The organism is Sphingobium cloacae, from assembly GCF_002355855.1.
GTDB classification, from domain to species: domain Bacteria; phylum Pseudomonadota; class Alphaproteobacteria; order Sphingomonadales; family Sphingomonadaceae; genus Sphingobium; species Sphingobium cloacae.
On sequence record NZ_AP017655.1, the window covers coordinates 2317809 to 2374810 of the forward strand.

The 57002-nt window shown below is 63.4% G+C and carries 52 protein-coding genes, 1 tRNA gene and 3 pseudogenes (2 of these 56 cut by a window edge); 23 read left to right on the plus strand and 33 right to left on the minus strand.

The window, feature by feature from the left end; all coding sequences use genetic code 11:
* On the minus strand, nt 1-83 hold the beginning of the coding sequence (locus SCLO_RS11600) for a DUF1489 family protein (protein ID WP_066516894.1). It extends 316 nt beyond the left edge of the window; only the first 83 of its 399 coding nucleotides appear in the window; its start codon is at nt 81-83; its stop codon lies beyond the left edge, outside the window.
* A 22-nt stretch (nt 84-105) separates the two neighbouring features.
* A complete protein-coding gene (mgtE, locus tag SCLO_RS11605) occupies nt 106-1545 on the minus strand; it encodes a magnesium transporter (protein ID WP_066516898.1) in 1440 nt (479 codons plus the stop codon).
* Between the two features lie 170 nt (nt 1546-1715).
* Here mgtE and SCLO_RS11610 point away from each other — a divergent pair, with 170 nt between their 5' ends.
* The gene (locus SCLO_RS11610) at nt 1716-2168 is read left to right on the plus strand and encodes a peptidylprolyl isomerase (RefSeq protein WP_066516900.1); all 453 of its coding nucleotides are present in this window, start codon (nt 1716-1718) and stop codon (nt 2166-2168) included.
* On the opposite strand, the gene SCLO_RS11615 is transcribed toward SCLO_RS11610, so the two are convergent.
* The 3 genes from SCLO_RS11615 to SCLO_RS24205 all read right to left on the minus strand — a co-directional run bounded on the left by SCLO_RS11615 (nt 2155) and on the right by SCLO_RS24205 (nt 3806).
* On the minus strand, nt 2155-2835 hold the full coding sequence (locus tag SCLO_RS11615) for a hypothetical protein (protein WP_066516902.1): 681 nt from the start codon (nt 2833-2835) through the stop codon (nt 2155-2157). The genes SCLO_RS11610 and SCLO_RS11615 overlap by 14 nt on opposite strands.
* A gap of 28 nt (nt 2836-2863) precedes the next feature.
* Nucleotides 2864-3487 carry a hypothetical protein gene (locus SCLO_RS11620; protein WP_066516906.1) on the minus strand — a complete coding sequence of 208 codons (624 nt, stop codon included), beginning with the start codon at nt 3485-3487 and terminating at the stop codon, nt 2864-2866.
* 184 nt (nt 3488-3671) lie between these two features.
* Nucleotides 3672-3806, minus strand: a complete 135-nt coding sequence (locus SCLO_RS24205; RefSeq protein ID WP_255210234.1) for a hypothetical protein — start codon at nt 3804-3806, stop codon at nt 3672-3674.
* Here SCLO_RS24205 and SCLO_RS11625 point away from each other — a divergent pair.
* Nucleotides 3805-4359, plus strand: a complete 555-nt coding sequence (locus SCLO_RS11625; RefSeq protein ID WP_066516926.1) for an outer membrane protein — start codon at nt 3805-3807, stop codon at nt 4357-4359. The genes SCLO_RS24205 and SCLO_RS11625 overlap by 2 nt on opposite strands.
* 146 nt (nt 4360-4505) lie before the next feature.
* Here the strand turns inward: SCLO_RS11625 and ppc are convergent.
* Nucleotides 4506-7195: pseudogene (gene ppc, locus SCLO_RS11630) on the minus strand (phosphoenolpyruvate carboxylase).
* Between the two features lie 97 nt (nt 7196-7292).
* On the opposite strand from ppc, the gene SCLO_RS11635 reads away from it, so the two are divergent.
* The 3 genes from SCLO_RS11635 (at nt 7293) to nhaA (ending at nt 10565) form a co-directional block, all read left to right on the plus strand.
* On the plus strand, nt 7293-8747 hold the full coding sequence (locus SCLO_RS11635; RefSeq protein WP_066516907.1) for an ATP-binding protein: 1455 nt from the start codon (nt 7293-7295) through the stop codon (nt 8745-8747).
* On the plus strand, nt 8744-9211 hold the full coding sequence (locus SCLO_RS11640; protein WP_066516908.1) for a low molecular weight protein-tyrosine-phosphatase: 468 nt from the start codon (nt 8744-8746) through the stop codon (nt 9209-9211). The genes SCLO_RS11635 and SCLO_RS11640 overlap by 4 nt, the downstream gene beginning before the upstream one ends.
* A gap of 175 nt (nt 9212-9386) precedes the next feature.
* On the plus strand, nt 9387-10565 hold the full coding sequence (gene nhaA / locus SCLO_RS11645) for a Na+/H+ antiporter NhaA (RefSeq protein ID WP_066516909.1): 1179 nt from the start codon (nt 9387-9389) through the stop codon (nt 10563-10565).
* A 124-nt stretch (nt 10566-10689) separates the two neighbouring features.
* Here the strand turns inward: nhaA and SCLO_RS11650 are convergent, their stop codons facing one another.
* The gene (locus SCLO_RS11650) at nt 10690-12123 is read right to left on the minus strand and encodes a hypothetical protein (RefSeq protein ID WP_066516910.1); all 1434 of its coding nucleotides are present in this window, start codon (nt 12121-12123) and stop codon (nt 10690-10692) included.
* 126 nt (nt 12124-12249) lie between these two features.
* Between SCLO_RS11650 and SCLO_RS11655 the strand changes: the two genes are divergently transcribed.
* Together SCLO_RS11655 and SCLO_RS22915 are read left to right on the plus strand one after the other, a co-directional pair.
* Nucleotides 12250-13800: a hypothetical protein gene (locus tag SCLO_RS11655; protein WP_066516912.1), complete on the plus strand. Its 1551-nt coding sequence runs from the start codon at nt 12250-12252 to the stop codon at nt 13798-13800.
* Between the two features lie 92 nt (nt 13801-13892).
* Complete coding sequence (locus SCLO_RS22915; RefSeq protein WP_123905485.1) at nt 13893-14294, plus strand: hypothetical protein; 402 nt, start codon at nt 13893-13895, stop codon at nt 14292-14294.
* Nucleotides 14295-14328: 34 nt separating this feature from the next.
* Here the strand turns inward: SCLO_RS22915 and SCLO_RS11660 are convergent, their stop codons facing one another.
* Nucleotides 14329-15300, minus strand: a complete 972-nt coding sequence (locus SCLO_RS11660; RefSeq protein WP_066516913.1) for a hypothetical protein — start codon at nt 15298-15300, stop codon at nt 14329-14331.
* Nucleotides 15301-15603: 303 nt separating this feature from the next.
* Between SCLO_RS11660 and SCLO_RS11665 the strand changes: the two genes are divergently transcribed.
* The 3 genes and pseudogenes from SCLO_RS11665 (at nt 15604) to SCLO_RS11675 (ending at nt 17958) form a co-directional block, all read left to right on the plus strand.
* The gene (locus SCLO_RS11665) at nt 15604-16815 is read left to right on the plus strand and encodes a hypothetical protein (RefSeq protein ID WP_066516914.1); all 1212 of its coding nucleotides are present in this window, start codon (nt 15604-15606) and stop codon (nt 16813-16815) included.
* A gap of 128 nt (nt 16816-16943) precedes the next feature.
* Nucleotides 16944-17306: pseudogene (locus SCLO_RS11670) on the plus strand (ATP-binding protein); the annotation flags it as partial.
* A gap of 262 nt (nt 17307-17568) precedes the next feature.
* Nucleotides 17569-17958, plus strand: a complete 390-nt coding sequence (locus tag SCLO_RS11675) for a hypothetical protein (protein ID WP_179948859.1) — start codon at nt 17569-17571, stop codon at nt 17956-17958.
* Nucleotides 17959-18017: 59 nt separating this feature from the next.
* Here the strand turns inward: SCLO_RS11675 and SCLO_RS11680 are convergent, their stop codons facing one another.
* The 3 genes from SCLO_RS11680 to SCLO_RS22920 all read right to left on the minus strand — a co-directional run bounded on the left by SCLO_RS11680 (nt 18018) and on the right by SCLO_RS22920 (nt 19395).
* Nucleotides 18018-18284: a hypothetical protein gene (locus SCLO_RS11680; protein WP_231923219.1), complete on the minus strand. Its 267-nt coding sequence runs from the start codon at nt 18282-18284 to the stop codon at nt 18018-18020.
* 61 nt (nt 18285-18345) lie between these two features.
* Complete coding sequence (locus tag SCLO_RS11685; protein WP_066522453.1) at nt 18346-18573, minus strand: hypothetical protein; 228 nt, start codon at nt 18571-18573, stop codon at nt 18346-18348.
* Between the two features lie 192 nt (nt 18574-18765).
* Nucleotides 18766-19395, minus strand: coding sequence for a hypothetical protein (locus SCLO_RS22920; RefSeq protein ID WP_123905486.1), 630 nt, complete (start codon nt 19393-19395; stop codon nt 18766-18768).
* Between the two features lie 305 nt (nt 19396-19700).
* Between SCLO_RS22920 and SCLO_RS11695 the strand changes: the two are divergent.
* The 3 genes and pseudogenes from SCLO_RS11695 (at nt 19701) to bamE (ending at nt 21532) form a co-directional block, all read left to right on the plus strand.
* Nucleotides 19701-20446: pseudogene (locus SCLO_RS11695) on the plus strand (IS5 family transposase).
* A gap of 199 nt (nt 20447-20645) precedes the next feature.
* On the plus strand, nt 20646-21197 hold the full coding sequence (locus SCLO_RS22925) for a hypothetical protein (RefSeq protein ID WP_123905487.1): 552 nt from the start codon (nt 20646-20648) through the stop codon (nt 21195-21197).
* Nucleotides 21198-21253: 56 nt separating this feature from the next.
* Nucleotides 21254-21532 (plus strand): outer membrane protein assembly factor BamE domain-containing protein, encoded by a 279-nt coding sequence (bamE, locus tag SCLO_RS11700; RefSeq protein ID WP_066520316.1) that lies wholly within the window; start codon nt 21254-21256, stop codon nt 21530-21532.
* Nucleotides 21533-21594: 62 nt separating this feature from the next.
* On the opposite strand, the gene SCLO_RS11705 is transcribed toward bamE, so the two are convergent.
* From SCLO_RS11705 to mnmA, 18 genes are all read right to left on the minus strand, one after another.
* Nucleotides 21595-23415, minus strand: coding sequence for a hypothetical protein (locus SCLO_RS11705; protein ID WP_066520319.1), 1821 nt, complete (start codon nt 23413-23415; stop codon nt 21595-21597).
* On the minus strand, nt 23415-25928 hold the full coding sequence (locus SCLO_RS11710) for an ATP-binding protein (protein WP_066520321.1): 2514 nt from the start codon (nt 25926-25928) through the stop codon (nt 23415-23417). Before SCLO_RS11710 ends, SCLO_RS11705 begins: the two co-directional genes overlap by 1 nt.
* Nucleotides 25929-25935: 7 nt before the next feature.
* The gene (locus SCLO_RS22930; RefSeq protein ID WP_123905489.1) at nt 25936-27144 is read right to left on the minus strand and encodes a TRM11 family methyltransferase; all 1209 of its coding nucleotides are present in this window, start codon (nt 27142-27144) and stop codon (nt 25936-25938) included.
* Nucleotides 27145-27609: 465 nt separating this feature from the next.
* Nucleotides 27610-27685, minus strand: a tRNA-Phe gene (locus SCLO_RS11720).
* 51 nt (nt 27686-27736) lie between these two features.
* Nucleotides 27737-27931: a DNA gyrase inhibitor YacG gene (locus tag SCLO_RS11725; RefSeq protein WP_066520329.1), complete on the minus strand. Its 195-nt coding sequence runs from the start codon at nt 27929-27931 to the stop codon at nt 27737-27739.
* The gene (locus SCLO_RS11730) at nt 27921-28910 is read right to left on the minus strand and encodes a ribonuclease (protein WP_066520331.1); all 990 of its coding nucleotides are present in this window, start codon (nt 28908-28910) and stop codon (nt 27921-27923) included. Before SCLO_RS11730 ends, SCLO_RS11725 begins: the two co-directional genes overlap by 11 nt.
* A gap of 8 nt (nt 28911-28918) precedes the next feature.
* The gene (locus SCLO_RS11735) at nt 28919-29491 is read right to left on the minus strand and encodes a Maf family protein (protein WP_066520333.1); all 573 of its coding nucleotides are present in this window, start codon (nt 29489-29491) and stop codon (nt 28919-28921) included.
* Nucleotides 29492-29497: 6 nt separating this feature from the next.
* Entirely contained in the window at nt 29498-29716 is a 219-nt protein-coding gene (infA, locus tag SCLO_RS11740; RefSeq protein ID WP_003049127.1) for a translation initiation factor IF-1, read from the minus strand.
* 58 nt (nt 29717-29774) lie between these two features.
* Entirely contained in the window at nt 29775-31070 is a 1296-nt protein-coding gene (locus SCLO_RS11745) for an adenosylmethionine--8-amino-7-oxononanoate transaminase (protein ID WP_066520336.1), read from the minus strand.
* 90 nt (nt 31071-31160) lie between these two features.
* Nucleotides 31161-33194: a M13 family metallopeptidase gene (locus tag SCLO_RS11750; RefSeq protein WP_066520337.1), complete on the minus strand. Its 2034-nt coding sequence runs from the start codon at nt 33192-33194 to the stop codon at nt 31161-31163.
* Nucleotides 33195-33315: 121 nt separating this feature from the next.
* Nucleotides 33316-33936, minus strand: coding sequence for a dethiobiotin synthase (gene bioD, locus SCLO_RS11755; protein WP_066520338.1), 621 nt, complete (start codon nt 33934-33936; stop codon nt 33316-33318).
* On the minus strand, nt 33933-35057 hold the full coding sequence (locus tag SCLO_RS11760) for an 8-amino-7-oxononanoate synthase (protein WP_066520339.1): 1125 nt from the start codon (nt 35055-35057) through the stop codon (nt 33933-33935). The genes bioD and SCLO_RS11760 overlap by 4 nt, the downstream gene beginning before the upstream one ends.
* A 106-nt stretch (nt 35058-35163) precedes the next feature.
* Nucleotides 35164-37287, minus strand: a complete 2124-nt coding sequence (locus SCLO_RS11765; protein WP_066520341.1) for a sodium-translocating pyrophosphatase — start codon at nt 37285-37287, stop codon at nt 35164-35166.
* 414 nt (nt 37288-37701) lie between these two features.
* Complete coding sequence (gene thiL / locus SCLO_RS11770; RefSeq protein ID WP_066520343.1) at nt 37702-38616, minus strand: thiamine-phosphate kinase; 915 nt, start codon at nt 38614-38616, stop codon at nt 37702-37704.
* Between the two features lie 111 nt (nt 38617-38727).
* Nucleotides 38728-39174: a transcription antitermination factor NusB gene (nusB, locus tag SCLO_RS11775; RefSeq protein ID WP_066520345.1), complete on the minus strand. Its 447-nt coding sequence runs from the start codon at nt 39172-39174 to the stop codon at nt 38728-38730.
* Between the two features lie 137 nt (nt 39175-39311).
* The gene (gene hisD, locus SCLO_RS11780) at nt 39312-40601 is read right to left on the minus strand and encodes a histidinol dehydrogenase (RefSeq protein ID WP_066520349.1); all 1290 of its coding nucleotides are present in this window, start codon (nt 40599-40601) and stop codon (nt 39312-39314) included.
* The gene (gene hisG, locus SCLO_RS11785; protein WP_066520351.1) at nt 40591-41253 is read right to left on the minus strand and encodes an ATP phosphoribosyltransferase; all 663 of its coding nucleotides are present in this window, start codon (nt 41251-41253) and stop codon (nt 40591-40593) included. Before hisG ends, hisD begins: the two co-directional genes overlap by 11 nt.
* 41 nt (nt 41254-41294) lie before the next feature.
* On the minus strand, nt 41295-42401 hold the full coding sequence (gene mnmA, locus SCLO_RS11790; protein ID WP_066520361.1) for a tRNA 2-thiouridine(34) synthase MnmA: 1107 nt from the start codon (nt 42399-42401) through the stop codon (nt 41295-41297).
* 126 nt (nt 42402-42527) lie between these two features.
* Here mnmA and SCLO_RS11795 point away from each other — a divergent pair, with 126 nt between their 5' ends.
* From SCLO_RS11795 to SCLO_RS11805, 3 genes are all read left to right on the plus strand, one after another.
* A complete protein-coding gene (locus SCLO_RS11795) occupies nt 42528-42869 on the plus strand; it encodes a hypothetical protein (protein WP_066520365.1) in 342 nt (113 codons plus the stop codon).
* Between the two features lie 61 nt (nt 42870-42930).
* Nucleotides 42931-43230 (plus strand): CtrA inhibitor SciP, encoded by a 300-nt coding sequence (sciP, locus tag SCLO_RS11800; RefSeq protein ID WP_066520367.1) that lies wholly within the window; start codon nt 42931-42933, stop codon nt 43228-43230.
* Between the two features lie 189 nt (nt 43231-43419).
* Nucleotides 43420-43674, plus strand: coding sequence for a GlsB/YeaQ/YmgE family stress response membrane protein (locus tag SCLO_RS11805; RefSeq protein WP_066520370.1), 255 nt, complete (start codon nt 43420-43422; stop codon nt 43672-43674).
* 66 nt (nt 43675-43740) lie between these two features.
* Here SCLO_RS11805 and SCLO_RS11810 read toward each other — a convergent pair whose 3' ends face one another.
* Entirely contained in the window at nt 43741-43989 is a 249-nt protein-coding gene (locus SCLO_RS11810) for a GlsB/YeaQ/YmgE family stress response membrane protein (RefSeq protein WP_066520396.1), read from the minus strand.
* Between the two features lie 203 nt (nt 43990-44192).
* Here SCLO_RS11810 and SCLO_RS11815 point away from each other — a divergent pair, with 203 nt between their 5' ends.
* From SCLO_RS11815 to ribD, 6 genes are all read left to right on the plus strand, one after another.
* On the plus strand, nt 44193-45365 hold the full coding sequence (locus SCLO_RS11815; protein WP_066520374.1) for an efflux RND transporter periplasmic adaptor subunit: 1173 nt from the start codon (nt 44193-44195) through the stop codon (nt 45363-45365).
* Nucleotides 45366-45430: 65 nt separating this feature from the next.
* Entirely contained in the window at nt 45431-48595 is a 3165-nt protein-coding gene (locus SCLO_RS11820; protein ID WP_066520378.1) for an efflux RND transporter permease subunit, read from the plus strand.
* 76 nt (nt 48596-48671) lie between these two features.
* On the plus strand, nt 48672-49937 hold the full coding sequence (locus SCLO_RS11825) for a DUF445 domain-containing protein (protein ID WP_066520380.1): 1266 nt from the start codon (nt 48672-48674) through the stop codon (nt 49935-49937).
* Nucleotides 49938-50067: 130 nt separating this feature from the next.
* The gene (locus tag SCLO_RS11830) at nt 50068-50835 is read left to right on the plus strand and encodes an energy transducer TonB (protein WP_231923220.1); all 768 of its coding nucleotides are present in this window, start codon (nt 50068-50070) and stop codon (nt 50833-50835) included.
* Nucleotides 50836-50997: 162 nt separating this feature from the next.
* The gene (locus tag SCLO_RS11835) at nt 50998-51453 is read left to right on the plus strand and encodes a hypothetical protein (protein ID WP_066520387.1); all 456 of its coding nucleotides are present in this window, start codon (nt 50998-51000) and stop codon (nt 51451-51453) included.
* A gap of 38 nt (nt 51454-51491) precedes the next feature.
* Nucleotides 51492-52445 (plus strand): bifunctional diaminohydroxyphosphoribosylaminopyrimidine deaminase/5-amino-6-(5-phosphoribosylamino)uracil reductase RibD, encoded by a 954-nt coding sequence (gene ribD, locus SCLO_RS11840; protein WP_066520405.1) that lies wholly within the window; start codon nt 51492-51494, stop codon nt 52443-52445.
* A gap of 192 nt (nt 52446-52637) precedes the next feature.
* Here ribD and SCLO_RS11845 read toward each other — a convergent pair whose 3' ends face one another.
* From SCLO_RS11845 to SCLO_RS11855, 3 genes are read right to left on the minus strand one after another with little or no spacing between them, the layout of a single operon-like run.
* Entirely contained in the window at nt 52638-53375 is a 738-nt protein-coding gene (locus SCLO_RS11845) for a sigma-70 family RNA polymerase sigma factor (RefSeq protein ID WP_066520389.1), read from the minus strand.
* 13 nt (nt 53376-53388) lie between these two features.
* A complete protein-coding gene (gene flhA, locus SCLO_RS11850; RefSeq protein ID WP_066520391.1) occupies nt 53389-55509 on the minus strand; it encodes a flagellar biosynthesis protein FlhA in 2121 nt (706 codons plus the stop codon).
* 9 nt (nt 55510-55518) lie between these two features.
* Nucleotides 55519-56337 carry a lysozyme family protein gene (locus SCLO_RS11855; protein ID WP_066520393.1) on the minus strand — a complete coding sequence of 273 codons (819 nt, stop codon included), beginning with the start codon at nt 56335-56337 and terminating at the stop codon, nt 55519-55521.
* A gap of 377 nt (nt 56338-56714) precedes the next feature.
* On the opposite strand from SCLO_RS11855, the gene SCLO_RS11860 reads away from it, so the two are divergent.
* A protein-coding gene (locus tag SCLO_RS11860) for an IS1182 family transposase (protein ID WP_096362099.1) crosses the window boundary here: on the plus strand, nt 56715-57002 show its beginning. Its footprint extends 1059 nt past the window's final position; only the first 288 of its 1347 coding nucleotides appear in the window; the start codon lies at nt 56715-56717; its stop codon lies beyond the right edge, outside the window.

The window sequence follows — 57002 nt, forward strand, 5'->3', positions numbered from 1 at the left end:
TCGTCCGCATGGCTTTCCAGCCAGGCGCGCAGCGTGGCGGGGCTTTCCGCGCCGAAGGCGATCTTGGTGAGGTGGAGGGGCATGGCGCCAAGATGGGCGGAAAACTCAGCCCGTCAATCCCGCCGCCGTCGCCAGGCCGAGGAAAGCGAAGAAGCCCATCGAATCCGTAATCATGGTGACGAATATGGAGGAAGCCACCGCCGGGTCGAGGTTCATCCGGTCGAAGGCCAGCGGCACGGCCGCGCCGGCAAGGCCCGCCGTCAGGATATTGGTCATCATCGCCGCCGCGATCACGCCGCCGAGCTGGACGTTGTGGAACACCAGCGCCACGCCGATGCCCAGCACCAGCGCCACCGTCGCGCCGTTGAGCAGCGCCACGCGGATCTCGCGCAGGATGGTCCGGCGCGTGTTGGTTCCCGTGATCTGGTTGGTGGCGAGCGCGCGGACGGTGACCGCCATGGTCTGGCTGCCCGCATTGCCGCCCACGCCCGCGACGATCGGCATCAGCGTGGCGAGCGCCACCATCCTTTCGATCGTGCCTTCGAAGAAGCCGATGATGGAGGAGGCGACCAGCGCGGTCAGCAAATTGGTGAGCAGCCAGCGCACGCGGGCGCGATAACTGTCCATCACCGGTTCGTTGATGTCGCCTTCGCCGCCCGCGCCCGACAGGCGCAGGATGTCCTCGCCCGCTTCCTCGGAGATGATGTGGACCACATCGTCGACCGTGATCATGCCGACCAGGCGCCCGCTGGAATCGACCACGGCGGCGGAGATCAGCGCATATTTCTGGAAGCGCAGCGCGACCTCTTCCTGATCCATGTCGACCGGGATCAGCGTCTGTTCCCGCTTCATGAGGTCGGACATGGCGACGCCGCGCGGACAGGTGAGAATCCAGGAAAGCTGGCAGGTGCCGATGGGCCTGTGCTGCTCATCCACCACGAAGATTTCCCAGAAATCCGTGGTGAGGTCGCGATTGTCGCGCAGATAGTCGATCACCTGCCCGACCGTCATATGTTCGGGCACCGCGATCAGGTCGCGCTGCATCAGGCGGCCGGCGGACTCCTCCGGATAGGCCAGCGCGCTTTCGATGGCGGCGCGATCCTCGGGGTCGAGCGCGTCGAGGACCGCCTGCTGGTCCGCATCGTCCATATCCTCGATGATGGCGACAGCATCGTCGGTATCGAGTTCGGAGGCGAATTCCGCGACCTGTTCGGGCGCGAGCGAATCGAGCAGGTCGTCACGCACATAGTCGTTGAGTTCGGAGAGAACCTCCGCGCCCACCAGATCGCCGAGCGCGGCGGCGACCGGGCCGCGCCGCTCGGACGGGGTGAGTTCCAGAAGGTCGGCGATGTCGGCGGGGTGCAGCGGCGAGACCAGTTCGCGCGCGCGCTCGCTGTCGCCTTCCTCCACCGCGTCGAGCACGGCGGACACGAAGTCGGTTTTCAGCCGGTCGTCCTCGTCATGGCGGGAATCCTCCGCCAGATCGGCTTCCTCAACAGGCTGTTCGTCCGGCCGGGGTGCGGCCTGATCGCCGTGCTCGCTCATCGCGTCCCCTACTGTCCGGTTCCTGTAACATCGGGCCGCTTTCGCCCATGCGAAATCGAATTGCAATGGGGTTCGGAAGAGGAACGGCGCGTCATATCCCTAAATGCTTTCATCCTTCCCCCGACCCTCTATATGACGGCCATCGACCCCTTCCCCATCAAGAGGACATCATGGCCGACGAAACGCTTACCCTCACCCTCGACAGCGGCGGCGACGTCGTGATCAAGCTGCGCCCCGATCTGGCCCCCGGCCATGTCGAGCGCATCACTTCGCTCGCCAAGGACGGTTTCTATGACGGCGTGGTGTTCCACCGCGTCATCCCCGGCTTCATGGCGCAGGGCGGCGATCCGACCGGCACCGGCATGGGCGGGTCGAAGCTGCCCGACATCAAGGCGGAGTTCAGCCGCGAACCGCATGTGCGCGGCGTCTGCTCCATGGCCCGCGCGACGAACCCGAACAGCGCCAACAGCCAGTTCTTCATCTGCTTCGACGACGCCACCTTCCTCGACGGGCAATATACCGTCTGGGGCGAGGTCACGTCCGGCATGGAGCATGTCGACGCCCTGCCCAAGGGCGAGCCGCCGGCCACCCCCGGCAAGATCGTGAAGGCTAGCGTGGCCTGACCATGCCGTCGGTGGGGGAGATGGCGTTCGCCGCCGCCTCCTCCGCCGGCTGTTCCGGCGGGACATAGGCCCCGATCGATTCGATGTGCCAGCGACGGTCCGACTCGGACGATCCGGGCACGTCGTTGACGCGGCGCAGCGTCACCTGCCGCAGCATATACCAGGGCTTGCCGGTCGCGGCGAGGCGGCCATAGACCTGCACCGGCACGGTCACATAGAGGGAGCCCGCCGCGCCCTCCACCTCGCCGGGCGCGCCGACATTGGCATGGATTTCGCTGAAGCCCCGGAAGCGGGCGGCGAAGAGAACGTCCTCCTCCGACCCGACGGACCCCTTTTCGTTCCAGAGGTCCTGCGCGTCGCCATAGCGTTTTTCCTCGAGCAGGCCGTAATAGCCCTGCACCACCTGCGCGGCGCCCTGCGCGCTGTCGGGATCGATGGCGTTCTCGTCGACGGGCGGTTCCGCCGTCACGGGAAGGCCGCCGGGCGTTCCGGGCGGCGGCGGGGCCAGCGGCTCCATCAGGGCCTGCGCCTCGGCCTTCAGCTCATTGCCCACCTGCGCCGCATTGGCCCCGTTCGCCAGATTGTCGATCGCGCTTTCTTCACGCCCGTCGCAGGCGGCCAGCGCCATGATAGCCAGAAGAAGAACCGTTCCCTTTTGCCATCCCATCAGCCTGCCTGTCTTCCTTTACCATCATTCAGTTCGGATTCTGCCGCCGGCCCATGCGCGGCTGACGCGGGCCGCCGTCGGGACGGGGCGGACGCGCTTCCGGGCGGGCCTGGGGGCGCGGAGACGTTACGCCATCCCGTCCGCCGCGCCAACCGCCCCATCCCCGATTGCCGTCCGGACGAGGCGGACGCGGGGGCCGGGCCGCATTGCCGTCCGGCGGCGAAGGCCGCTGCGGACGCGACCAGTTGCCGCCGCGCGGGCCATCGCGATCGCGATCCCTCCAGCGATCCCGGTCGCGTCCCTGCCAGCGATTGCCGTCCTGGTCGCGCCAGCGGTCGCGATCCCGTCCGCGCCAGCGGTCGCCGCGATGCTCGGCCCGGCGGTTTTCCCAATAGCGGCGCTGGCTCTCGTTCCAGCGATGGCGCCTGCCGCCGCGGTCGTACACATAATAGCCGCTGCCGGGATAATAATAGCCGTCGTTCCAGCCATAGCCGTAGCCCGGATAATAATTGTCATACCAGCCGCCGCCGCCATAATAGCCGCTGCCGACGCTGACGCCGCCATAATAGCCGTCGTCATAGGCGCAGCCCCCCACCGCCAGCGCGCCCGCCAGTCCGATCACCGCCAGCAAGGACCGTTTGAACAGGGCCATCGCCTTTCTCCTTCAAGATAGATTGTCCTCCCTAACGCGCGGCGGTTGAATTGGTTGTGAATGGCCGGGAGATGAAGGCGTCGTTTAGCGGAGGTTCAGACAAGCCGCCTTTCGTTCATCCCAATGACAGAAACCGTTGTATTTGTGCCGCAATTCGGCCGGATCGATGGTATTTCGCGTCGGTTCAGGAAACTTTCAGGGCGCCGGAAGGATTTTCTTTCCATGTTCCCGGCCGCTTCGAGTTCGAGCGCAGGGACATGCCGGGGGTCCACACCCCGGTCGCCATTTTCATCATCAACAACAAAAAAGGGTCACCCATGAACAAACTGCTTTTCGCGGCGGCTGCCGCTGCGTCCTTCCTTCCCGCCGCTGCCATGGCGCAGGACGATGCAGGTTCCAACCGCCGGATCGAACCCTATGTCGGCGTGATGGGCGGCGTGGACAATTATGACAGCGAAACCGGCAAGGAAGGCATTCCGCCCGTCGGCTACAAGGGCCGGATCGCCGAGGGCGTGGCGGGCGTGAACTATAATGTCGCGGGCCCGCTGGTGCTGGGCGTCGAAGGCACGGTGTCGAAGGGCATCAGCGGCGACGTGGACTGGGAATATGGCGTGGCGGGCCGCGCGGGCGTGAAGGCCGGCAAGGACAGCCTGATCTTCGGCAAGGTCGGCTATCGCTGGGTCAATTTCGACGCGCTGGGCCCCGACAGCCCCGATTTCCACGGCACCAGCTATGGCGCGGGCGTGGAACTGTCGGCGGCCGATCTCGGCAGCTCCGCCGCGAGCAGCCCGATCCGCCTGCGTTTCCAGGCCGACACGCTGGGCAATTTCCGCTCCATCCGCCCGATGGCGGGCGTGGTCGCGAAATTCTGACGGCCCGGACAGCATAGGATTGGGGCGGGCATTCCCTTGCGCCCGCCCAATCCCTTCCTCCCCGGAGGAGTCGAGGACGGATCAGCCAATGGACTGCGGGCTGGTTCGTCCTCTTCGTTTGCAGCGAGAAAAAGGCGGAGTCATATCTACCCGCTGTTCCGCAGCGCCGTGGCGATGGCGTTGATCGACAGCTCGATCCCTTCCTTGATGCGCGGATCGTCCTCGCCCGCGCGGTGGCGCTTGAGCAATTCCACCTGAAGCAGATTGAGCGGTTCGATATAGGGCAGACGCAGACGGATGGATTCGTCCAGCTTGGGGTTCTTTTCCAGCAGGCGCGACTGGCCGGTGGCGGCGAGCAGGCCGTCATGCGTCATCGCCCAGCCATCGCGGATGCGCGCGAAGATATCGGCGGCGCGGGCCTGATCCTCCACCAGCGGCAGGTAGCGCGCGGCGATGCCGAGATCGGACTTGGCCAGCACCATCTCCAGATTGTCGAGCGCGGAGGAGAGGAAGGACCAGCCCCGCGCCATGTCGGCGAGCAGCGCCTTGTCCCCGAACGCCGCGATCGCATGGCCGACACCATACCAGCCGGGCAGCATCACCCGCGCCTGCGACCAGCTGAATACCCAGGGGATCGCCCGCAGGTCCTCGATCCGGGCGCTCTTCGTGCGGCTGGCGGGACGGGAGCCGATCTTGAGGCCGGAAATTTCCTGAATGGGCGTCAACTGGCGGAAAAAGTCCCGGAACCCTTCCGTTTCGTAGACCAGGTCGCGATAGGCGGCGAAGGCCCTTTGCGACAGTTCGTCCATCGCGGCGGAAAAGCGCGCGGCGTCGCGGCGGGACAGGCCCTCCGGCTCCAGGCTGGCGAGCAGGGTGGCGCTGGTCATCGCCTCCAGATTGGCCATGGCGACATCGCGCGTGCCATATTTGGCGGCGATCACCTCGCCCTGTTCGGTGATGCGGATGCGGCCCTGCACCGTCCCCTTGGGCTGGGCCTGGATCGCCGCGAAGGACGATCCGCCGCCCGGCCCACCGCGCCGCCGCGCCCGTGGAAAAGCTGCATCGCCGCGCCTGCCTCGGCGAAGACCGGCTCCAGCGCCTTGCTCGCCTTGTAGAGGCTCCAGGTGGAGGTGATGTAGCCGCCGTCCTTGTTGCTGTCGGAATAGCCGATCATCACTTCCTGATGCCCCCGCGCCCGCACCACGCCGGAAATCTCCGGCAGGCCGAAATAGGCGGACATGATCCGGGGCGCGGCTTCGAGGTCGGCGATGGTTTCGAACAGCGGCACCGCCATGATCGCGGCCTGCGGCGGAGCGCCGTCCACGCCCGCGCGCCAGAGGCCCGCTTCCTTCAGGAGAATGTCGACTTCGAGGAGATCGGAAACGCTCTCCGCCTTGGAGATGATATAATGGGCGATGCATGGCGGGCCGTAGGCGCGGTGCGCTTCGGCCGCCGCTTCCACGATGGCGAGTTCGGACACGGTTTCCTCCGAATAGTCCGAAAAGCGCGTGCCCAGCGGCCGGTTGCTCGCCAGTTCGCGGCGGAGCAGGGCGATGCGGGCGTCTTCGTCGAGCGCGGCATAGTCCTGCTCGACCCCCGCCACCTTCAGCAGTTCGGCGACGACGCGCTGGTGCACGTCGCTATTCTGCCGCATGTCGAGCGTGGCGAGGTGGAAGCCGAACGTCTCCACCGCGCGGATCAGGCGGCCGAGCGCCCCGCCGGTCGCCAGCGCGCCGTCCCCTTCGCTCGCCAGGCCCTGCGCCACGGTGACGAGGTCGCGGCGGAAATCGGCGGGGCTGTCATAGGCTTCGCCCCGGAGCGCGGAGGGACGCGGCGGCGCCTGGCCCGCGCGCGCGCCATAAGTGGCGGCGAGACGGGCATAGATGCCGGAAATGGCGCGGCGATAAGGCTCATCCCGACGGCTGGGCGCAGTATCGCCGCTGGCTTCGGCGAGGTCCAGCACCGGCTGGGGCACATGCGCGAGTTCGGTCGAGAGCGAAAGCTCCGCGCCCAGCGCATGCAGCGCTTCGAGATAATAGCCCAGCGCCGACTGGCAGGCGCGCGACAGGGCGAAGCGCAACTGCGGCGCCTGGACAAAGGGATTGCCGTCGCGGTCGCCGCCGATCCATGAGCCCACGCGCAGGAAGCTGGGCGGGCGGGATTCCAGCACACGTTCCCACCGGGCATAAAGGGCGGGCAGCACGGGCAGGAAGATGTCGCGCAGAGTGGTGAGGACATTCTCGATCTCGTCCGCGACGAACAGCTTTTCCCGGCGCAGCGGCCGCGTCTGCCAGAGCAGCGCGATCTGGCGGAAGATCGCTTCCTCCAGATTCTCGCCATCGTCCGTTTCGGTCCGGCCCGCGTCGCGCAGGCGCATGAGGTCGGCGATGCGGTTGCGATGGTCGATCATGCTCTTGCGCCGCACCTCGGTCGGGTGGGCGGTGAGCACGGGTACGACCAGCGCCTCTTCCAGCAGCCTGAGCACGGCGTCGCGGCCGACGCCTTCCTTCTCCAGCCGGTCGAGCGCCGAGGCGACGTCCGCGCCCGGCTCCGCCGCGACGCCCTGCCGGTCTTCGGCCAGATTGGCGAGCATCGAGAAGAGCATGAAACCGCGCACGAAGCTGAGCGTGTCGTCGAGGCTCAGCGCATCGAGGCCGGTGTCGGTGACATCCGCCCCCTGGATGCCCCGCGCCCGGTCGACCGAGGCGGAACGGATATATTCGGTCTGGCGGTAGAGATGATCCCCGCCATAGGCCCGGATCACGTCGCCCAGCAGGCGGCCGAGATAGCGGATGTCGGGGTTCTGCGTGATCGCCGGAGGTGCAAGAGTCGCCATGGGTGGATGCTGCACCGCACCAAATAGCGGGTCAAGCGGAAGCTGCGGTTCGCGGCAGGGCTTGCGCGGGAGGCGCCGGCTGGGCCAAAGGACATGCGTGACCGCCAGTATCAGCATAGGAAGCGACAGCAACGGCAACCCCGTGCTGGTCGATGTGGAGGAGTTGCTCGCCACCCGCCTGCTCGTCCAGGGCAATTCGGGGTCGGGCAAGTCGCACCTCCTGCGCCGCCTGCTGGAGGAAAGCGCCGCCTTGGTGCAGCAGGTGGTGATCGATCCGGAGGGCGACTTCGTGACGCTGGCCGACGAATATGGCCATGTGGTGATCGACGCGGGCGATTATAACGAACGCGAGATCGTGAAGATGGCGGCGCGGATTCGCGAACATCGCGCCTCCGTGGTGCTGAGCCTCGAATCGCTGGAACTGGAAGCGCAGATGAAATGCGCCGCCACTTTCCTGTCGACCCTGTTCGATGCGCCGCGCGACCATTGGTATCCCGCCCTGGTGGTGGTGGACGAGGCGCAGATGTTCGCGCCGGTGGCGGCGGGCGACGTGTCGGACGAGGCGCGGCGGCTGTCGCTGGCCGCCATGACGAACCTGATGTGCCGGGGGCGCAAGCGCGGCCTGGCCGGGGTGATCGCGACGCAGCGCCTGGCGAAGCTCGCCAAGAATGTGGCGGCCGAGGCGTCGAACTTCCTGATGGGGCGCACGTTCCTCGACATCGACATGGCGCGGGCGGCCGACCTTCTGGGGATGGAACGGCGGCAGGCGGAACAGATCCGCGATCTGGAGCGCGGGCGGTTCCTGGCGCTGGGTCCGGCGATCTGCCGCCGTCCGGTCGCGGTGAAGATCGGATCGGTCAAGACCAGCACGCGGGGCGGCACGCACAAGCTGATGCCGCCACCCGTCGCGGCGACGGAGGATTTGCAGGAACTGCTGTTCGCGCAGGGGGAGGAAGAGAGCCCTCTGCCCGCGCCACCGCCCCGGCCCGAACCCGCGCCGCTTCCCGCCGAGGAAGTGATGCGCGCGCTCGCCGCCGCGCCTTCGGCCAAGCCGGTCGAGCCGGAGTTCGACATGGGCGAATCCGACGGCGTGATCGTCGAGGTGCTGGAGGAGATCGTCGCCGACCTGGGCGAAGCGCAGCCCAGCGTTGCGACGCTCTATCAGGATTTCACCGTGCGCTGCCGGATGAAGGGGCTGAAACGCGCGCCCATCGACCTGCCCGCCTTCCGCAAGCGCTTCGCCATGGCGCAGGCGGGGATGGCCGATGCTGCCGATCCGCGCTGGGACGATGCGCTGCGGGCGGCCGAGCCCCTGCCGGAGGATATGCTCGCGCCCTTCCTGCTGATCGCGCGGGCGGCGATGCACGGCCTGCCCTGCCCGGGCGATGCGGAACTGGCGCGCGCCTATGGCACCAGCTCGCCGGGGCGGGTGCGGCGGCTGATCGACTATATGGAACGGCAGGGGGTGATCGTGGCGCGGACGGATTTCGGCGGGCGGCGCTCCATCGGCGTGCCGCAACTGGGGCTTTCGACGGCGGCGGCGGAAGGATGAGCGAACCGGCCGTCCTTTTCGTGTGCCTGGGCAATATCTGCCGCTCGCCCCTGGCGGAGGCGGCGTTCCGCGAACAGGCGGAGCGGGCGCGGCTGGCGGCGATCGCGGATTCGGCGGGCACGGGCGACTGGCATGTCGGCTCTCCGCCCGATCCGCGCGCGCAGGCGGTGGCGCTGCGCCACGGGATTGACATCAGCGCTTATCGCGGGCGGCAGGTGCAGGCGGAGGATTTCCATCGCTTCGGCCATATCTTCGCGCTGGATGGCGCCAATCTGCGCGACCTGCGGCGCATCCGCCCGGCGAACGGGAGGGCCCATCTGGGACTGCTGATGGACCTCGTGCCGGGGCGCGAGGGGACCAATGTGACCGATCCCTATTTCGGCGATGCGACGGGGTTCGACGTGACGTGGAACGATGTGACGGCGGCGGCGGCCGCTCTGGTGGGGAAGCTGCTGGGGCGGTAGGCGCGGCGGCGGCCCTCGTGCCGGACCGGCGCAGGCATGGCGCGCCCATCCATCCCTTTCCCTCCGGGCGCGGGCGCGTTAGGCGTGACGCCATGCCCGGACGCCCGTTTCCCATGCCCACAGCGACCATGCCGGTTGCGCGGCCCGCCTCGGTCCCGACCTTGCAGGATCGGCGATGATCGCGCCCCGCCCTTCGGCGCTGAGGGATTTTCTGCGGAGCGAAGCCGCGGGCGGCATCCTCCTGATGGCCGCGGCGGCTTTGGCGATGATCGTCGCCAACAGCCCGCTGGCCGACGGCTATTTCCATGGCCTGCATGTGCAGGTCGGCCCGATGTCGGTGCTGCACTGGATCAATGACGGGCTGATGGCGCTTTTCTTCCTGCTCGTCGGGCTGGAGATCAAGCGGGAGTTTGTCGATGGCCATCTGGCAAGCTGGACAGACCGGGCGCTACCCGCGATCGCGGCGGCCAGCGGCATGGCCGTGCCCGCGCTGGTCTTTCTTCTGTTTGCCGGATCGACGCCGGGCCTGGCGAAGGGATGGGCGATCCCGGCCGCGACCGACATCGCCTTCGCCATCGGCGTCATGGCCCTGCTCGGCCCGCGCGTTCCGGCGTCGCTCAAGCTGTTCCTGACCACCGTCGCCATCGTCGACGACATGGGCGCCGTGGCTATCATCGCACTCGCCTATAGCGGCGGGATCAGCGGGCCGGCATTGCTGGCGGCGGGAATCGTAATGGGGATCATGGTCATCCTGAGCCGGGCGGGCGTGAAGCGGCTCTGGCCCTATCTGGCGCTGGCCTTCCTGCTATGGCTGGCGGTGCTGCTGTCGGGCGTGCATTCCACCATCGCGGGCGTGCTGGCCGCGGCCCTCATCCCCATCCGCGTCACGCCGGGCGCGCCGGATGCCCTGGATTCTCCGCTTCACCGGCTGGAGCACGGACTGCACCCCTGGGTCGCTTATGGCATCATACCCCTGTTCGGTTTCGCCAATGCGGGCGTTTCTTTCGCAGGCCTTGGCTTGGGCGACATGGTGGCGCCCCTGCCGCTCGGCATCGCGGCCGGACTGTTTCTGGGCAAGCAGGCGGGCGTCTTTTCCGCCCTCTGGCTATGCGTCCGCTCCGGTCTGGCGAGCCAGCCGGCCGGCGCGAACTGGGCGCAGATCCATGGGGTATGCGTGCTGTGCGGCATCGGCTTCACCATGAGCCTGTTCATCGGCGGACTGGCCTTTCCCGATCCCCGGCTGATGGATGAGGTGAAGATCGGCGTATTGGGCGGTTCGGCCCTCTCCGCGCTGACAGGCTATGCGCTGTTGCGCGCGACGGGCCAGCGGAGCGGAACGGGAAGGCCGATATGAGAGGTTAGTTGGAAATGGTGCCGGGGACGGAGTCGAACCGCCGACACTGCGATTTTCAGTTGATATCTATATGCCATGACATATTGAATTTCAAAGCATCTTGAAACCCTGTGCTAGCATCGTGCTAGGCCGCATAGCGCAATTCATCAGGTTCTCGTGCTGCTGTCCTGCTGCGTTGACCAGCAAGCCGGTCCAGCCAGATTTCGCACTGGTCGATATGCCTGACAGGATCAGTCAGCGGCACACGGTCGATACCACCATCAGCGTTGGGGATCAGCTCACCCCTGAACAGGATGTCGATCATTTCGGAAATGATCTTGGCATCCTGAGGGATGCGCCAGCTCTCATTGCCGAAGAAACCTTCATGGGCGCGGTGATGGGCTTCGACAAAGGCCTGCACATTATGGTGCATCAGCAGCGGAGAACTGTCCCCGTCGAGGTCCGACGTGCCGCTGCTGCCGGGGCAGATGTCCGCCATGGTCAGGGCATTGCCGAGCGGCCGAAGCGCGGCAATGCGCTCGCGGCTCAGGGACCGCGCCTTACGCGCCATTTTCGCATGACAGAAGGCGTTGACGGTCTTCGGCAGGTCCGCTGCCGGGACGGTCGAGACATTGGTGGTTCGGAACGTCCAGCCATATTCATCGAACATATGGCCGACGATCATGCCGTTCTTGGCGGCGTTGATGAACGGGCTGGCGCTGTCGAAGCTGATCTGGAAATGCTCATAGCCCCAATGCTCCCGAACACATCGCTGCACCTTGGTCAGCAGACAGCCGATTTCGAGGGTAGAGACACCCAACACATGAACCCAGTCACATTGATGAAGCAGGCCATCCCTGTGAAGATCGACAAGACGCCGGAGCAATAGGCTGAAATGGTTCTGATGCGCGCCCGCGAAGGCGATGCCCTCGAAGGGATAATGTTTGACCGCCTCGTACCAGGTCTTGCTCTCGGCCTCGTTTCGGCCCTGAAGCACATTGAGCAGCCCGGTCGCGCCATGGGTGCGTTCGGCCACGAACTGGTCATTGTTGATCCGGGTCTGGAGCAGGCAGGCGTTGAAATCGAGCGACTGGCCGTTGGCCTTGCACATGGCCTGTAGATCATGCCCCTCCCCGATCAGGCGCGCGACATGCTCTTTCATAAACCCCGCTGCAATACCCCCGGTTGGAAAGTCCAGAACCATCGACCAGTCCGCAACGCCCTCCATCCATTTCAGCATCCGGCGGGCAGTTATATCCTTCTCGAATTCGATGGTCCCGCGCGACACCTGAAAGCCGCCGCTATCACCCAAGATGATGGTTTCGGCGCGATCCCGTTGCGCGACCATGCAGGCTTTGGGCTTCATCGCTTCGGTTCGGATCACCTGACCCGCGCTGTAGAGGCCGAAGGGATAGCAGAAATAAGGATTGCCCGACCGGAGAAAGTCCAGATCATCCGGCACCAAGCTGGCAATCTGGCGCTTGAATCGCCCGTTTTTGGCGAAGTCAGCATAGGTGGCGCTGATCGCGGGAAGGTAGATAGCGCGGTTTGCGGCCGATAGTCCGGCTTTGGTCAGCATGGGGAGGGTCTCCTTGGATCACCCGCCATGCCTGCGCCATTATTGAAAAATGATGAGCGAGCAACACGCAACTCTTTGAAAAGATTTTAGCCGCTAAAGATTCCCGGACCATCATCCGAGGACATCATGCCGCTTTCCCTGACGAAGAATTCCCTCGAAGGCCAGCTTGAACAGATGCAAAGCGCCTTCGAGACGATCCGCCATAAAGCGCAAGATTATGAGCAGCATGAGAAGGGCACCATCGCCAAGCTCTATGCGACGCTCACCGATCTCTATTCCTTCGGCGAGACGATCCGGGCTGCGATGGATGAGGATGGCAATCCATTAACGCAGCAGTTTATCATCCATCGCGGCGGGAAGTGGAACAGGCCAGCGCAGGCCAATCCCTATATCGCTCTGCTCGGCCTGACGTTCAGTGGTCTGTCGGCACCGTTGAAATCGCAATATGCCCAGGTGCTGCATCATGCCCACAGGACGAATGTTCCCGTCAAGGATTTCGGGCGATGGCTGATCGCGGGCAACGGGATCAAGGGGCGGCTGGAAGAAGCCACCGAACTGACCGGCGGCACGGCGCGGCAGATCAACGCCAAGGCCAGACTATCCCGGCTGGCTCATGCGAAATCACTTCTGAGCGGTGGCCCCCGGTCCACGCCCGTGTCGTTGCCGGTGGCAACCACGCACAAGGGTTTTGCGACCGTGCTGGTGGAAATCGACGGCAACAACAATGCGTCCATCCTGCGTGTGCTGGATACGGAGGACAGCAGGATCGACCCGCTGCTCCTGAAACTGGAACCGGGCACGGCGACGGCGCTGGACATGTCGGCGCAGCGTCCCTTGGGCAGATTGCACCGGGCCATCAACCTGATCCTGAGCCTGATCGACATCAGAGGGCTGAGCGACGTTCATATCCGGATCGTCAATCGCATGGAGCGTGGGCGCTCCATTTGCTGCGTTCAGGCTGTCGCGACCACCTACAGCTATATGTGGGCAGGGTTTGTGCTGGAAGGCCATCTGCCCATGTTACCGGTCAATCATATCCTTGCGCTTGATATGAGCGGCGCGCAGGATTTCCAGAGCAGCTTTGCCCAGTTCGAGGATTGGGACATCTTGGCGGGAACAGCCGGTTATGCGCTTGTCGCGGCTAGCCCCCTGACGAAAACCATAGCCTTGTCGTCTTTGCCATCAGACAAAGGGTTTCGCGTCGGTGCACCTATTGCGATAGGGGAAGATGCGTTCACATTGGATCAGGCGCGGACGGGCGATGTCCTTGCATTCATCGACCAATGGCGGGCGGACACCAAACGGCAGAACGCGCAGCGCAAGATTCTACGGCAATCGCCCCGCCGACTGGCGATGCGTCTGAGCCATGGCGGGCTTCAGCTTGTCCGCGACGATGCGCCCAATATCATGACGGATTTCCTGTCCACCAAGCGCCGCAACGGCTTTGCGGAACCGCGTTGGCTGGCCGTGGCCGATGTCGAGCGGGTTTGCCGGACCTTTGGCACCCATGAATGCGATGCGACGGGCTGGTTCATGGACAGCGACGTGGCCGATGCCGCCTTGCAGTTCACCGCCGTTTTTATGGCTGCGGATGGGACGCAGGATGTCCTCACCCTCCTGCTTCCTACCGTCATTAGCAATGGGATGCATTATGCCCAGTGCTGCGCGGACATATAGGAAGCTAACGCGAGAGTGGGAGCGGACTGGCGCCCCGAGCAGTGCCAAGATAAAGCGGACGAACGTCAACGCAACCTAACGGGATAGTGATAATGGGCCTGTTCGATTTAAACTCCTTTCTGGCGGTTGGCGGATTTATTATTGGCGTAGTCGGATTGCTATATGCCTTTTACCAAGGATCTGAGAAGAAAAAATTGGAGGGATTTGTCAAATCTCAAAATTGGCATCTTTATTCGAAAACAAACAATGCAAATGGCCAGCTTCAATTAGCCGTCAAGCTATATCGGGAAAGGTATAAGGATAAATTAGATCCGGATGTATTAGCCAATTTAGAAAAATCAGATGCTTGGTGTCAGGATGTTTTTAAAGAAGTAATTCGGCAAATTCAGCTTTCGGAAAAAGCCTTTGATAGCACACTGATTGACCATTGGATTAGCACAGGAAAAATAAATGAGCATCACGCTAACGCTCTATTCCGAAATCTGATCCCCTAGGACAAATGATAATGGTGGAGCATCTGCCTAGCAATTATATCGCTGGCACATGACGCCGCTTTCCTTGCTTCGTTGTCCCCGTTCTGCCCAGATCGCAAAACGCCTTGGCCTCGCACAAGCTACACAGCGGTGTCTCACCGCAGATGGTTCGCGCATAGCCATTGGCCTCGTCATCGACCTGACCCATCTTCACGATGACGATGTCCAAGGCCCGCATGGAAATGCCGGTAGCCTTGGAAATCTCGGCCATGCGCCTTTGCAGGGACCAGTTGAAATGATCGTTCTGGCCCAGTTGCCGCGCCATTGCGGTCGTCATGTTGGATTCGACGGGATGCCATCTGCGCGTACCTGTCCGTTCGTTCCGCACCTCATATTCCGTCATGATGCCCATGCGCGCGACAAGCCGGTTGAGAACCTGATCGGGCTTCACCACCGCGAAGCCCAGTTCCATCATCAGATGGAAGGTCGTGACGGCACCATAGCCAAGATGGCTGGCGAGCTTCGCGTATATTTTCCGCCGCCCTTCCCATGACAGGGGATCGGCCCCAGCAAGCAACCATTCCATGAATGTGCGCTCGCGAGCAACCTTGGTCTGCGCGAGAGTGCGCGCTGCTTTCACCACTTTTTCAAGATAGTCGCGTTCCGACATGACCTCATCGAGGAAAGCCCGGAACTGCCTGCCGGTGTCCGGCTCCCAATCAGTACCCAGAAAATCCCGATAATTGCCAAGACGCGCCTGCATCTCTGCCTCGTGCTGGCGGATACGATCCACCGGGCGATGCGCGTAGAAGGGCTTGGTGCAGGTGCGGCTCCAGAACGCATCGTCGCTCATGGCTGGGTCGAACGCCAGCTTCTCCGCTGCGCCGATCTCGGCCAGAATCTTGGCGCGTCGTTGCTCCACGATTTCGGGAAAATTCTCGGCTTCCTGTCGCGAACGCGCCGCCGCCTTGTTGATCAGGGTGGACCGCAGGCCTGCCATCAGTTGAACCCAGTCTTTTCCGGCCATGCTGCACCCCTTATTGTCCGACGCGTCTGATGGCCGAACAGAGGTTGCCAATTGCCTACCGGCTGGCCGGAAAAGTTTAGCGGTTAAAGATTTCCGGCTGCAAGAATAATGACATGGCGAGACGGGAGCGCATATCGTGTGATGATGCAGCGGGACAACGCCCCGCGCTAAATATTCTGAACGGTGGGTGCATTCGCTGTTCAAGCGGCCAGCCATCGTTCCTGTTTTCCTGAAAATCTGGACCTGTCTGGCGACTGCACCCCGCCGGGCAGGTCCATTTCCATTTTCGGAGAACAGAACATAATGACGAAGAAATCCTACACGCCCCGCTGGCTCGATCTGCGCGATGAGGTCGCTAAGAGCATTGGCCTTCTCAACGCGCCCATCCCTGACCGTCAGACCATCAATGTCCTCAACAATGTCACACGCACATTGATGAACGGGCAGGCATTGCCCGATGGCCTGAAAAAGACCTTCCTCGAAAATATCAGACGCCGCACCCGGCACACAGACTTTGCGTATGATGGAGAAATCAGAATGGCCGCCAAACAAATCAGGTATGCGCGCAGGCATGGCAAGGATCAGTTGATCGCTCTACCAACCGCACAGCCTCTTTCGTCCGCATTGCGCCCTGAGGACGAAAAGGACGAATTGCTTGACGCATTGCAGCGCCATTTCGTCCTGATTGCATCCCATATTCGTCCCGATTTCGTCCAGCTTTCGTCCTTTCTGGGCTCGAAATCCGCGCAATTGCTGGAGTTCTGGTGGCGCAATGAAATCAAATCAAATGAAATAAATCATGAGAGCGCCATGATTTGTCCGCAGGACGACATGAGGCTCGCAGGCTCGCCAGATGCTCATGATATCGCCAATGACCGCCATGGGCCTGCGGCGCTGTCAGGACATGCCATGATAGCCCATGAGCCTGCGGCGGCTGGCTTCTCTCCAGCCAGGACGATCAGGGAGAATCATGAGACAGATGAGGGAATGGCGCGGGAAATGCCCGCCCCGGTCGTCGCCCTGCCTCGCAGGACGCGCCGCCCGGAAATCGCCATCAGCTATTTCCATAACGATCCGGCCAAAGCACCCAGCGCCATGTTCGAATATGGGGACCGGAAATTCAGTCTGAACTTTGCAACCGCCGATAGCGCCGAAGCGAAGCTGGCCGGGGTATCGGACGCGGAATGGATGACATGGCTCGACGCTGCTGGCGGCAGTGAACTCCGTCAGACAAGCCGGGATGGGATAAAGACCGGCAGGCTACACCAGTATAACATGTCGCCCCTGTACGGGCCTGATGACAAATATGGTTACAAGGGTCCGGTCGTGGGCAATTGCATGGTCGCGCTCATCTGGGAGGATGAGTGCCCGGTTGCGGCCATATTGGTCGATAATCAGAATATCCATACCATCAAACTTGAACGCTTCTCGCAAGGCGAAGGCAGGAAGCCGCTGTTCAAGGGGCGCACCGCGTTGCCGATGCAAAATGACGATCCGGCGGCAATGGCGGCCTGACAAACCCTGTGAAGCCCGTTGAGCGCGGCTGCGTCCTTGTTGTTACCCGTGGGCATCCGATAGCGGTCCCCCACGCTTGCAGGGCTTCGCAGGGGCGCACAGGCGCAACAGACTACAGTCTGCCGAGACTGCGAAGGGGCGCTCGCGCCCGCTACTTCAACACCGTCGATCTGGTGACACGCCTCGAAGAGGAGACCCGGATCGGCAAAGGCGGGACCCTGGCGGCGCAGCTGTCGCGGCTCGATCTGATCGTGCTCGACGAGCTTGGATATCTGCCGTTCGCACGCTCGGGAGGGCAGTTGCTGTTCCACCTCATCAGCAAGCTTTATGAGCGCACCAGCGTCATCATCACCACCAACCTTGCCTTCGGCGAGTGGCCTACCGTCTTCGGGGATCCCAAGATGACTACGGCGCTGCTCGACCGCGTCACCCACCACTGCGATATCATCGAGACGGGCAACGACAGCTGGCGCTTCAAAAACCGCAGCTGACCGCTACCTTCGGCGCCTTCAAAAATCTATCTTGCGCTGCGCGCGCCTCCGGTCGGGCTACGCCCGCCCTCCGCCGCACGCAGCGCAAGGCCATCTTCAACAAACCAACATCATATCCGAAAAAGGGGGTCCCTCTTCGACGCCGATCGGGGGTCCCTTTTGAACGCCGTTTGACAGGCATCTCAACAAGGCTGATAAGGACAAGGCGATTTTTCGGGGCCTTGGATCGGTTGACATCACCGCTGCGGCCCGTTCCGCTGTCATGGTCGGCCTACATCCCGAAGACGACGAAACGCGGGTCTTTGTCCATATCAAACATAACCTTTCGGCCAGAGGCGATAGCTTGCTGTACACACTGGAGGGCGCGACAGATAGCGAAGTGCCGGAATTGGTTTGGGGAGGCGCAACGGACCTGACCGCAGACGACCTCGCCCGCAAAGCAAACAAGGTCGGAAGACCGGACGACGCCAGCCAAGAAGCCGAGATGTTCCTAAAACGCGCGCTCGCGGGCGGCGTCGCACGAAAAATCAAAGATGTTGTACGTGATGCCGAGAAACGATCGATCAGCGATCGCACCCTCCGAAAGGCCGCGCGCAAAATGGGCATCATCAAAAAGGGGCAGACCTGGAAACTGGCCGAAACTTCCTCATAGGTTCAATTCGGCCAGTTTTTACCGGAAGGCTGGCACACGATGAGGGCGCCAGCCATTCCTCATTTTCCATCGGGCATAGAGGCTAGTGCCTTCTTTGCCTCTTCCAATGCCTTCGACCCCGGCGCCCATTGCCAAGGTTGACGGGCGACATGATCTTTGCCGAGGTTCGGGTACACCTTCACTTGTTTGGCCGCCAGGCGGAGCATCATCCGAGCCTCGCGCGGCACGATCTTCATTTCGCGGGCAAGCTGGTCGAGCGTGATCATGGCGGGCAGATCGTTAGCCGCCGGTGTGTTCGATGTTACAAGTGCGGTCATGTCGGTCATCTCCTTCGTTAGAACCGACATTTCCATTAAGACGGGTTCGGAAGCTGTGTCAGGAGAAATCCTAGGAATCCCAGTCGATTTCCATCAGCGGGATCGAGAAGGCGCTTTTCCCATCGGTGAAAAGATATTCGTCGTCGTCGCTTCCGATCTCGAACGTGTAGCGATGCCCATCGATATCAATGTGGATGATTTCGTCCGGCGTATGGATCACGGCGACCGTGGACGCGGAAAACAAGGCTTGGGCGTGGGATAGTAGATGATCATAATCGAGCGGTTTGTCGTCAGACATGACGGCCTCCTTTCGTTGACCATCACCTCATTAAGATCATGGGAACCCAAAACTCAGGAAAAATCCCAGGAAATCCGATGATTTTAGGGAATAATCTCGGCGGCGCATATCCGACGCCCGGTTAGGACAACGCGATATAAATTGAGGCTTTGTGGGAAGCGCGGACATCGTCCTCATGCGATCTCGGACGGATCATCTCCTATCGCCGGGTATCCATCGGGAATCAGACCGATCCATTTGCTTTCGCAGACGATCCCGCCAGATATTGCGCGCTTCGGACCGTGCCTCGTTCAGCCTATCGATGATCCCGGCGCGCTTACGGCCTTTGGGACGCGGCCGTCCTTTGCTTCCCTCCAATCTTCGGCGCAACATGATGATGCGGCGATGCGCGCGAGTCAGATCGGTCATATTCTGCGAGGCATAGGTGAGGCGATGAGCATGCCGGGATGCGAACCGGCCATCGGTATAATAAAGTATCTCGCACCGCTGCCCGGTGACGGGACACAGGAAATAATATCGAATGCCGCCGAAGCCGGAGGCTATCCCTTCTATGGCAATGCGTTGGGTGACGGCATCATCCGGCATATGTGCCGTTATCGCCATCATTCCCCGGGCGCTGTCGCTCAAATCGATACGTAAACGCGCCTGAGGTCGCTCATGACCGCCGGTTGACCAGCATATTGTGTCGATTACGCATTCACCGGGCCGGACAACGCCCAGCCGCCGTAAAACGCGAATGTCGAGCGCCAACACATCTTCCACATCGCCCACATGCCTTGAACGTAACGCGCCGGAACCGATCCCACCCATAATCACCTCCATCGATCAGGGTAAATTTACACCGGATTCTTCTTCATTTCAGGGTCCGCGAATCACGCTCTGTTTCTGCAGGGAATTGGCTTTTCTACGAAATTCTGCGGCTTAGAACGGGTGAGAGCAGGTTTTCATTGAATTGAAACCTTTGCTTTCTCATAGTGATCGACGGAACCGCCACGCACGGTTCTGGGGCGTAGTAACCCCTAGGTTTCGTGGACAAAGCTTGACTGGGGACTCGGTCGCTGATTCAAGGCTGGCTTTTGGAGGCAGCCTTGGGCGAGCGGATCGGCGTTACGGACGAAGAATGGGAAGTGATCGGGCCGCTGCTGCCGCCTGAGCACGGTCGTGGATGCCGCCCGGCGCAGGATAATCGCCCTTATTTCGAGGGCATGATGTGGATTGCGCGGACCGGCGCGCAATGGCGGCACCTGCCGGACGAGTATGGCAAGTGGAACAGCGTGTTCCGGCGCTATCGACGATGGGTCACGACCGGCGTGTTCGATGCCATGCTCGAGACGCTGGCCGAACTGGCGGGGCGCGACGCGGCCGCCGACATGATCGACAGCACGGTGGTCCGGGCACATCATTGTGCCGTCGGCATAAAAAGGGGACTCAGCAAACCGAGGCGCTTGGCCGATCGCGAGGCGGCTTCACGACGAAGCTCCACGCAAGGTGCGATGCCAGGGGCCTCCCCCTCGGCTTCGTGCTGACACCCGGACAGGCGCACGATGTGCAGGGCTTCGCCCCACTGTTCCGTATGATAACCGACCGGATCAAGGCCTTCCTGGCCGACCGGGGCTACGATGCCGATGCGATCCGCGAAGAGATCGAGGCGGCGGGTGTCGAGGCGGTGATCCCTGCCAAGGTCAACCGGCGCAATCCCGCCCCGCACGACCGCGCGAAATACAAATGGCGCAACCTGATCGAACGCCTGTTCAACAAACTCAAGAACTGGCGGCGCATCGCGACCCGCTACGATAAAACCAAAGAATCATACCTCGGCTTCGTAGCGCTCGTGTCAGTCAAACTCTGGATACCCTTTGTCCACGAAACCTAGCTTACCGGTGGGTGCTGCCCGACGCAGCCCGCACATCCTTGACCCTTATGGTCGGGGAGCCTGCGGCGCATGTCCAGGGTTTCCCAACCTAAAGGTCGTAGGGACCGGGTAAGCTCGGTTTACTAACTCCCCGATCACCAAGGATCAGGTGTGAAGTCGAAGCGGGGGCGTACCGCGATCGACTTTCTGGGGGAGTAATATGTTAATCCGTTTAGCTGCCGTATCTGTGATACCGCTTCTCATCATGGGATGCCAATCTCGGGCAAATAATGAGGGCGATAAAGCGCGTGTCGATGAATTAATGACCTATCCCGGCCCCTGGTCCGCTGCGGAATTCGCAAAAATAGGTCGCTGGACAGTGTGGCGCTTTAAGACGGATTTCAAAATAGACTGCGCTGCTGCGCAATCTGTCGAGGATACGGTTAAAACATGGCCGATTGCAGTTTACTACGGTCAATCGACGGGGGACCTGCGTATTAATATAGCCTTAGACGGTGATAAAAATCCTCGAGCATTTATACCGCAAGGCAAAGATATAGATAATAATGATCCAAACTTTCGAGGGTATGTAAAGCTACCGGATCAGCAATTTTTTGTGCCCATAGACAGCGTGTCGGTCTTTCAATTTGAAGGTAAAACAATTGAGGTCCGACCTGCGGGTAATTACCCACTGAGTTTTGGAAACCGTTCTATTGATCTATCCGGTATCACAAAGGTTGTTCACTCTCTTCGAGCATGCGCGGTCAGCTAGCCAATGCATACCATCTTCAAGTCCAATTCCAATCAAAAGTTTTTAAAGAGTTAACTATGAAAAACACGATCATTCCGGCCATCGCACTCGCACTCACCGGTTGCGTATCGATGGGCACCAACTACGACGTTACGGCAGTTGATCGCTTGCAGGTCGGCATGACCAAGGCTGAAGTCATTCAACTTCTCGGACACCCCAACCAGGTCATCACTACATCGGATGGCGGCCAACGCCTCGTATGGGTTTATTCAACCGGATCGATGTTCGGCGCGAATGCCCGCTCGGTTGGACTCCCCTTTGGGCCGGAAGGAAAACTGACCGATATTCCGAAATAGGCAATGACCAGCGCATCAGCATGGCTAAAAGAATTCAGGCTTGCAGCAACGTAAGCGGCGTCTCACGTCTGCCGAGCGAAATCGTGTTCCAGGGCGTCACGGGAAAGAAAACGCCCAAATGCTGCAAGGAGTGAAGCAGCACCAGGATCTCTAATGCGCCCAATCCGTCTGATCGGGTAGTGGAAGGCTCCATCAGCGTAAGTTCCATACCCCTTTAACCCGTGGGACATACCAACGCGTGGGAGTGTGGTTTTAGCGATTAGATCAGCGACTTCATCCCCGTGCTTTTTGCGAACGTCTTCAATTTCGGTAGCGACTCTGCCGTATTGCTTCGCAAGCTCTAAGCATCGTTCCTGCCATGCGCGAGTTGGAAAGCGCTTCGGTTCCTTTTTCACATCGCTAGGATTGATGTCGCAACGTCCGTTTTTATCCAATACGGCAAGGTCAAGAACATTCAAATTGGCAACCGTTCCACGCTTGAATAGGATGGCGGCAGTCAAATCACCTATATCCCCAAAGTTCGTCACCAAATGCTTTAGATGGGCTGGTTCAGCTTCTACCTCTTCTGGATTTGAGGTCAGCGGGCATATCACTGCGACCTTGAAGTTATTCTCTCGTATACGCTTTCCGCCGGGCCGCACCATGATATCGCATGGCTGAGCAACAAGCACAAACAGGCCAAGATCGTTACCCTCACCAATCTCGAAGACGTCGCCATTGCGTAACGGATCGTTATAGCCGTTTACAAGTTCGGCGCTGTCATGAAGTTCTTGCGCTCGCAATAGGTTGAGATGGGCTTGGGTTTCGGCAGTGAGATCCCGCGATATATCCGCAACAGCCTTCACACCAGTAGCCGCGTCTGCGAACTTCAGGAACTCCGCCTCGCGCAGAATTACGCGCTTTGCTTCGTCTTTATGAACGATCGCGTAAAGCCGAAGCAGCGTCTCAAGCTCAGACACCCCTTCTTTCTCGGATGAATTGACGACCATATGTTCGAACGCGAGCGGATCGATATTATCCAATCGAGTGATAGCGGCATCTAGCGCTTTTTGAAGGCCATATGCAGCCTGATGTTTCATGGTCTCGCAATAGGTATTGATCAGCGTTCGATAAACTGAACCATAAAAGCGATCACCATCTCCGAGGGACTGCTTGGCGATGGGCATGAAAAACTTTAGCGAAATCTCGTTTTCCGCCGCTAGTTGGCGCCACTTTGAAATTTCGTCTCCTGCGTTCAGTGTGCTCGAGAGCATCCCGCAAAACCAACGCGTTCCAAATCCCACCGGTTCGGATTGCGACAAACTCTTGATGATGTCAGCGCCTGTGGCAAAGCCGAGCGTATGTGGATCGGCGTTGAGTTCCTGATCAAAGAGGAACAGAGTCCGTGCGGTCTCGTTGCATTGTTCGACAATCGCATGTTGCTGTGCGTGCCATTCGATCGGTGTAAGAATCTGGAGTTCAACTTGGTTGGGGATATTTCTGCGCAATTGCCAAATATCTCGTACCCCCTCCTCTGAAGCAAATTCGCCAAGAACAGCCTTAACGGCTTCAAGACTGTTGGCATCCATGCCTTCGAGCATTGCACTCAGTTGATCAAACCGTGCTTCGTTATCATCAGCCAGAATCGCTTCAGGAAAAAAAGCTTCAAGCGGCTGCCGAGCGTCCTCGCGTTGAGTAAGCGTCTCGATAACACTTGCGGCATCGGCAACCGGCTCGATCATATCGTCGACGAACACGACCCGTTTTATGTGCAAGCGCGCAAACAAATCATCAAGTGCCGGACTTTGAGGAGCTTGTGCGAGATGAATATCCGCTTCTGCCGGGAGCGCAGCGATAGGCCCACCCATCTCCTGAGGTTCAATCGATCGCATAGCCTCGTCCATCAAACCTTCCTCGCCACCCCTGATAGATCGATCTCGAAGACGTGGCGACGTCCACTCACGTTGCGAGCATGGAGTAAATTGATCGAACTCCCCATCGAGCCAAGTATTTGTGACGAGATGAAAAGCCCTAATCCACGACCCATTGCCTTGGGCTTCAAGGTTACGAATGGTTCGAAAAGGTTGGATTCAACCGATGGATCAATGCCAGGCCCATTGTCAGAAATGCGCACAAACGGATGTTCGATTTCGATAAGAACCCCCAGACGTTCTTTATTATTGCGTGTCCGCTCCTGTTTGATCCAATATTCAGAGTTCAACAGGAGATTGTCAAAAACCTGCAACAACCGTCCTCGATTAGTTTCGACGTCAAAATCCCTAACCACATTCAGATCAAATGCAATCGAGTCTTCATGCCAGCGCTCCTCAAAGTAAGCCTTTGTATCGCCCATAAAATCGGCAATAGAAAAGAGCTCTACTCGATCTCTTTGGACGCGTAAGGTTGGCCCGAGATGCGCAATCTGCCGCCTGAGCGCGGAAGCTGTTGAAAGCACATCATTCGCCAGCCGCACAAGCTTGCCATTTTGATCACCATCCCGGCGGGCCTCGTCGATAGCTGCGCGGGCACGCTGAGTCAGGCGATCAGTCTGATTGTGGACTTCATGAGCTAAAGACTCGGCGATCAATCCGAGACCGGCAAGTTCCGAGAAATCCTGAAGTTGTGTGTTGACAATCTCAAGTCGAGGCGAGAGAGCAGCGACCACAGAAGCCAATTTCTCAGTATCCGAGGCGTATTTTTCCATTTCAGAAAATATAGATTGCGATGATCTCAGAGCTTCGTTCGCAGCTTCAAGTAACGGTGCAAGGCGACGCTCTTCCGCCGTGGACAATAATGGTTCCGCCGCGATTCTCGTGGTTAGCGCTTCAACCTTTTGCTGAACCTCCGCTGCCGCGTTATCAATAGACTTTGATCGTGCAGTATAGCTCTTGAGGGTTCGCGCTACCTGACGCGCAGATGTAATCTCGCGTTCGGCACCTTCGAACGCGTACCCTTTCGCAAGCCGTTCCTCGCGATACTTTGTATAGTTGCGTCGGATCCATTCGTAGAATTGACCGATTAACTCAGTCGAATGCACCATCAACCGCCGAAAGTTCTGCGCGTAGGCGTTACTGACAAAACCTTCGCGATCGGTCTTGTCTTTGAGATGCGCGTTTCTCGCCTCGGATATCGAGACGAAGCCAAGAACGTTGTGGGGGCGCAATCCATACCAAGAACTGGCGCTGGTCTGCTGTGCGCCAAGGCGAAGCCAGTCCTCCCCGTTGATACCGTAGGGTTTTACCGCAAATCCATCCCGAAAGACTTTGATCCCAGCGTGTCGTTTTACAACCCTTTGAATTTCGGAAGACGCGGACAAGCCGCTGAGGCGCAACGCACCCTCATCATTCCGCAGCAAAAACTCGTCAATTTCAGCGTGGAAAGGGCCGGGATCAGCGGCCATAACAGGCTCTGCATCCTTATCGTCAGACGTGCTGTTGATGTTTGCTTTTGATTGAAGGCGATCAATTGATCCTAAACTTTCCAACTCAACCGAATAATCAAACTCAACGAAATACGCCGGATCGGCGCTCATTCGCATGTTTACGGGTGGGCTGCGTCCCTTGAGATATTCGTAAAAATCCCTGCCATTCGATGGCACGACAACGTTCTCGAAAAATTCAAGCTCTTCATCACGTTGGTTCCCGCGCAGCTTTGCCAATCGCACCTTTCCGTCAAGGTGGAGTTTGCCTTCCGTAAAATCTATTGCGAACCTACCGACTGCCGCACGGCGTACACGCTCGGAAATCTGCCCAAGGTCGATGACCTTTCCATCGATCGTTAACGTGACAAGAAATGTTCGCGCTTTCTCATATGGCGAGAGAATTTGCGCAAGATCATTGGCGAGCTGCTCTACAGCCGCTCCCTTCCAAACATCTGTATTTCGCAAACCGGTTATGAGGAGGCGCGTCCCCTTCAATCTCGGCTGATCGGCCTTTCGCACGGTGACCGGCACCGCGCTTAGACTTTTATCCTCAGTGAAGGAGTCCCAACTAAACGCAACATGAAGGGTTTCACTTCCCTCCTTCCGGGTATCCATTTCAAGCCGAGCGCCAAGCTTCTGGGTGCTCAATCGGCCCAGCCCTTTGTCACCCAACGGCGTGCGTCCCTTTGCGGTCGTCACCCCTTTTGCTTTCATCTCGCGCTTACCCGACAACGAGATCACCAGCCAGCCCCGGTCGATATCTCCCCGATCCATACCGACGCCATTGTCATCGATTGAGATGAAGCCAGATGTGCCGGGGAAATCCGAATGTGCTGGAGCATCGGCCGTGTTCACAACGACATGTGCGAAATCAGCGTCAGCGTCGTATGCGTTCTTCACCAATTCAACGAGTGCGGTGACCTCGTCCGAAACGAGTTCATCACCTAATTGGCGAACAACGGCGGCGCTAATATCGAAATGGGAATCCGTTACCATTTCTTGTTCATCGCTTCCGCAATAACAAGATTTTTTCCTCGCGCATTGTCGCTGAACTCGCGTTTCGATCGGGCATGCGTTTATGGTGAATGCGACGAGTCAGCATCGTGACGGTGGAGCATTTGGCGTGTTCCATTAGTTCACTCAATACCGTATCTGTGGGCACTTGCTTGCCGGCAATGTTGCGATTGCCCACCGTCCAGATCATGTAACTGTTCTGACGCATTTGCCCAATCATAGCCTCTAAACTTGCCTGAAAGTCACGATAGAAGCGTACCAAGCGAATGTGTCCATCACTCGGGGTATCTGGTAGCGCCTCCGCGAAATTTTTAAGCGTAGTACTAGCCGCAAATAATCGTTCCTCCTCTTCGTTCGAAACGGGATCGCGTCCGCCCAGGCTACGCCTGTCAATTTCCTGCGTAGTCCGTAGCAATTCCGTATCAACCTTTGGGTCAATATCGGCCAGGTCGATCCAGTTAAGCGGTAGATAGGAATGCTGACCATATGTGACGGTCGTCTGATTGTCACCGTATGGCGGCGACGTCATCATGAGGTCGAATGGCGCTACGTCAGCCCAGCATTTCTTGCTCTCACGATTATCGACAAGGGCGATATCGGTTGATGCTCGATAGCGCGCATGGCTTACGGCGTTTGCGTCTCTGAGCTTTTTTCGAAAGAATGCAAAGCTATCCGCATTGCGCGATACCAGATCGGAAAACACATCAATCGGCGACACATTTCGTCCGTCGATTTCATGCTTGGGCCGCGCGTGCAACTTGTATGTTGATGTACGATCGTTACTCGTGAGACGTACCGTCTCAGCCAAGGTCACCCAAAGAAAGCGTCTCGCCCAGAGTTCTTCGCAAGAACGGATAGCTCGTCGCAATTTGGACAATTCAGTCAGAACTTCGAGCCTGAACCATTTGTCGCGATTCGCAAGCGTAGTTTCGATACCAAACCGTCTGTCTGCCCGGGCACGCTTAACTACGCTGGCGCCGATTGCGCCGATTGCGAACTCAACCTTTCGCGCGGTGCGAACCCGGCTAATTAGTACGGCTAGAGGATTTATATCGGCACCATAGACATTGAGCGCGTAATGCATTCCGCTCACAAGCGAAGTTCCTGAACCAACGAAAGGATCGTATAGCGACTTAATGTTTGGTTGAGCCTCGATGACTGCGGCTAGCAATCGACGCTGTACCAAGGGCACCATCATCGCAGGATACTGAAAAATGCAATGGGCACTGTCCGTGCGATCACGTGTTTTCAGCGACCAGAAGTCAGGGTCATCGCTATGCCGCGCCAACGCTCTAACCAAAACGTTATCGACGGCGGTAAGATTCGCGCACGTTTCCGTCGTTGACGACTCGGCGGTCGTTGATTTCATTCTCGCCTCAGCCCCCACGCCAACATGTCGGAGTATCCGACGATATCGCGCTGATCAGGAAGCTTTATTTCGTGAATACCCCGCCGCGCGGGCATAGCATAACAACTCCGTGCATCGGCGGCAACGCCCTGAATTATCAAATAGATGATATGCAGTAATGCATAGTGACACTCAGAAATCCGACCCAGGAAGCCGTATGCTGCCCGCGCTTCGGCTTACGTGGATTATCTGCTGCCCCATTGCTTCCCCACCAGATGCTGAGCAGGGACGTTCGCCACCTAAGTTATTGAAAAGTGGTGCCCGGGGACGGAGTCGAACCGCCGACACTGCGATTTTCAGTCGCATGCTCTACCAACTGAGCTACCCGGGCACGGGAGGCCGGTATCCTGTACCGGCCATCGGAGAGGCGTGCCTATAGGCATCAATCGGGGGTGCTGTCCACCCCATAATCGTCGGTTTTTTCCCCGCTGCCGGAAGCCGGAGCGCCGGGGACGCGATAGCCTTCGCCGAGCCATTGCAAAAGATCGCGGTCGCGGCAGCGCTCCCCGCAGAAAGGGCGGGTTTCGGGACGGGACGGCTCGCCGCAGATCGGGCAGGAAGAGGCTTTAGGCGACATGGCCCGCCCATATGGAGAGCGCGGCGTCCGCGTGCAAGGCGATCGCGCCGCCGCGCCGCTGGGCCAATTGCTCGATCCAGTGCGGCGCCTTGCGCAAGCGGTCGATGACCGCCGCCGCCGCGGTCAGCGTGACGCCACCGCCATGGCCGTGCCGCTCCGCCCGGCGCAGCAAAGCCAGCGCGGCCGTTTCCACCGGATCGGCGCGCACGATCTCCATGAGGCTCGCGCGCTCCCGCCGGCGGATGATCTGGATGAAGCCGAAGCCGTTGACGGCGGTGCGCTCGAACGGCAGCGGCAGATATTTGTCGACCTGCGCGGCGGCGATGGCGCGCTCGTCCTTGTTGTTCATGGTGGGAAGATCGATGCCGATCGACCCCGCCAGACCCATGCGGCGGATCGCCTGCGCCGCCAGCTTCGCGCCCTTGGGACCCAGCTGGGCGGGCGGCAGGCTGCCGTCCACGTCGATCAGCATCATGGCGGGCGTCGGGAAGAGGCGCAGGGCGGCCGCCTCGGTGCCGACCTCGCCCGACATCGCCTCTTCCATGAGTTCGCTCCAGCCATGCGCCTCGAGCCGGTCCTCCTCATGCGCCGGACAGGGGATGACGGGCACGCCGGTCTGGCGGATGCGCTGGAGCAGGCTCGGCCCCGGATGCGCCCTGGCGCCGGGCTGGGCGATGCGGCCCTTGGCGAGCTTGGCGCGGCCTTCCTCCGGAATGGCTTCGCGCTGGATGTCGATGAGGACGGTCGCCCCCTCCGCGATCTTGGGCGGAATGGGTTCGATCAGCACGTCCTCGCCCGATATGAGGCGGGCAATGCCGCGCTTCTTCGGGATGACGGTGCGGGTCAGGCGGCCCTGCACCACCGCCCCGGCGCGCACGGCATCGCCTTCGCGCTCGACCAGCGCCTCGACCAGACGGCCCTTTTCGACCAGCGCGGCACGGGCTTCGCCAATGCCTTCTTCATAGAGCCATTCAGCCACGGGGAACCTCAGTCGCAGGGATAAGCAGCAGCGCGCAACAGCGTCCGCGCTTCATAGAGAGGCAGGCCCATGATCGCGCTATGGCTGCCCTGGATCGCACGGATGAGGCCGGCGGCGCGGCCTTGTATCGCATAGCCGCCCGCCTTGCCCCGCCATTCGCCGCTGGCAAGATAGGCGTCGATCTCCGCCCGGTCCAATCGCTTGAAGATGACGATATTGGTGGAGAGGCGATGGCGCGCTTTGCCCTCCGCATCGATCAGCGTGATCGCGCTCAGCACGCGATGGCGGCGGCCGGAGAGCAGGGTGAGGCATTCGCGCGCCTCCGCCTCGCTCTCCGCCTTGGGGAGGATGCGGCGGCCCGCGGCCACCACCGTATCGCCGGACAGAACCAGCGCGCCGGGATGGCGGGTGGCCACCAGCGCGGCCTTCTCCGCCGCGACCCGCGCCGCATAAGGGGCGGGCAGCTCCGCCGGGCGCGCGGTTTCGTCGATGTCGGCGGGGTCCACGGCATCGGGGACGATGCCGATCTGCTCCAGCAGCGCCAGACGCCGTGGAGAAGCCGAAGCGAGAATCAGCCGCATCGGGCGTTATTTGAATCGATAGGTGATCCGACCCTTGGTCAGGTCGTAGGGGGTCAGCTCGACGAGCACTTCGTCGCCGACCAGTACGCGGATGCGGTTTTTCCGCATTTTACCAGCAGTATGGCCGAGAATTTCGTGGTCATTCTCAAGCCGGACGCGGAACATGGCGTTGGGGAGAAGCTCCACAACCTGTCCGCGCATTTCAAGCAGTTCTTCTTTGGCCATAATATCCCGATATCGAAAAAATCGCGCCGCCATAGCGCCAAAATGCGGAAAATGAAAGTCAAGTCCGCACGCCGAAGCGTTCCCCCGCTTCGGCGAGCGCCGCAAAGACGCAATCGAGCTGGTCCGCATCGAGGCAATAGGGCGGCATCAGATAGATGGTGTTGCCCAGCGGCCGCAGCAAGATGCCCCGTTCCTGGAAGAAAGCGCGCAGGCGCGGAGCGAGGTCGGAAAGATAGCCCGCATCGGGCGCGATCAGGTCGATGGCGGCCACGACGCCCAGTTGCCGGGGATGGGCGAACGCGGGATGATCCGCCAGTTTCGCGAGCCTCGCCGCCATGCCCTGCGCCAGTTTCGCGATGCGGGCCGGCACATCCTCTTCCCGCCAGATGGCGAGATTGGCGACGGCGGCGGCGCAGGCGATGGCGTTCGCGGTATAGCTGGACGAATGGTAGAAGAGGCGGGAGCGGTCCGTCGACTTGTGCGCGTCGAAGATGCGCCCCGTCGCCAGAGTCGCCGCCAGCGGGATCGTCCCGCCGGTGATGCCCTTGGCCACGGCCATGATGTCGGGCACGACGCCCGCCTGTTCGCAGGCGAAGAGCGTGCCGGTGCGGCCCCATCCGGTCATCACCTCGTCCGCGACGAACAGCACGTCATGCCGCGCGCAGACCGCCGCCATGCCGCGCAGGACGGACGCCGGGTAGATCAGCATCCCGCCCGCGCCCAATATCAGCGGCTCGACGATGAAGGCGGCTGGCTTTTCCGGCGCGGCGCAGGCGGCTTCCAGCGCGTCGAGCGTCGCCTGTTCCCGGCCCGGCGCGGGAAAGGGGATGGTGCCGACGTCGAACAGCAGCGGTTGCCACGCCTGATTATAGACCCCGCGTTCCCCCACCGACATCGCGCCGATGGTGTCGCCATGATAGCTATGTTCGAGGACAAGGATGCGGTGACGCGCCCGCGCCAGCCCGTCGAGCGCCAGATTATGCCAATAGCCGAGCGCCATCTTGAGAGCGACTTCCACCGCCGTGGAGCCGCTGTCGGAAAAGAAGACATGCGCCAGCGGATCGCGATCCGCCGACCGGGGCGCAAGGCCGATCAGCCCGCGCGCGACTTCCTCCGCCGGTTCATGGGTATAGCCCGCGAAGATCAGTTGATCGAGCCGCCCGGCCTGCTCCGCGATGGCGGCCGCTATGCGCGGATGGCAATGGCCGTGCGTCGTCACCCACCAGCTCGAAATGCCGTCGATCAGCGTGCGGCCATCGGCCAGGTGCAGCAGCGCGCCCTCCGCCCGCACGACCTGCGGGATCGGCTCGCCAAGGCCATGCTGGTGGAAGGGATGCCAGACGGGAGAAATCATGCGGGCGCTTTAGAGGCTCTTTCCCACGAAGGAAACAGCGAGGCGAACCCATGGTGAAAGAGCGCCGGAATGACCGGCGCCCTTCCTATTTTACCAGATTTTCACGCGGTCCTTGGGGGCAAGATAGATCTTGCCGCCCGGCGCGGGTTTGAACGCGTCATACCAGGCGTCGAAATTGCGCACGATGTCGGCGCGATATTGCGACGGCGCATGCGGATCGGTGACGAGCCGCTGGCGCAGGTTCGCCTCCCGGTAATTGCGCCGCCACACCTGCGCCCAGCCCAGGAAGAAACGCTGGTCGCCGGTCGTGCCGTCGATCACCGGCGCGGGCTTGCCGCCCAGCGAGGCGTGATAGGCGTCGAGCGCTACGGCCAGACCGGCCAGATCGCCGATATTCTCGCCCAGCGTGAAGGCGCCCTTCACATGCGCGCCGGGGAAGGGTTCATAGGCGTCATATTGCGCGACCAGCTTGTCGGTCAGCCCCTTGAACGCGGCGACGTCGGCGTCCGTCCACCATTGGTCGAGCTTGCCCGTCTCGTCATATTTCGCGCCCTGATCGTCGAAATGATGGCTGAGTTCATGGCCGATCACCGCGCCGATGCCGCCATAATTGACCGCCGGATCGGCATGGGGATCGAAGAAGGGCGGTTGCAGGATGGCGGCGGGGAAGACGATCTCCACCATGCCGAAATTGGCATAGGCGTTGATCTCCATCGGCGTCATGAACCATTCCTGCCGGTCGACCGGCTTGCCCAGCTTGTTCACCTCATAGTCGAAGGCGAACTGGCTGGACCGCTGCGCATTGCCGAACAGGTCGCCGCGCTCGATCGTCAGGCCCGAATAATCGCGCCATTTGTCGGGATAGCCGATCTTGGGCGTGAAGGCGGCCAGTTTCCTGTGCGCGCGGGCCTTGGCCTCCCCGCTCATCCATGCGAGGCCGTCGATCCGGCGGCCCATGGCGGCGATCACATTCCTGACGAGCTGGTCCATCGCGGCCTTGGTTTCCGGCGGGAAATATTGCGCGACATAGACCTTGCCCACTTCCTCGCCCAGCGACCCCTTGAGGAAGTCGATGCCCCGCTTCCACCGCTCTTCGCGCTGCGGCGTACCGGAGAGGGTGGTGCCATAGAAGGCGAAATCCTCGTTCGCCACGCTGTCGGGCAGATAATCGGCATAGGCGTGGAGGCTGCGCAGCAGCAGGGCGTCCTTCAGCACGCCGATGGGCGCCTTCGCGATCAGCGCGGCTTCGCCGGCGACCGCGCTGGGCTGGGCGACGATCAGCGCGGCGGGGTTCAGTTTATTGGCCGCGAAAAAGGCGGCGAAGTCGAAACCGGGCGCTGCTTTCCGAAGCTCCGCCAATGTCATCTTGTTATAGGTCTTGTCCGCGTCGCGGCTGTCGACCTGGCTCCAGTGGACCTTGGCGATTTCCGTTTCGAACGCCATCAGCGCCTCGGCGCGCGCCCTGGCATTGGCTTCCCCGGCAAGCGTCAGCATCTTTTCCAGATGGGCGACATAGGCGGCGCGGGTCGCCGCCATCTTGTCGTCGGCTTCCAGATAATAATCGCGGTCGGGCAGGCCGATGCCGTCCTGACGCAGGCTGAGGATATAGCTTTCCGGGTCCTTGTCGTCCTGCCCCACATAGATGCCGAACGGGCCGTCGATCCCTGCCCGCACGGCCCTGGCGGCCAGCGCGACATAATCGGCCTTCGTCTTCACCCTGCCGATTTCGGCCAACCACGGCTTGATGGGGGCAAAGCCCTTCGCCTCGACGGCGGCGGCGTCCATATAGCTGGCATAGGCCGCGCCGATCTTGCTCGACGGGTCTTTCTGCGCCGCCTCCAATATGCCGCGCGTGCGTTCGCGCGACAGGTCGTCCAGCGTGTTGAACGCGCCATAGTTGGACTTGTCGGCGGGGATCGGCGTGTTCTTCGCCCAGGTGCCGTTGGCATGGTCGTAGAAATCGTCGCCGGGCTTGACCGAACGGTCCATGCCCGCCGTGTCGAAGCCGTAGGTGCCGTAAACGGGCTTCCCCGCCGCCTGCGATTGCGGCGCGGGATCGGCCCACGCCATGGGAGAAGAGAGCGCCAGCGCCGACATCGCCGTACCCAGAAGAAGTTTTTTCATCGCTGTTTCCCTTGCTTGGACCGGCCGCGCTCGGGCGACCGGCATGCAAGGGACTTGAAACGGCAAGGGGCCGGCTTGTCCATGTCGTTTATCGAAAAATGGCGGCGGCCGGCGGTTTGGATCAGAGGCCGGGCAGGCTGATTCCCGCGGCGAAGGCCGCCGCGAGGCTGGCCGGATCGAGCGCCGGAAGATGCGGCAGGCGGCCCAGATTCGCGACCTTGCCCAGCGCCGGAACGATCCGCTCATTTTCCGCATGGGGATCGCCGATGAAGACGATGCCCGCGACCGGCACCCCACGCGCCCGCAGCGCCTCCAGGCTGAGCAGGCTGTGGTTGATCGTGCCGAGGCCGGTGCGGGCGCAGAGAATGACAGGCTTGCCCCAATGCGCGAACAGGTCGGCCATCAGCAGCGTCTCGCTGACGGGCACGAGCACGCCGCCCGCGCCCTCCACCACCAGCGGCCCGTCGACCGGGGGCAGCGCGAGCCGGTCCAGCTCTATCTCCACCCCGTCGATCCGCGCCGCCAGATGGGGCGATGCGGGCGTGGTCAGGCGATAGGCTTCCGGCAGGATGCGATCGGCGGGCAGGCCGGACAGGCGCGCCACCGTCTCGCTATCGCCTTCGGGATCGACGCCCGCCTGGATGGGCTTCCAGTAAGAGCCGCCGAGCGCCCCGGCCAGCGCGGCGGAGAAAACCGTCTTGCCGATGCCCGTGTCGGTGCCGGTGACGACGAACAGGCTCATGCCAGAACCCGCCGCAACGCCTCGCCCAGCGCCACGACATCGGCGCGCCCGATGTTGAGCGTCAGGGAGACGCGCAGGCGGCTGGTGCCCGGCGGCACGGTCGGCGGGCGGATGCCGCGCACGTCGAATCCGGCCTGTTGCAGTGCGCCCGCCGCCGCCATCGCCCGGCTGTCCTTGCCCAATATGACGGGGATGATCTGGCTGCGCGGCGAAGGCAGGCCGAGCGGCGCGCAGATCGCTTCGGCGGCGTCCTGCCGCAGCAGCGTGAGGCGCTGGCGATGATCGTCGGCGCTTTCGATCCGGTCCAGCGCGGCCGACACCGCGACCGCCATCAGCGGCGAGGGGGCGGTCGTGAAGATGAAGGGGCGCGCCCGGTTCACCAGATAATCCACATAGAGGCGCGGGCCGCAGATGAGCGCGCCCTCCACGCCCATCGCCTTGCCGCAGGTGTGCAGGCTGATGACGTTGTGCAGGCCGTCGAGGCCCGTGGAAAGGCCCCTGCCCGCCGGGCCGAAGACGCCCGTCGCATGGGCTTCGTCCAGCAGCAGCATGGCGTCGTGCCGCGCCGCGATCTCCGCCAGGTCGGCCAGCGGGGCCATGTCGCCGTCCATGGAATAAAGCGTCTCGACCGCGATCCACACGCGCCCCTTGCCGCCTTCGGCGCGCCAGGCCGCGATCAGGTCGGCGAAGCTCTGCGCTTCATTATGGCGGGCGAAGACGGCAGCGGCTTTCGACAGGCGGATGCCGTCATGCACGCTGGCATGGATCAGCTCGTCCGCGACGATGAGGTCGCCCCGCTGCGGCAGGGCCGACAACAAAGCCATGTTGCCGAGCAGGCCGTTGGCCATGAACAAGGCGGCTTCGGTGCGGAAAAAGGCGGCGGCCTTCGCCTCCAGCCCTTCATGTTCCGGCGCGTTGCCGCGCAGCAGGCGCGACCCGCCCGATCCCACCGGCACGCCCCGGCCGACGGCATCCGCCACCGCCTGCCCGATGATCGGGTCGGACGAAAGGCCGAGATAATCGTTGGAGGCGAAGTCGCGGCCCGAACGGGTGATCAGGCGGCGCAGGCGGCCACGGGATTCCAGCGCGGCCAGTTGCGAGCGATGGGGTTCGCTGTTCATGGCCGCAGCCTATAGGCGCGGGCCGGGGTGGGAGCAAGGAAGGGTCATGCAGAAAGGGACCACCGGGCATATGAGTCCGATGGCCCCTATCCGCCCCCTTATCGCCTCATGCGCCGTGCGCCAGCGCCGCCAGCAGCAACAGCGCGACGATGTTGGTGATCTTGATCATCGGGTTCACGGCGGGACCGGCCGTGTCCTTGTAGGGATCGCCCACCGTGTCGCCCGTCACCGCGGCCTTATGGGCTTCGCTGCCCTTGCCGCCATGATGGCCGTCCTCGATATATTTCTTGGCATTGTCCCAGGCGCCGCCGCCCGACGTCATCGAAATGGCGACGAACAGGCCGGAGACGATGACGCCCAGCAGCAACGCGCCCAGAGCCGCGAAGCCGTTGGCCGTGCCCGCCACCGCCGAGATCGCGAAATAGACGACGATCGGGGCCAGCACCGGCAGCAGGCTGGGCACGATCATCTCCTTGATCGCGGCCTTGGTGACGAGATCGACGGTGCGGGCATAGTTGGGACGCGAGGTCCCGTCCATGATGCCCTTGTCGGCCGCGAACTGGTCGCGCACATCTTTCACCACGTCGCCCGCCGCGCGGCCCACGGCGGTCATGCCCATCGCGCCGAACAGATAGGGGAGCAGCGCCCCCAGCAGCAGGCCGACGATGACATAGGGGTTGGAAAGGCTGAAATCGACCGGCTCGGTGAGGCCGAGCGCGCTGTTGTAGAATTTCAGATCCTCCGTATAGGCGCCGAACAGCACCAGCGCGGCGAGGCCCGCCGAACCGATGGCATAGCCCTTCGTCACCGCCTTGGTCGTGTTGCCCACGGCGTCGAGCGCGTCGGTCTTGACCCGGACGCTGTCGTCGAGATGCGACATTTCCGCGATCCCGCCCGCATTGTCCGTCACCGGACCATAAGCGTCGAGCGCGACCACCATCCCGGCCAGCGCCAGCATGGCCGTGGCGGCGAAGGCGATGCCGATCAGGCCCGCCAGCTGATAGGCGACGATGATGCCGACGACGATCACCAGCGTCGGCAGCGCGGTCGCTTCGAGCGAGACGGCAAGGCCCTGGATGACGTTGGTGCCGTGGCCGGTTTCCGAGGCGCGGGCGATGGACCGGACCGGACGGTAATTGGTGCCGGTATAATATTCGGTGATCCACACGATCAGGCCCGTGACGGCCAGACCCACCATCATCGACCAGAACAGCGCCATGCCGGTATAACCGCCATTGCCGTCCAGATCGGTGCCGAACGGCGTTTCGAGATCGCCCAGCGTATATTGCGTGACGAAGAAAAGCGCCGGGATCGACAGGATCGCCGTCGTCCAGAAGCCCTTGTAGAGCGCGCCCATGATCGACTGGCTGGAGCCGAGCCGCACCATATAGGTGCCGATGATGGAGGTGATGATGCACACGCCCCCGACGATCAGCGGCAGGGACATCAGCTTGTGCAGGAATATATTGTCCACGCCGCTCACCAGCAGCGCGGTCAGCACCATGGTCGCGCCCACCGTCACCACATAGGTTTCGAACAGGTCCGCCGCCATGCCCGCGCAATCACCCACATTGTCGCCGACATTGTCCGCGATCACGGCGGGGTTGCGCGGATCGTCCTCCGGGATGCCCGCCTCGACCTTGCCGACGAGGTCCGCGCCCACGTCGGCCGCCTTGGTGAAGATGCCGCCGCCCAGACGCGCGAAGATGGAGATGAGCGACGCGCCGAAGGCCAGCGCCACCAGAGAGTCGATCACCAGCCGGTCGTCGGGCGCATGGCCCGCCGGCCCCGTCAGATACCAGTAGAAGACGCTGATCGCCAGAAGGGCAAGACCCGCCACCAGCATCCCGGTGATGGCCCCCGCGCGGAAGGCGACGGTCAGGCCCTGCTGCAAGGTGCCGCGCGCCGCTTCGGCGGTGCGGACATTGGCGCGAACCGAAATGTTCATGCCGATGAAGCCCGCCGCGCCCGACAGGATCGCGCCGATGACGAAACCGATGGCCGATGTCAGCCCCAGGAAGACACCGACGAGCACCGCCACGACGACGCCGACCAGCGCGATGGTCGTATATTGACGGCCGAGATAGGCTTTCGCGCCTTCCTGGATCGCGCCCGCGATCGCCTGCATGGTGTCATTGCCGGGCGATGCGGCCAATACCTGACGACTGGTGAAAATGCCGTAGAGCACGGCCAAAAGCCCGCACCCTATGGCGATATAGACAATCTGCATGGATGTTCCTCTCCCCCATTTATAGGATTCATCGGCCGCTCCGCAGGGAAGACGGGCGGGCGAAGAACGTAGGAGCGAGCGGCCGGAAACAGACATGTCCGGCATCGGGCACCGCATCACTCAGCATCAGGGTCGCGCGCATCAGGCAGTCCAACCGGGCTGAAAACAGGATCGTGCGAAGCTACAGGGCAGAAAGGCTGCGTCAACCCGTTATGCGTTTGCAAACATTCCGGCTTGCGGCTGGTTCAGATGGGGAACGGACGGTGCGCTCCCAATATGCATCGTGCTTCAATGACAGGTGATTCCAGACGCCTCATGTCCGTTCGCCCTCAACTTACCGAAGGGTTCGGCTGAGCGAAGATGGGACGCCCGCCTTTGGCCATCTACGGTCATCGGAAGGCTTTTGCGCGACGCTCAGCCATGCTCCCAACCAAGGCTGTCGGGGAGCGGCACCACCGCCCCGTCGATCCTCAGCGTCAGACCCTCCCCCGCCGCAAAGCGTCCGACGGGAATGGCGCGGACGGGCGGCTTCATCGCGGCGGGCAAGGCGAAGAGCAGTTCATAATCGTCCCCCGCCCGCGCCGCGGCGATCTGCGTCGCGGTGCTGCCGCCCCGGACCGCTTCCAGCGCAGGGGACAGGGGGATATGGTCGACGGTCACCGCCAGCCCGCTCGCGCCCGCCATGCGCGCGGCGTCCAGCAGCAGGCCGTCCGACACATCCATCATCGCATGGACATGGGGCGCCAGCAGCGCGCCTTCGGTCAGGCGCGGGCGCGGGCGGCGATAGGCTTCCACCAGCGGCCCGGCAGCGGCGGGCGACGCGCGCGCGAGTTCCAGTCCCACGCCCGCATCCCCGACCGGGCCGGTGACATAGAGGCGGTCGCCCGCCCGCGCCCCGCTCCGCGCGGGCACGGGGCCGGTCGCCTCTCCGATGGCGGTCAGGCTGTAACTGCGCGGCGCGCGGGGCGGCATCTTCACCGTGTCGCCGCCCAGCAGCGGCATGGCATGATAGCTGAGCGCCTCGTTCAGCCCTTCGAGAAAGGCCGCGTCCCAGCTTTCGTCGCCCGACAAGGCATAGCCCAGCAGGCAACCGACGGGTTTCGCGCCCTTGGCGGCGAGGTCCGAGAGATTCACCGCCGCCAGTTTCCATCCGATGTCGGCGGGCGGATCGGCGGGCAGATAATGGACGCCCTCCACCATCATGTCGCTGGTGAGGATGAGGCGAGCGCCGCCTGTCTCCAGCAGCGCCACGTCGTCGGAAAGGCCGCGCGCGGCGGGATCGGTCGCGATGGCGCGCAACAGTGTCAGGATACGGGATTCAGCGGACATAGGCGCTACCGGGTCCCTTCGCGGCAAAATCCGTTCGCTTCGCGCGCGGCCGGGAAACGGATGGAGCGTCTCCGCCGGTCCTCGAACAGACGCAGGAAACGCAGCGCAGCGTTATTTCCGCACGTCCTTCGCCACCGCGTCCAGCAGCCCGTTGACGAAGCCCGCCTCCCGCTTGTCGTAGAAGGCGTGGGCGACATCGACATATTCGCTGATGACGGTGCCGGTCGCCACATCCTTGCGCGCCAGCAGTTCATAGACGCCCGCGCGCAGGATCTGCCGCATCGGCTTGTCGAGACGCTCCAGGCTCCAGCCCTTGCTGAGCCGCGCGGCGATCAGGCCGTCGATTTCGTCCCGACGCTTGTCGACGCCCGCGACCACATCGTCGAAGAAGGCCTCCTCCGCCTGTGCATATGTCACGTCCTCGATGGTCGCCCCCAGGCGGTGCTGGTGGAATTCATGCAGCAGCGAGGCGAGCGGCGTGCCTTCCATCTCGATCTGGTAGAGCGCCTGGACCGCGGCGAGGCGCGCGGCGGAGCGGGATCTGGAGCGTTCGTTCATCGGTCTTTCCATAGCCGTTCGGGCGAACGGCGGCTAGAGCATGATCCGGTCTGACTCAATCGGATCACAGGCTGGGAGTCCTTTGTTTTTCCGCATTTTCCGAGCCGGCCAATGAGGTCATCTGCCTTGAAAATGCTCTATTGCAATCGCAGCGCCACCGAAGCGGCATGGGCGGGCAGTCCCTCCGCCCGCGCCAGCGCCACGGCGGCGGGCCCGATGGCGTGGATCGCGCTTTGGTCGAGGCTGAGGAAGCTGGTGCGCTTCATGAAGTCGAGCACCGACAGGCCGGACGAGAAACGCGCCCGCCGCCCGGTCGGCAGCACATGGTTCGGCCCCGCGACATAATCGCCCACCGCCTCGGGCGTCATGCGGCCGAGGAAAACGGACCCGGCATGGCGCACCTGCGCGAACAGCGCTTCGGGGTCGTCGACCGCCAGTTCCAGATGCTCCGGCGCGAGGCGGTCGACCAGCGGCATCGCCTCGTCGAAATCGCGCACGAGGACGATCGCGCCATTGGCGGCCCAGCTCGTCGCCGCGACGGCGTGGGTCGAAAGCCGCGGAATCTGCCGTTCCACCGCCGCCGCCACGGCATCGGCGAAGGCTGTATCGTCGGTGAAGAGGATCGACTGGCTGGTCGGGTCATGTTCCGACTGGCTCAAAAGATCGGCAGCGATCCATTCGGGATCGTTCTTCGCGTCGGCGACGACCACGATCTCCGACGGCCCCGCCACCATGTCGATGCCGACGACGCCGTAAAGCTGCCGCTTGGCTTCGGCGACCCAGGCGTTACCGGGGCCGGTGATGACATCGACCGGCCTGATCCGATCCGTGCCATAAGCGAGCGCGGCGACAGCCTGCGCCCCGCCCACGCGCCAGATTTCCTCGATCCCCGCGATCTGCGCGGCGGCGAGGACCAGCGGGTTGATCTCCCCGTCCGGCGTCGGCGTCACCATCGCGATGCGCGACACGCCCGCGACCCTGGCGGGGATGACGTTCATCAGGAGGGAACTGGGATAGGCCGCGCGTCCGCCCGGCACATAGAGTCCCGCCGCGTCGACCGCGCTCCACCGCGCGCCGAGGCGCACGCCCGCGCTGTCCACGCCGTCGCTGTCCTGCGGCTTCTGTTTTTCATGATAGGCCGTGATCCGTGCGGCCGCGAGTTCCAGCGCGTCGCGCAAGTCGCCGGAAATACCCTCCAGCGCCGCGCGGCATTCCGCCGGCGTCACCGCCCAGCCGCTGACATTCAGGTCATGCCGGTCGAAGCGCGCCGTATAGTCGGCCAGCGCGGCGTCGCCCTCCGCCCGGACGCGCTTCAGGATCGCGGACACGTCGCGCGACACATCCTCGTCCGCCTCGCGCCGGGCATCGACCAGAGCGGTGAAGGCGGCCGGGAAGTCCGCGTCGCGGCTGTCGAGCCTAAGCGGCATCCTTGCCTCCCGCGGCCTTGCGGAAGGCTTCGACCAGCGGCGCCAGTTCCGCCGAGCGCATCTTGTAAGCCGCCCGGTTCACGATCAGCCGCGCCGACACCTGCATGATGACATTGGTTTCGACCAGGCCATTGGCTTTCAACGTCGCGCCCGACGACACGAGGTCGACGATCCGCCGCGACAGGCCGAGCGACGGGGCCAGTTCCATCGCGCCGTTCAGCTTCACGCATTCCGCCTGGATGCCGCGCGCCTCATAATATTTGCGCGTGAGATGCGGATATTTGGTGGCGACGCGCACATGGCTCATCGCCGCTTCATCCTCGTCCGCGAGGCCGGCGGGTTCCGCGACCGACAGGCGGCAATGACCCATGTCGAGGTCGACGGGCGCATAAAGCTCCGAATAATCGAACTCGTCCACCACGTCGGAACCGACGATGCCGATCTGCGCCGCGCCATGCGCGACGAAGGTCGCCACGTCGAAGGCCCGCACGCGGATGATCGACAGGCCGGGCCGGTTGGTGGCGAAGCGGAGCGCCCGGCTCTTGCCGTCGTGGAACGCCGCTTCCGGCTCGATACCGGCGCGCGCGAGCAGGGGCAGCGCCTCATCGAGGATGCGCCCCTTGGGAATGGCAAAGGTGAGAGGACGAGTCATGACCGGCGGGCCTTAGCGGCGCGGCGCATAAAGAACAATATTCATGCCGCTTCCGCCATGACCGCCTCGGTCGCCGCGATCCAGCCGCCGCCCAGCACCCGTTCCCCCGCATAGAGCACCGCCGCCTGTCCCGGCGCGACGCCATATTCCGGCGCGTCGAACAGCAGCCGGTCGCCATCGAGCCGCGCGGGCACGGGCTTCGCCATGGAACGCACCTTGGCGGTGAGCGGCCCGGCAAAATCGCCGCCCAGCCAGTTGATGTCGGAAAGCCGCGCCGCGCCGACCGCCAGCGCCGCCTTCGGGCCGACGATCACGCGGCGCCCCTCCGCGTCCAGCCGCACGACATAGAGCGGATCGGGCTGGCCGCCGATCTCCAGCCCCTTGCGCTGGCCGACCGTATAATGGATCATCCCCTTGTGCCGTCCCAGCACGCGGCCGTCGACATGCACGATGTCGCCACCTTCATCCGCATCGGGGCGCAATTTGCGCACGATCTTCGCATAGTCGCCGTCGGGGACGAAGCAGATGTCCTGACTGTCGGGCTTCAACGCCACCGAAAGGCCCAGTTCCGCCGCGATCTCCCGCACCTGGGGCTTGGGCAGGCCGCCCAGCGGAAAGCGCAGATAGTCGAGCTGCGCCTGAGTCGTGGCGAAGAGGAAATAGCTCTGGTCCCGCGCCGGATCGGCGGCGCGATGCAGTTCCGCGCCCTGCGGTCCTTCGACGCGCCGGACATAATGGCCGGTGGCGAGACAGTCCGCGCCAAGGTCGCGCGCGATCTGGAACAGGTCGGTGAACTTCACCCCCATATTGCATTTGACGCAAGGGATGGGCGTCCGCCCGGCCATATATTCGTCGGCGAAGTCGGCGATCACCGAATCCCGGAAACGGCTTTCATAATCAAAGACATAATGGGCAATGCCGATCCGGTCAGCGACGGCGCGGGCGTCACGGATGTCCTGTCCCGCGCAGCAGCTTCCGGTGCGGCCCACCGCCGCGCCATGGTCGTAGAGCTGCAACGTCACGCCGATCGTCTCCGCGCCGGTGCGCGCGGCCAGCGCGGCGACCACGCTTGAATCCACGCCGCCGGACATGGCGACGACGATTCGCCGCGCCTCGAGCGGCGGGGGCAACTGGAATTCTGGCTGCATGGCCGCGCATATAGTCGCCCTTTCCCCCCGGTTCCAGCATCATTCCCGTGAAGGCCGGAGGAAAGATGCGATGAACCGTGGCGGGGTTTACCGGGCCTTATCCTTTTCCCTCTACATCCCCTACCCATGGACTTGGGATTCATTCGAGGCGGCGGGCTCAGTCCCGCCAATGCCAGACCCGTCAGCCTGCCGCACGTGCCGGTATGGCCCCTGCTTCGCGCCACATCGGCCGCGGCGCAGGCCGCCAGCCCGACCGCGCAGGCGGTGGCGGGCCTTCTGCGGGGGCAGGAGGGACATGCGGACTGGGTTCAGGAACTGGCCGAAATCTTCGCGCCACGTTCCGGCGGCACGATCGAGGCCGTTCGCCTTGGGGGCAGCTTCAACCCACTGGTCGCAAGCCGGCTGAGGGGAGGCAAGGATGATGAAAGAGGTGTTTACCGTGGCGCTTTAGCCGATCTTCAGGGCTGACGCGCATAAGGGAAGCCACTTCCGAAATCGGCAATGCCAGTGCCGCTATTTGAGGGTAAGAATGATTGAAAACCAGAAAATCAGACCTGCACAGGTCGTCGGGCCGCTCGGAGAACCCCTGACTCTGGACAGCCTGCCCCCAGCGAACACCACGCGCTGGGTCGTGCGTCGCAAGGCCGAAGTGGTCGCCGCGGTGAATGGCGGCCTGCTGAGCGTGGACGAGGCGTGCAAGCGCTATGACCTGACGCTGGAGGAATTCGCGGGCTGGCAGCGCGCGGTCGACCGTTCGGGCATGCACGGTCTGCGCGTCACTCGCATCCAATATTATAAATCCCTCTACGAACGGCAGCAGCGTTACTGAAACGGGCGCTCCGGCAAGACGGAAAAAGGGTCGCGGGATCGCAAGTTCCGCGACCCTTTTCCATTTTCGGCCATTTCCTTCCGCGCGATCGTTTTCCTCCCGGAATTTTCCCAAGGAACGGAAAGCCGCTTTCTCCGTTGAATGCATCAGCCAACCCGCTCGGGGGCGCTGGTGCAAGGAGAGAGAAATATGGGCATTATCTTGTGGCTTATCGTCGGCGGCATCATCGGCTGGCTCGCCAGCATGGTCATGCGGACCGACGCGCAACAGGGCATCCTGCTGAACATCGTGGTCGGCATCGTCGGCGCCTTCATCGGCGGCCTCATCTTCAGCGGCGGTTCGATCAATGACGGGCTGACGGTCTACAGCTTCCTGGTGTCGCTGGTCGGCGCGATCATCCTGCTGGCGATCGTGAACCTCATCCGCCGCGGATCGATGCGATAACGTCAGCCATCCTGTTTGCATCAAAAGGGCCGCACGTCCCCGCCGGGACGGAGCGGCCCTTTTTCGTCAACGCCGCGCCGCGAAACCGCGATATACGGCCAGGATGACGATCGACCCCAATATGGCGGCGATGAAACCGGCGGACTCGTCCGGGCCGTAGAAGCCCGCGAGCCTGCCGACATAGCCCGCCAGCAGGGCGCCGCCGATGCCCAGCAGCATCGTCACGATGCAGCCCCCCGGATCGCGCCCCGGCATGATGAGCCGTGCCACCGCGCCCGCCAGCAGGCCGATGAAAATCCATCCGATCACGTCCATGATGCGCCCCTCCTCCGTTCCGCGAAGCGATTGCGCCACAACCGCGCCCTCTTGGCAAGGGGGCGGGCGACAATCATTCCGGCACCGCGGAAACGCGCCTTCCGGGCCAGGCCTGCGCCATGAGATTGGGGCTTGAGACGAGTGATATATTCATATAACACAGCGACCCGAAACAGGCATCGCGCCGGAGAGATGGAATCGGCATGAATTACGAAACTCCGCTGGCGGGCGAGGACGCCGCGCTCGTCGACGACATGTCGGCCGGGCCGGGCCGGCGCCGGTGGATGCCGATCGCGGCGGGCGCCGCCATCGCGCTCATCATCGTGGCGCTGTGGCTGTCGATGCGCGAAAAGCCCGCAGCGACCACGGACACGGCGGCGCAGGCCGTTCCGTCCGTCACGGTCATCAGCCCCGGCCAGTCGGCTGTCGAACGAACCGTCAGCGCAACCGGATCGCTGGCGGCCCGCGTCGAAATGCCGGTGGGCGTCGTGGGCGAAGGCGGCGAAGTGCGGCAGGTGCTGGTGCAGCCGGGCGACTGGGTGCGCGCCGGACAGACTCTGGCGGTGATCGAACGCTCCGTGCAGACCGAGCAGGCCCGCTCCCTCGCCGCGCAGATCGAGGTCGCCCGTGCCGACGCCAAGCTGGCGCAGGCGCAGCTCGACCGGGCCAAGGCATTGGTGGCGCGCGGCTTCATCAGTCAGGCCGACATCGACCAGCGCACCGCGACCCGCGACGCCGCGCAGGCGCGCGTGAACGTCGCCGTCGCGCAACTGGCCGAGCAGCGCGCCCGCAATGGACGGCTGGACATCCGCGCGCCCGCCGCCGGCCTTGTGCTGACGCGGGACGTGGAACCCGGGCAGATCGTCGGCTCGGGCAGCGGCGTCCTGTTCCGCATGGCCAGGGGCGGCGAGATGGAAATGCTGGCGCAGGTCGGCGAGAACGATCTGGCGATGCTGCGGCCGGGGAACAGCGCGATGGTGAAGCCGGTGGGGGGCTCCGACCAGTTCGCGGGGCGCGTCTGGCAGGTTTCGCCGGTCATCGACCCGCAGAACCGGCAGGGCATCGCGCGCATCGCCGTCCCCTATCATGCCGCGATCCGGCCGGGCGGCTTCGCCGCCGCCACGATCGTCAGCGGATCGGGCCAGTCGGCGGTCCTGCCGGAATCGGCGGTGCAAAGCGACGACAAGGGCAATTATGTCTATATCATCGGCAAGGACGACCGGGTGGCGCGGCGCGACATCACCGTCGGCCAGGTGTCCGATGCCGGCGTGTCCGTGAAGAGCGGCCTGACCGGCCAGGAACGGATCGTGGAAACGGCGGGCGCTTTCCTGACCCCCGGGCAGAAGGTGAAGCCGGAGTTCCGCAAGGCGCAGTGACAGAGCGGCGGCGGTTCACGGGACCGCCACCCGAAAGCAGGATCAGTCCGGCGAGAAAGGCCGTCATGAGTTTTCGCAACATTTCCGCCTGGGCCATCCGCAACCCGACATCGCCCCTCGTGCTGTTCGCGGCGCTGTTGCTGGCGGGCCTGGCCAGTTTCGGCCGCATGGACGTGAACCAGCAGCCCGACGTCAGCTTTCCCATGGCCAGCGTCACCGTGCTGCAACCGGGAGCCGCGCCGCCCGAACTGGAAACGCAGGTGACGCAGCGCGTGGAAGCCGCCGTCCGCGCGATCAGCGGCGTGGACGAGATCACCTCCTTCGTGTCGGAGGGCCAGTCGCTCACCAATGTGCAGTTCGAAATCGGCACGCCGGTCGACCGCGCGGTGAACGATGTGAAGAACGCCGTGGACCAGATCCGCAGCGACCTGCCGGAAGGGATATTGGAACCGCAGGTCAAGCGCGTCGACATCGATGGCGGCCCCATCGCCTATTTCGGCGCGGAGGCCACCGACATGACGCTGGAGGAACTGTCCTGGTATGTCGACAATACCGTCGCCAAACGGTTGCTGGCCGTGCCGGGCATGGCCGCGGTGGCGCGCGGGGGCGGCGTCAGCCGGGAAATCCGGGTCATACTCGATCCCGCCAAGCTGCAATCCCATGGCGTGACCGCCGCGCAGGTGAACCAGCAGTTGCAGCAGGTGAACCTGAACGCGGCCGGCGGACGCACCGAGATCGCGGGTTCGGAACAAGCCATTCGCGTGCTGGGCAATGCGAAGAACGCCCATGCGCTGGGGCAGACGCAGATTTCCATCCCCGGCGACCGCACGGTGAAGCTCGCCGACCTGGCCGAAGTGCGCGACATGTATGCCGAACAGCGCTCGCTCGCGCTGATGAACGGGCGGCAGGTGACGAGCTTCCGGTTGGAAAAGGCCAAGGGGGCGTCCGACGTCACCGTCTATGACGAGGCGATGAAGGTTCTGGACACGCTTCGGCAGGAAAATCCGAAGGTCCATTTCAAGCAGCTCTACACCAGCGTCGATTATACCAAGAGCCAGTATCATTCCGCCATGCAGGCGATGATCGAGGGCGCCGTGCTGGCGGTCGTCATCGTCTTCCTGTTCCTGCGCGACTGGCGCGCGACGATGATCTCCGCGCTGGCCATCCCCCTGTCCGCGATCCCGGCCTTCTGGTTCATGGACATGATGGGCTTCACGCTCAACATGACATCCCTGCTGGCGCTCAGCCTGGTGGCAGGCGTGCTGGTCGACGACGCCATCGTGGAGATCGAGAATATCGTGCGCCACATGCGCATGGGCAAGACGGCCTATCAGGCGTCGATCGACGCGGCGGACGAGATCGGCCTCGCCGTGCTGGCGACGACGATGGCGATCGTCGCGGTGTTCCTGCCGGTCGGCCTGATGCCGGGCCTGACGGGCCAGTTCTTCAAGCAGTTCGGCCTGACGGTCGTGGTCGCGGTGCTGCTGTCCCTTGCCGTCGCGCGCCTCATCACGCCGATGGTCGCCGCCTATTTCCTGAAGGCCCATGGCGAGGAGAAGCATGGCGAAGGCTGGCTGATGGACCGATATATGGGCGTGCTGCACTGGTCGCTGGACCAGCGGCGCGCCATCGCCCATCGCGCGAAGGGCGGCATCGCGCGCTATACCGCATGGCTGCGCGATCACCGCATCTGGACGGTCGGCCTGGGCCTGCTGGCCTTCCTGTCCACGATCGTCGCTTTCGGCACGCTTCCCATGTCGTTCCAGCCGACGATCGACACGGATTTCAGCCAGGTCCAGATCGAAACCGTGCCCGGCAGCACCTTGCAGCAGACCACCGCCATCACCCGCCGCGTGGCGGACATGCTGGCCGCCGACAAGGACGTCGTCGAAGCGGCCTTTGCCAGTATCAATCCGACCGAGGCGCAGATTTTCCTCACCTTGCGGAAGGATCGGCCGATTTCCTCGGTCGAATGGGAACGCAAGGTCGCGCCGCAATTCCAGCAGGTCGCGGACGCCCGCGTCAACTTCCAGTCGCAATCGGGCGGCGGATTCGGACGCGACATCGTCATCATGCTGGGCAGCGACGATCCGGAACTGCTGGAGCATACCGCCAACAAGCTCGTCTCCGAAATGGCGGGCGTGCGGGAAATCCGCGGCGCGCGGGTGCATGGCGACATGCAGCGGCCCGAAATCGTCATCAAGCCGCGCTTCGACCTGGCCGCCAGCATGGGCGTGACGACCGCCGCGCTCAGCAACACCATCCGCGTCGCCACCATCGGCGAGATCGACCAGAACACGGCGAAATTCTCCCTGTCCGACCGGCAGATCCCGATCCGCGTCGCCGTGCAGGAAGGCAGCCGCCGGGACATGGCGACCATCGCCAACATGCCGGTGCCGACCATCAGCGGCGGATCAGTCCCGCTGAAGGTGGTGGCCGACATAGAGTTCGGTTCCGGACCGACGGAAATCCGCCGCTACAACCAGATCCGCCGCGTCGTCGTGGGCGCGGACCTGGCGCCGGGCATCGTCACCAGCCAGGCGATGGCGAAGATCAACGCCCTCCCCACCATGAAAGCCATATTGGGCGGCAAGATCCAGGGCCTGCAAAAGATCAATGCGGGCGACAGCAAGTTCGAAGCGGAAATGCTCCAGAACTTCGTCGTGGCGGTGGTGTCGGGCGTGCTTCTGGTGCTGGCGGTGCTGGTGCTGCTCTACAAGCGGGTGATGCCGCCCTTCGTCAATCTGGGATCGCTGCTGCTCGCTCCGCTGGGCGGTGCCCTGGCCTTGCACCTGACGGGCAATCCATTGTCCATGCCGGTGTTCATCGGCCTGCTGATGCTGCTCGGCATCGTCGCCAAGAACTCCATCCTCGTCATCGACTTCGCGTTGGAGGAGATGGACAAGGGCGTGCCCAAGTTCGAGGCGATCGTCGATGCCGGGCACAAGCGCGCCCAGCCCATCGTCATGACCACCGTCGCCATGGTGGCGGGCATGATGCCGACCGCCCTGTCACTGGGCGGCGACGGTGCGTGGCGCGCGCCCATGGGCATCACGGTGATCGGCGGACTGCTGCTCTCGACGCTGCTGACGCTGGTGATCGTGCCCGCGACCTTCAGCCTGGCGCTGGGCGTGGAAGAGTGGATCGGCCCGCGGCTCAGCCGACGGCTGCTGACCTACAAGCCCGGCGACGACAAGGCGCATGCGGGCCAGACCCAGCCGGCGGAATGACGAAACGGAAAACGGGACCAGCGAACGAAAAGAAAGTCTTGCCTGAACGAAACGCTGGCGTAACCGTTGGAGAGCCATGAAGCTGCTCCGCGTGACCCGGACCCTGAGCGATATTCCTGCCCATCCGGCGCGCAACATGCGGCTGATGGCGACGGGCATGCTACTGCTGATGGCGGCGCTGTTCCTCGCCGCGCGCGCCACGGTCCATCTGCATCCCGCCATCGGCTTCGTACAGGCTTTCGCCGAAGCGGCCATGGTCGGCGGCCTGGCCGACTGGTTCGCGGTGACGGCGCTGTTCCGCCATCCGCTGGGCCTGCCGATCCCGCACACGGCGATCATCCCGCGCAACAAGGACCGGATCGGGGATACGCTGGCGCTGTTCCTGCGGGACAATTTCCTGACGCCTGCCGTGGTCGCGCGGCGGATGCGGGGGCTGGACGTCGCGGGCGCGGCGGGGCGTTTCCTGTCAAGCCCTTCCGCCGGAGACGGACGGCTGCGCGAAGGCGCGTCGCGGCTGGCGGCGGAGATATTGGAGACGCTGGATCAGGAGCGGCTGGGCGGCATGGTCAAGGGCGCGATCGGCCAGCGGCTGCGCGCGATGAACGTCGCGCCGCTGATCGGGCAGGCGCTGGAAGCGGCGATGCGCGACGGGCGGCACGCGCCGGTCATGGACGGGATCATCCGCTGGGCCGACCGGACGCTGGAGGGGAACGAACATCTGATCCGCCAGATGGTGCATGAGCGGGCGGGCAAGATCATGCGCTGGACGGGGCTGGACGAGAACCTCGCCAATGCGATCCTCAACGGCCTGCGCAAGCTGCTGGCCGAGATGGCGGACGATCCCGGCCACGGGCTGCGCCTGAAGGCGGAGGAAGGCATGGCGAAGCTGGCGGCGGACCTGCAATTCGATGGGGCGATGCAGGCGAAGGTCGCGGCGGTCCGGGACGAGATACTCGACAACCCGGCCATGCAGCGGTGGATCGACGGCATGTGGGAGCAAGCGCGGGCTGGGATGCTGCGGGCGGTGCGCGATCCGGGCAAGGCCATGGCGGGGCGGCTGGGCGAGGCGCTGAGGCAGCTGGGCGAAACGCTCCAGGCCGAAGAAGGGCTGCGGCGGCCGATCAATCGTTTCGTGCGGCGGGCGGCGGTGGGCGCGACGGCCAGCTATGGCGATTCCATCGTCAAGCTGGTGAGCGAGACGGTGCGGGGATGGGATGCGGGGACGGTGACCAGCCGTCTGGAAAATGCCGTGGGGCGCGACCTGCAATATATCCGCATCAACGGCACTTTGGTGGGCGGGCTGGTGGGGCTGGCGATCCATGCGGTGGACAGCCTGTTCTGAAAAACCATGAACGACATGGCGAAGTGAACGGGTTTTGGGACTCCGGAAATTTATGTTGCAACATATCATGAAGATATGATGTAATGTCACATGCCCCCGAAAAGGGGCATGTCAGGAAGAGGATGCGGTCATGAGTGCGATGACGGTGCGGACAGTCGGGCGAACGGCAGGCGGCGCGGGCCTGCGGGGGCTTTGGAGCAAGGTATCGGCGGGCGGCGGCGGTGCGCTGCCGGACTATCGGGGCGATGCGGGCTATCGCGGCGGACGGCGATCTCCGGCGGGTATTGGCGGGGCCATCATGGTTCATGCCGTGGTGGTGGGCGCGATCCTGTTGATGCCGAAGGAGTTGATCGAACCCTTCGTGCCGACGACGCTGATCGGGACCAACATCCCCCTCACCCCGCCGCCGCCCGAAGCGACGCCGCCGCAGAAGGAGGAGATCAAGCCGACCCGGCCCGCCATCGACCGTTCGACCGCGCCGGAGACGATCATTCCCCCGCGCGGCGCGAACGACATGGTGACGGGAACGGAGGGCCCCATGCAGGTCGACGGCGGCGCCCAGGACGGCGGGAGCGTCATTCGCCCGATCGATCCGCCGCCCCTGCCCCTGTTCGTGGATGCCGCCGTCGATCCCAGGGCCCTTGCCGCCTTCCAGCCCGATTATCCCGGCACGATGATCCGGCAAGGCCTGGAGGGATCGGTCAAGGTCAGGGTGACCATCGACGCGAAGGGCCGCGTGACCGACATCGAGCGGCTGTCCGCTTCGGATGACGCCTTCTGGCTGGCGACGCAGCGCCATGCCCTGCGCAAATGGCGGTTCGTGCCCGCGACTCGCGACGGGGTGGCCGTGCCGAGCAGCAAGGTCTTGACCGTGCATTTCCGGCTGCGCGACAATTGAGGCGGATGGGAGCGGTCCGGGGGCCTGGTTCGGCCTGAGCCTGTTCAGGAGCCCTTCGCCTTCGCTCAGGGGTCTTCGACAGGCCCAGGCCGAACGGTGGGTGAATGGAAAGGCGCATGAACGCCTTTTGCATCCGGGCCGCTCCTGTCCTATATCGGCGCGATGGCGATCTTTCCCCGTCCGGTTTCCCCCAAGAGCGCGGCCCACGACCTGTGGAGCTATTTCCGCGCGCAGCGTCCGCACAAATGGCCGCTGCTGGGCCTGTCCATCGCGATCACCTGGCTGATCGTCTGGGTGTTCGTGATCGACGCCAACACCAACACCATGCCGACGCGCAACCAGATCATCTATGTGCAGAACTGGGACGCCAGCCGGTCGGACGCCGCGATCATCCTGCAACAGAAGATCGACCTGGCGAAGAGAGAGGCCCTGCTGGAGAAGAAGCAGAAGGAAATGCAGCATGTCGCCGACATTTTCGGCATAGACTGGCGCGAGGACGAGGCGCGCAACCGCGCCCGCCGCCAGGAGGCGCTGAAGCAGATCAACGCCCAGCTCGATTCGCGCCTCGCCAAGGCGGAAAGCGCGGAAAAGCCCACGGCCGGAGCGGCCCCGCGCTGAGCGCCATGACGCCTGATCCTGCCGCCGACCGGCGCTTCATGGCGGCGGCGATCGCCCTGTCGGAACGGGGGCGCGGCCTTTCCACCCCCAATCCCAATGTCGGCTGCCTGATCGTCCGCGACGGGCGCGTCGCCGGGCGCGGCTGGACGCAGAAGGGCGGACGCCCCCATGCCGAGGCGCAGGCGCTGGAACAGGCGATGGAGCAGGCACGGGGCGCGACGGCCTATGTGACGCTGGAGCCCTGTTTCCATCTGTCGCCGCGCGGGCCGCGCTGCGCCGACCTGATCGCCCGCTCAGGGATCGCCCGCGTGGTCATCGCCTTGCGCGATCCCGATCCGCGCACGGACGGACAGGGCGCGGCATGGCTGCGCGAGCATGGCATTGCCGTCGAGATGGGCGTGATGGAGGCGCAGGCCCGCGCCGCCATGGCCGGTTTCCTGCGGCGGCAGACGCTGGGGCGGCCCGCCGTGACGCTGAAGCTGGGCCTGTCGCTGGACGGGCGGATCGCGCTGGCCGACGGGTCGAGCCGCTGGATCACCGGCCCCGACGCCCGCGCCCACGCCCATCTGGAGCGGGCGCGGCATGACGCCATTTTGGTGGGCGGCGGCACGCTGCGCGCCGACGCGCCGCGACTCGACGTGCGGCTGGCGGGACTGGAAGACCGCTCGCCGCGCCGCATCCTGCTGAGCCGGGGCGATGCGCCCGAAGGCTGGGAACGGATCGGGCGGCCGGAGGACATCGCGGCGCTGGAGCGGGTCGATCACCTGCTGGTGGAGGGCGGCGCGGGGGCGGCGGCGGCTTTCCTGCGCGCCGGGCTGGTCGACCGGCTGCTGCTCTATCGCGCGCCCATCCTGATCGGCGAGGGGATGGCGGCGCTGGGCGAAATCGGGCTTGCCGATCTGGCGGACGCGCATGGGCGATGGGTGCTGACGGACGAAAGGCGGCTGGGCGTCGACCGGCTGGAGATCTACGCGGCGGCGCGGGGGGTTTAGGGGCTGTCTGGCTTGGGTGGATTGGCGACGGTCCGCTTTCCTCATTCCGTTCCCCCTGAGCGAAGTCGAAGGGCACGGCCGACCGGAGGGAGGCCGCTTCGCTCCGCTCAGTGGAGAGCTCCGACTTCGCTCAGCCCGAACCGATGAAGGAGTGTCCGCAAAGGCCGAAACCCGCCATCCCCGAACCAGAAATCAATCCCAGTCCCGCAATTTCTCGCGCAGCTTGTCCAGCGCCGCCTTCTTGATCTGGCATACCCGGGCCGCGCCGATGTCCAGCACCTGCCCGATCTCCTCCAGATTCAGCTCCTCGACGAAGTAAAGCTGCAACACCAGCGCCTCGCGCTGCGGCAGCGCGCCGATATGGTCCGCCAGCGCCGCTTTCAGCGACTCCCGCTCCATCACGTCGTCGGCCCGATCTTCCACGTCGGCGAACCACATGGACTGGTCGGAATAAACCTCGTCCATGCTCATATGCTGCACCATCTCCGCCCCGTCGGCGATCTGGCGATAGGTGGCGGCGTCCAGCCCCATTTCCTCCGCCATCTCCGCCTCGCCCGGAGTCCGGCCCAGACGCTGCTCCAGCTTGCGGCGCACGCCGGCCAGTTCCTTCCGCCGCGCCATGGCGGAGCGGCAGAGCGTGGCCTGCCGCCGCAGATGGTCGATCATCGCGCCGCGCACGCGCATCTGCGCATAGGACGCGAAACCCAGCCCCCGGTCCTCGAAGCCATTGGCCGCCTCGACCAGCGCCACCATCCCAATCTGAAGCAGGTCCTCGATCTCGATGGCGCTCGATACGCGGCCATGGACATGCCAGGCGATCTTGCGGACCAGCGGCATATATTGCCGCGCCAGTCGTTCGGGCGAATGCGCGCTCCCCCGCCGCCCATAAGTGAGGGCGTCCGATCCGGCGGTGACCTTGTTCATATACATGGATCAAGCCTCCTTACGCGACCCGCTCGCGGGCGGGCGCGGGATCATGGCGCGGGATGGGCCGCTGCTCGCCGCCGACCACGGCCGCGACTTCGACTCCCTTGCCGTCCGGGATTTCCAGGAAGGACAGCACCGGCGTTTCCGGCAGATGCGGCTTGAACAGCCGCGCCAGCGCCCGGCGCGCCACGGGCGACGTCACGATGGCGAAATTCCGCGCCTGCCCCAGCAGGGGCCGCGCCGCCTGCACCACCGCCTCGATGATGCGGTTGGCGAGCGCCGGTTCGATGGGATGCCTGGCATCGCCCGCGACCCGCATCGCCTGCGCCAGCAGCGCCTCCAGATCGCCGTCCAGCGTGATGACCGGCAGCGGCATCTTCACCGGCACCAGCCCCTGGATGATCAGCGCCCCGATCCGCTGCCGCACCGCTTCGACAAGCTGTTCGTGCGTCATGTCGGGCCGCGCGGCGTCGACCATCGCCTCGCAGATGCGGCGGAAGTCCTTGAGCGCGATCCCTTCGGACAGCAGCGCGCGGCACAGCGCGGAAATCTGCGTGAGGCTGAGCAGCCCCGGCGTCAGCCCGTCCACCAGTTGCGGCGCGGCGTCCTTGAGGTTGTCGAGCAGCTTGCGCGCCTCGTCCAGCCCGAACATCTCGCTCGCATTCATGGCGATCAGCTGGTTGAGGTGCGTCGCCACGACCGTCGGCGGATCGACCACCGTATAGCCCGCGACCACCGCTTCCGTGCGCTTGGCGGGCGAAATCCACACCGCCTCCAGCCCGAAGGTCGGGTCTTTCGTCTCGCGCCCGGACACCGTGCCTTCCAGCGCGCCGCTATCGAGCGCCAGCAGGTCCTCGGGCCAGATCTCATCCTCGCCCACGACCACGCCGGCGATGGTGATGCGATACTGGTTGGGTTCCAGCGACAGGTTGTCTTTCACCCGCACCATCGGCACCACGAAGCCCAGTTCCTTGGAAAGCTGCCGCCGGATGCCGGTGATCCGCGCCATCAGCGGCGCGCCCTTGCGCTCGTCGACCAGCCCGATCAGCCCATAGCCGATCTCCAGCCCCAGGATCGCGCCGTCGGACACGTCGTCCCATTCGATCACCGCCGGATTGGCGGGCGCGGGGGCGGGCGCGGGTTCCGCCGCCTTGCGCTGGCTCGCCTTGCGCAGCTGCCATGCGATGAAGCCGGCCACCGCCGCAGCGGGCAGGATGATCATATGCGGCATGCCCGGCAGCACGCCGAGGAAGGCGAGGATCGCCGCCACCGGCACCCATGCCCGGCCCGAACCGAACTGGCTGGCGATCTGCCCGCCCAGATCCTGTTCGCTGCCGACGCGGGTGACGATCGCCGCCGCCGCGATGGAAAGCAGCAGCGCGGGCACCTGCGCCACCAGCGCGTCGCCGATGGCCAGCACGATATAGGTCTGCGCCGCCTCGCCGATGGCCAGCCCATGGCTCGCCACGCCCAATATGATGCCGCCCACGATGTTGATGACCAGGATCAGGATGCCCGCGACCGCATCGCCCTTCACGAACTTGCTCGCGCCGTCCATGGAGCCGTAGAAATCGGCCTCGGTCGCCACTTCCCGGCGGCGCACCTTGGCTTCCTCCGGGGTCAGCAGGCCCGCATTCAGGTCCGCGTCGATCGCCATCTGCTTGCCCGGCAGGGCGTCGAGGGTGAAGCGCGCGCTGACTTCCGACACGCGCCCCGCGCCCTTGGTGATGACGACCAGGTTGATGATCATCAGGATCGCGAAGACGAAGATGCCGACGACATAATCGCCGCCGATCAGGAAATGGCCGAAGGCTTCGATCACATGGCCCGCCGCGTCCGATCCTTCATGGCCCGACACCAGCACCACGCGCGTGGACGCCACGTTGAGCGCCAGCCGCAGCAAGGTCGCGAACAGCAGCACCGTTGGAAAGCTGGAGAAATCGAGCGGCTTGGCGGCATTCAGCGCCACCATCAACACCGCGAGGGAGATCATGATGTTGGTGATGAACCCGATGTCCAGCATCACCGCCGGCACCGGCACCATCATGAACAGCACGACCATCAGCGTCGCGATGGGCAGCACCGCGCCCCTGGCGGCGTTCATCCAGATTTTCGTCTTGACCTGGGCGGGAGTCATAAGAAGCCGTTACCTTCCGAGGGTGGCGAGCATGAGATAGGCGAGACGCGCCGTCTGCGGCTGCGGCCGGACGCTCACGTCGGCCGCGCTGGCAAGGCGCTGGGTTTCGATCCGCACATAGTCGGCGGGCTGGACGGCCTTCGCGCCGGTGGGCAGCGCCGCATCGGCATAGCGCACCTCTCCGCCCAGCGAATCCATGCCCTTCTGCAACTTGGCGTTGAAGCGGTCGCGAATGTCGGCGAAGCTGCGGGCATGGCCCTGCTTGTCGTAGAAGATCGAGCGATTGGCCCGCGCCGCCGCCGGGAACAGCGAAGCCGCCGTCGCTTGCGGCGCGCGGTCATGGCTGGACAGGAACTTCGCCGCCCCGCCCACGCCCAGGAAATGCGCGAGATAAAGATCGACCGGCTGCGCCTCGCGCCCCAGCCGCTGCTCCAGATAGGCCTTGTTGTCGGCGGCATGTTCCGCCGCCATGACCGAAGCCGTCTCCGGATGGTTGCGCAGGTCGAGGATCTGCTGCCGCAAGTCCGGGTCCGACACATAATAGCGGCCATTGGCGCCCCGGCTGACCGCGTCGGCGGCCCAGCCCAGCCCATATTCGCTGCCATGCTTGTCGATGACGGCAAGCCAGCTCTGGTCGATGAATTGATAAAGCCCCCGCGCGGACGATGTGGCCGCGCGCGCATGGGGATTGAGGCTGCTTTCGATCTTCGCCTGCCCCAGCAGGTAACCGAAATCGACGCCCGTGCGGCGGCTGGCCATGGCGATCGCGTTGGTGACGCGATTGCCGGTCGAAGCCCCCTGCACTGTGATGTCCGCAAATGCCGACACGTGAACAATCCCCTTTGCTAGCGGGGATCATTAGAGCAAGCCTTATGCCAATATTTGGTTAACGCGGCCGTAGGAAAATGCGAGCGGTTCGGAAAAAGGCTGTTCTGGGGTGGGGAGCGGACTGTCGCGGCTTAGATGCCAACCCCCGTTCGCCCTGAGCTTGTCGAAGGGTCAGCCTGAGCGAAGTCGAAGGCAACACCTCACTTCGTTCGGTGGAAAGCTTCTACTTCGCTCAGCCCGAACGAATGAAGGAGTGTCCCCTTCTGGCCGATAGCTGCCAAGACTGTGGATCGAATACCGTCGAGACTGTTGAAAAAGTCGCTTGAGTTGCGGCTGGGGGAGTGATTCCATCGCGAGTGTAGTCGGGAGATGCGGCGATGATGGGTAAGCTGGATGGGCAGGATCGGCTGTTTTACGAGTTTCGGCTGAACGATCATGTGCCAGCGGATCATCTGCTGCGGCGGATTGATACGGTTCTGGATTTCGGCTTCGTGCGCGAACATCTCGCCAGCAGCTACAGCGCGATGGGGCGACCATCGATCGATCCCGAACTGATGATGCGGATGCTGCTGGTGGGCTATCTTTTCGGCATCCGGTCCGAGCGCAGGCTATGCGAGGAAGTGCATCTCAACCTTGCCTATCGCTGGTACTGCCGCCTTGATCTG

Coding starts and splice junctions, on each gene's coding strand:
- mgtE (WP_066516898.1), bottom strand. CDS start 1,545: ATGAGCGAGCACGGCGATCAGGCCGCACCCCGGCCGGACGAACAGCCT.
- SCLO_RS11610 (WP_066516900.1), top strand. CDS start 1,716: ATGGCCGACGAAACGCTTACCCTCACCCTCGACAGCGGCGGCGACGTC.
- SCLO_RS11615 (WP_066516902.1), bottom strand. CDS start 2,835: ATGGGATGGCAAAAGGGAACGGTTCTTCTTCTGGCTATCATGGCGCTG.
- SCLO_RS11620 (WP_066516906.1), bottom strand. CDS start 3,487: ATGGCCCTGTTCAAACGGTCCTTGCTGGCGGTGATCGGACTGGCGGGC.
- SCLO_RS11625 (WP_066516926.1), top strand. CDS start 3,805: ATGAACAAACTGCTTTTCGCGGCGGCTGCCGCTGCGTCCTTCCTTCCC.
- SCLO_RS24205 (WP_255210234.1), bottom strand. CDS start 3,806: ATGGGTGACCCTTTTTTGTTGTTGATGATGAAAATGGCGACCGGGGTG.
- SCLO_RS11640 (WP_066516908.1), top strand. CDS start 8,744: ATGAGCGAACCGGCCGTCCTTTTCGTGTGCCTGGGCAATATCTGCCGC.
- nhaA (WP_066516909.1), top strand. CDS start 9,387: ATGATCGCGCCCCGCCCTTCGGCGCTGAGGGATTTTCTGCGGAGCGAA.
- SCLO_RS11650 (WP_066516910.1), bottom strand. CDS start 12,123: ATGCTGACCAAAGCCGGACTATCGGCCGCAAACCGCGCTATCTACCTT.
- SCLO_RS11655 (WP_066516912.1), top strand. CDS start 12,250: ATGCCGCTTTCCCTGACGAAGAATTCCCTCGAAGGCCAGCTTGAACAG.
- SCLO_RS22915 (WP_123905485.1), top strand. CDS start 13,893: ATGGGCCTGTTCGATTTAAACTCCTTTCTGGCGGTTGGCGGATTTATT.
- SCLO_RS11660 (WP_066516913.1), bottom strand. CDS start 15,300: ATGGCCGGAAAAGACTGGGTTCAACTGATGGCAGGCCTGCGGTCCACC.
- SCLO_RS11665 (WP_066516914.1), top strand. CDS start 15,604: ATGACGAAGAAATCCTACACGCCCCGCTGGCTCGATCTGCGCGATGAG.
- SCLO_RS11675 (WP_179948859.1), top strand. CDS start 17,569: ATGGTCGGCCTACATCCCGAAGACGACGAAACGCGGGTCTTTGTCCAT.
- SCLO_RS11680 (WP_231923219.1), bottom strand. CDS start 18,284: ATGACCGACATGACCGCACTTGTAACATCGAACACACCGGCGGCTAAC.
- SCLO_RS11685 (WP_066522453.1), bottom strand. CDS start 18,573: ATGTCTGACGACAAACCGCTCGATTATGATCATCTACTATCCCACGCC.
- SCLO_RS22920 (WP_123905486.1), bottom strand. CDS start 19,395: ATGGAGGTGATTATGGGTGGGATCGGTTCCGGCGCGTTACGTTCAAGG.
- SCLO_RS22925 (WP_123905487.1), top strand. CDS start 20,646: ATGTTAATCCGTTTAGCTGCCGTATCTGTGATACCGCTTCTCATCATG.
- bamE (WP_066520316.1), top strand. CDS start 21,254: ATGAAAAACACGATCATTCCGGCCATCGCACTCGCACTCACCGGTTGC.
- SCLO_RS11705 (WP_066520319.1), bottom strand. CDS start 23,415: ATGGACGAGGCTATGCGATCGATTGAACCTCAGGAGATGGGTGGGCCT.
- SCLO_RS11710 (WP_066520321.1), bottom strand. CDS start 25,928: ATGGTAACGGATTCCCATTTCGATATTAGCGCCGCCGTTGTTCGCCAA.
- SCLO_RS22930 (WP_123905489.1), bottom strand. CDS start 27,144: ATGATGGTGCCCTTGGTACAGCGTCGATTGCTAGCCGCAGTCATCGAG.
- SCLO_RS11725 (WP_066520329.1), bottom strand. CDS start 27,931: ATGTCGCCTAAAGCCTCTTCCTGCCCGATCTGCGGCGAGCCGTCCCGT.
- SCLO_RS11735 (WP_066520333.1), bottom strand. CDS start 29,491: ATGCGGCTGATTCTCGCTTCGGCTTCTCCACGGCGTCTGGCGCTGCTG.
- infA (WP_003049127.1), bottom strand. CDS start 29,716: ATGGCCAAAGAAGAACTGCTTGAAATGCGCGGACAGGTTGTGGAGCTT.
- SCLO_RS11745 (WP_066520336.1), bottom strand. CDS start 31,070: ATGATTTCTCCCGTCTGGCATCCCTTCCACCAGCATGGCCTTGGCGAG.
- SCLO_RS11750 (WP_066520337.1), bottom strand. CDS start 33,194: ATGAAAAAACTTCTTCTGGGTACGGCGATGTCGGCGCTGGCGCTCTCT.
- bioD (WP_066520338.1), bottom strand. CDS start 33,936: ATGAGCCTGTTCGTCGTCACCGGCACCGACACGGGCATCGGCAAGACG.
- SCLO_RS11760 (WP_066520339.1), bottom strand. CDS start 35,057: ATGAACAGCGAACCCCATCGCTCGCAACTGGCCGCGCTGGAATCCCGT.
- SCLO_RS11765 (WP_066520341.1), bottom strand. CDS start 37,287: ATGCAGATTGTCTATATCGCCATAGGGTGCGGGCTTTTGGCCGTGCTC.
- thiL (WP_066520343.1), bottom strand. CDS start 38,616: ATGTCCGCTGAATCCCGTATCCTGACACTGTTGCGCGCCATCGCGACC.
- nusB (WP_066520345.1), bottom strand. CDS start 39,174: ATGAACGAACGCTCCAGATCCCGCTCCGCCGCGCGCCTCGCCGCGGTC.
- hisD (WP_066520349.1), bottom strand. CDS start 40,601: ATGCCGCTTAGGCTCGACAGCCGCGACGCGGACTTCCCGGCCGCCTTC.
- hisG (WP_066520351.1), bottom strand. CDS start 41,253: ATGACTCGTCCTCTCACCTTTGCCATTCCCAAGGGGCGCATCCTCGAT.
- mnmA (WP_066520361.1), bottom strand. CDS start 42,401: ATGCAGCCAGAATTCCAGTTGCCCCCGCCGCTCGAGGCGCGGCGAATC.
- SCLO_RS11795 (WP_066520365.1), top strand. CDS start 42,528: ATGGACTTGGGATTCATTCGAGGCGGCGGGCTCAGTCCCGCCAATGCC.
- sciP (WP_066520367.1), top strand. CDS start 42,931: ATGATTGAAAACCAGAAAATCAGACCTGCACAGGTCGTCGGGCCGCTC.
- SCLO_RS11805 (WP_066520370.1), top strand. CDS start 43,420: ATGGGCATTATCTTGTGGCTTATCGTCGGCGGCATCATCGGCTGGCTC.
- SCLO_RS11810 (WP_066520396.1), bottom strand. CDS start 43,989: ATGGACGTGATCGGATGGATTTTCATCGGCCTGCTGGCGGGCGCGGTG.
- SCLO_RS11815 (WP_066520374.1), top strand. CDS start 44,193: ATGAATTACGAAACTCCGCTGGCGGGCGAGGACGCCGCGCTCGTCGAC.
- SCLO_RS11820 (WP_066520378.1), top strand. CDS start 45,431: ATGAGTTTTCGCAACATTTCCGCCTGGGCCATCCGCAACCCGACATCG.
- SCLO_RS11825 (WP_066520380.1), top strand. CDS start 48,672: ATGAAGCTGCTCCGCGTGACCCGGACCCTGAGCGATATTCCTGCCCAT.
- SCLO_RS11830 (WP_231923220.1), top strand. CDS start 50,068: ATGAGTGCGATGACGGTGCGGACAGTCGGGCGAACGGCAGGCGGCGCG.
- SCLO_RS11835 (WP_066520387.1), top strand. CDS start 50,998: ATGGCGATCTTTCCCCGTCCGGTTTCCCCCAAGAGCGCGGCCCACGAC.
- ribD (WP_066520405.1), top strand. CDS start 51,492: ATGGCGGCGGCGATCGCCCTGTCGGAACGGGGGCGCGGCCTTTCCACC.
- SCLO_RS11845 (WP_066520389.1), bottom strand. CDS start 53,375: ATGTATATGAACAAGGTCACCGCCGGATCGGACGCCCTCACTTATGGG.
- flhA (WP_066520391.1), bottom strand. CDS start 55,509: ATGACTCCCGCCCAGGTCAAGACGAAAATCTGGATGAACGCCGCCAGG.